Raw genomic sequence first — 57402 nt, 5'->3', positions numbered from 1 at the left:
CGGTAACCGATCCCCTACCGGGCAACTTTCGGCCCCGGCTAAGGATGGGCACCGGGCCCTTTGAGGGTTGACCAGGCTGTTCCTGACGACACCAGCGTCGGGTACACCTCGAGCATGACGGCCGGGAGCACCTCCCACGCGTCCCGCGTTACCCCTCGATCGAAGACTTCTAGATACTCCGCTGGCTTCCATTCGAACAACGTCTTCCAACTGTCTTGCGCCATGCGGTGGGTCTCTTCGGCACGAACAAGTTCGTCTCGCTCGAACTCAGTGAGCGGGCGGAGAGCGCCGGCCGCGACGAGCCACTCGACGACGACCTGCATGTCGCCGCGGTGTGGTCCTTGCCCTTCGGTATCTTCGGCGATGCCGTTCGTTGCCCGCGTCGGGAGAACAATCCACGGCACGACGAAGCGGAGAACCCGAGGCTTGAGATCGTTCAGCGCTCGGGCTGTGTCCAGGGCGTGTTCGATCTCGGCCAGCAGTCGCTTCTCGCAGAGAGCGAAGCCCAGCGCCTGCGCCCGTGTGTCGAGATGCGGGTACGGGATCGTGGCGGGGCCTGTGGGAATCGTCTTGACGACCTCCGCGACAGAACTCCGATTAATGACCGCTTTCACCAAGCGCTGCAGCAAACTCGCTCCACCCCTATCCGTCATGCCCCGACGCTAGCGGGGACATTTGCGAGCGGTCGAAGGTCACGACAAGAACTGCCTCTGGCGTATCGGTGATGGATCCCCTATTGAGACGACGGGCGACTCATCGCGCCGCCTGTGCCCCTATCGATTGAAGGCAGGGCGAGAAGGACCGCCAGTGCAACGTTGCCTAGAGGCACGGCGGCCAGGAGTACCCACCACCCCAATCTGCCGGTGTCGTGCAGGCGCCGAACGCTGATTGCGATCCAGGGCATAAGTGACGCGAGCGCTAGGACGGTGAAAATGCCCAAGGCGATTTGTGCTCCGAGCGGCAGGATCGAGAGGAGGTAGCCCCACACTGGAAACGGGTTAAAGGCTTCGAGGGCTTGCTCGACCTGAGGCGGCGGTGCAGCTAGGCCTGACGGGTCCGAGAACAATGTCAGCACACCCGCCCCGAAGGCGATGTTGGCGATGAGGCTGAGGAGGAACCACCACAATGCCCAGAACCAGAACTCAGCCCGAGCTGCCCGACCTCGGAAGATGGCGTAGCCACGCCAAAACCTGACGAAGGAAGCACCGAAGGTCGCCTGATGCCACGGCGTACCTACAGGTGGCTGGGCAGCAGAGTCCATGGGTCCTTTCTACCGACATCGACTACTGAGGGGCCTGCCCAGCGCCAGGGTCGCGTAGCTGGATCGGTTACTGCGACATACCGATCTCGCGCTTCTGTCCTCTGCGCCTGCCCGGTCTTCTGGCGCTACTCATGCAAGGGCCCGGGCGCGGCGAGCAAGTCGGCGGCCTCGGTGGCCATGAGATCCGCCCTCTCTTCTGGTGGTAGCTCGTCGACACGGCTCATGATCAGCAAGGCCTCGACCCCAGGCACCCATGTGTCATCCCTGAATCTGAAACTGAATCCTCGCAAGGCTTCCGAAAGCTGCAGAAGCCTGTTGCTGCGGCCAGCGATCAAGCGCAGACTCTCGACAACCAGAGCACGCCGGCACGCCTCGTCATCGTCGGCGGCCAACCCCAGATCGGTGCCGATCGCGAGGAGGTATTGAAGGTTCTCCCTGGGAGGCAGGCTCGTGGACTCACCAGCGAGAAGGCGAATGTTCAAGCTGTCATGGCCCGCCATCAGCCAAGCGACGGCAAGCTCAGGGCCGCACCATTCATCGGCGTCTCGTGTGAGCGCGACGAGCAGCAGGATCGCGATCACGTCCCGATCAGTCGCCTCAGCTTCCACAAATCCGCCATGGTCGATAACAGCGTCGTTTTCCGCGACCACAGGTCTCGTTCTCGCCTTGCCCGGCTTGAGGAACCCCATCAGGGCTGCTCCCCTCGTTGAACCGCACGATAGACAGTCGAGCGGGCCACGCCGAAGAGCTCAGCGATCTCGCTCGTGGCGTGCTCGCCCGTGCGGTGTAGCTGCACGAGGTGCTTCTCCTGCGAGGGGGTGAGCTTGGGCTTGCGACCGCGGAGCTTCCCGGCGGCCTTGGCGATCGCCATGCCCTCCCGGGTGCGGGCACGGATGAGGTCGGCCTCGAACTCGGCCACCATGCCGAGGACGTTGAACAGCAGCCGGCCGACCGGGTCGGTGGGGTCGTAGACCGCTCCCCCGAGATTCAGGGCGACACCCTTCTTCGTCAGCTCGTCCGCGATGTCCGTCGCGTCCCGCAGCGAACGGGCGAGGCGGTCGAGCTTCGTCACGACCAGGACGTCCCCGGCACGGCACGCGGCCAGCGCCTCGCGAAGCCCCGGTCGAGCTCGAGTCGCACCCGAGAGCCCGTGGTCAACATGCACGTGTTGATCGTCAACGCCCAGTGCTGCAAGACCATCACGCTGTGCTGCGACATCCTGTCCAGACGTCGACACACGCGCGTATCCGATGAGCATCCGACGACTGTAGCGTTTAGACGCCCATCACCGGGCATTTTTGCGGGACAGGCATACGCGAACCCGCAGGCCAGGCCCCACTTGACCTTGACCGACCGAAACGGACTCGGGAAGGTGTCCCGATGAACGACCGCCTGCCGGGCGCTCGGGGCGCTCCGGGCAGCGTCACGCCCCGGCGGGCCAGCGCACCGGGACGGGGAGGCGACGCTGTGCGCGCTCCGCATCCGCGCCTCCTCGTCCGTCGACCAGGTCGAGCAGCAGGCCCGTCGCGACGCGGCCCAGCTCGTCTCCGTCGACGTCGATGGCCGGGACCCCGACGAGGCCGAGCGAGTCGACGACCATCCGCTCCGAGCTCACGACGACCCGGGAGGAGGCGGGCCGGTCGCCCAGCGCGAACATCAACCCCAGACCGATCGCGGTCGCGTACGGCACGACGGCCGTCGCCCGCGCTTCGAGCACCGCGGGCAGCACCGAGACGCCGGCCGCGAAGGTGGAGGGGAACGGTCCGAGCCGCACGAGCGACGCACGCCCGTGGGCGGCACGCGTGACGGCCTCGGTGCGCTGGGCGTCCTGCCACGAGCCCTCCGGCCCGCCGACGTAGACGATGCGCTCGTGGCCGTCGTCGACGAGGCGCGTGACGAGCGATCCGAACGCCGCGGCGGTGTCGGCCACGACCGACGAGAGCCCGGCGACCTCACGGTCGACGAGCACGGCCGGCTTCGAGGAGGCGGCGGCCGCGACGACCTCGTCGGGCCCGCGGGGCGCCACCACGATGAACCCGTCGACCTGGGCCGAGAGCCGTTCGAACGCGACGAGCTCGTCGGGGTGCGCGAGCGGGTGCACGGCGACGGTCAGCTGCACGTCGTGCTCGCCGGCCAGCGCCTGCGCGCCCGCGATCACGGGCGTGAAGTACGAGTTCTCGAGCGTCGGCACGACCAGGGCGATCAGCCCGCTGCGACCCCGGGCGAGCTGGCGCGCGGCGCGGTTCGCGACGAAGCCGAGCTGCTCGGCGGCGGCGAGCACACGGCCCGCGGTCTCGGGCAGCACCAGCTCGGGACGGCTGAGGGCGCGGGAGGCGGTCGCCTTGGAGACCCCCGCGAGCGCGGCGACGTCGGCCAGTGTCGACATGCGCGGTGTCGACATGCGCGTCCCCTCCGTCGTCGTGCCTGCAGCGAGCCTAGGGGACGGTCCGGCCACGTTTCACATGATCGTTACACGCGGTGGTCGTGCTGCCCCCAGGGGGACCCTATGGTTGATGAGACCGGTTGCACAACCGGTTGCACCGCCTCCTCGACTCCCCCTGTCACCGCCCCCTCGGCGACCCGGGCGTCGGCGAGGCGGCCCCGTACGAACGTCGTACCCCGACCGCCACGAAAGGCTCGTCGTGACCACTCGCAAGACCGCCCTGCTGCTGTTGCTGCCCGGGCTCGCCTTCCTGCTCGTCGGGTTCCTCGTCCCCTCGCTGGCGATGCTCGTCGCCCCTCCCGGCGTGGGCACGGGCGAGGTGCTGGGCCGCGTCGGCCAGATGCTCACCGACCCGTACGACCTGAGGATCATCGGCCGCACCGTCGGCCTCGGGCTGATCGTCACCGTCGTCTGCGTCGTGCTCGGGTTCCCGATCGCCTACCTGCTGGCCCGCTCGACGTCGCGCTGGTCGAGCGTGCTGCTCGCCCTCGCGATCTTCCCGCTGCTGCTCAGCAACGTCGTCCGCACCTTCGGGTGGCTCGTCGTGCTCGGCTCCCAGGGCGCGATCGGCCAGCTGCTCGTCGGGCTCGGCCTCGTCGACCGCGCCCCTCAGCTGCTCTACACCGAGCTCGCGATCGTCCTCGGCCTCACTCAGCTGTTCCTGCCGCTCGCGATCATCTCGTGCTACTCGGCCGTCGCCCAGGTCGACGCCGGCCTCGACGACGCCGCCCGCGGCCTCGGCGCCAGCCGGTCGCGGACCTTCTGGGGCATCGTCGTCCCGCTCTCGAGCCCGGGCATCGTCGTCGCCGCGACGCTCGTCTTCGCCGGCTCGGTCACCGCGTACACGACCCCCTACCTGCTCGGCGGGTCGAGCCAGCGCATGCTCAGCACCCAGCTGTTCTCGTACTCGAGCGTCACGATCGACTGGGCCGGCGCCTCCGCCACGGCCCTGATCATGACCGTGCTCGTCTTCGTCGTCTCGGGCCTCTCGTCGCTCGTCGCCCGCAAGGGAGCCACCCAGTGACCCGCACCAGCACCGCCCCGACCAGCGCCGCCCGTCCCCGCAGGCCGGCCCGCAGCAGCAAGACCCCCGGCACCGGCCGCCCCGTCGCCGGCACCCTCGCGGTCGCGGGCTACGTCGTGATGATCGTGCCGATCCTGTTCGTCGTCGCGACGGCGTTCACGGGCGGCCGGACGCTGACGTTCCCGCCGCAGGGCTTCTCGCTGCAGTGGTTCGAGAAGGCCGTCACGTACGCGCCCTTCACCGGCGCCCTCGTCTCGAGCCTGCAGCTCGCCGTACTCGCCACGGTCATCGCGCTGGCGGTCGGCGTGCCGGTCACCCTCGCGATCCACCGTGGGCGCCTGCCCGGCAAGGGCCTGATCGAGGGCATGTTCCTCTCGCCGCTGATCGTCCCCGAGCTCGTGGTCGGCCTCGCGCTCTACCAGCAGCTGATGATCGGCTTCGGCCTCGCGAACTTCCCCACGCTGCTGATCGGCCACACCGCGCTGATGATGCCGTACGCGGTCCGGGTGACGGGCGCCTCCCTCGCCCTCGCCGACCCGTCGCTCGAGGAGGCGGCCCGCGGACTCGGCGCCAGCCCGGTCCGCGCCTTCTTCACCGTGACGCTGCCGCTGCTGCGGCCCGGCATCTTCTCGGCCGCGCTGCTCAGCTTCGTCACCTCGTTCAACAACGTCCCCCTGTCGCTGCTGCTGCAGAGCCGCGACTTCCGCACCCTGCCGGTCACGATGCTCGACTACGTGCAGCAGAGCTACGACCCCATGGTCGCGGCGATGGCCACGCTGATCCTCGCGGCCACCGTCGTGGTCGCGGTGGTCGCCGAGCGCACCGTCGGCTTCGCCAAGATCTTCGGAGGCATCAACAAGTGAGCACCACGGACCCCGCCGGCACCCGCCCCGGCACCGAGCACGCCCGCGCAGAGGACGCCGCCGCCGAGCGCCCCGGAGCTGAACGCCGCGCCGACGAGCGCCCCGCCGCCGAGCTGCGTGGCGTCAGCCAGGTCTTCGGCGACTTCACCGCCGTCGACGGCATCGACCTGTCGATCCGCCGCGGAGCCCTGACGACCCTGCTCGGCCCCTCCGGCTGCGGCAAGACGACGACGCTGCGCATGCTCGCGGGCTACTCGGCCCCGACGAACGGCACGATCCTGATCGACGGCGACGACATGACCCGCACGCCGCCCGAGAAGCGCGGGCTCGGCATGGTGTTCCAGTCGTACGCACTGTTCCCGCACCTCTCGGTCGCCGAGAACGTCAGTTACGGCCTGAAGCTGCGCCGGGTGCCCGCCGACGAGCGCGCCCGTCGCGTCGCCGAGACCCTAGACCTCGTGGGCCTCGGGCACCTGGCGGCGAGCAAGCCGAAGAAGCTCTCCGGAGGGCAGCAGCAGCGCGTCGCCCTGGCTCGTGCGATCGCGATCCGGCCGAAGCTGCTGCTGCTCGACGAGCCGCTCTCGAACCTCGACGCCCGCCTCCGGGTCCAGATGCGCGCCGAGATCCGCCGCATCCAGGGCGAGACCGGGCTCACCGTCGTCCTCGTCACGCACGACCAGGACGAGGCCCTCGAGATGAGCGACGACATGGTCCTCATGCGCGCCGGACGCATCATGCAGCAGGGCGCCCCGCAGAGCGTGTTCCCCGCCCCCGCGAACCGCTTCGTCGCCGACTTCCTCGGCTACGAGAACTTCGTCTCCGCCGCCGACGGCACCTCGCTGACGGTCCGGCCCGAGCACCTGGTGGTCGAGCCGACCGCAGGAGGCGCGGGTCGGGCGGCAGCACCGGCCGCGGCCGGCCTGCACCTCCCCGGCACCGTCACCGACGTCGCGTACCGCGGCGTCGACCTGCTCGTCACGGTCGCGGCGATCGACGCCTCGGGCGCTCGCGTGCGGCTCGTGTCCGACGTGCGCGCGACGGGCACGTCGTCGCTCGCGCCCGGCGACGACGTCGTCGTGACCGCGCCGCAGTCCCGGCTCGTCGCGCTGGCCGACTGAGCCGGCCCGCACCTCCTCCACCTGGCCCCTCCGCTCCGCCCTCCCCTCGACCGCACCCGCGCCTCCTGCCCCCTGCGCCTCCCGCACCCCCTCTGCCCTTCCTCGAAAGGACCACCATGACCCGCACCTCCCGCACACGTCCCCTGGCCCTCGCCGCCGGCCTCGCCGTCTCCGCCGTCGTGCTCGCCGGCTGCTCGTCGGGCGACGCGTCGTCGTCGGACGCCGAGAGCATCGTCGTCAGCACGTTCCCGTTCGGCGTCGAGGAGTTCCAGGAGGCGGTGGTCGACCCGTTCACCGAGGCCACCGGCATCGAGGTCGAGATCGAGACCGGCTCGAACGCCGACCGGCTGTCGAAGCTGCAGCTCGCCGACGGCGACCCCGGCATCGACGTCATGCTGATCAGCGACTACTACGCGGCCCTCGGCCAGGAGGACGACCTGTTCCAGCAGGTCGAGGCGGCCGACGTGCCGAACCTGGAGACCATCGCCGACTTCGCGACCGAGGACGCCTACGTCGGCCCGGCGTACAGCTACCAGCTCAACGGCACCCTCTACTCGACCGACGAGCTCGACGCGGACGAGGCCGCCGAGTGGTCGCTGTACGGCGACTCCGACCTCGAGGGCCGCGTGGCCCTGCCCGACATCTCGGTGACCGCCGGCCAGCTGATGGTCTCGGGCGTCGCCTCCGAGTTCGGCGACGGCCCCTACGACATCGACGCCGCGCTCGAGCAGCTCGGCGAGTGGTCGCCGAACGTGCTGCAGTTCTACAGCTCGTCCACCGAGGTCACGAACCTGCTGACGCAGGGCGAGATCGTCGCCGCCGACGCCCTGAGCGGCTTCGCCACCGACCTCGTCGCCTCGGGTGAGCCCGTCGCCTGGACGCCGCCCGCGACCGGCAAGTACATGGCCACCAACCGCGCCATGATCCCGACGGGCGCCGAGAACGTCGACGGCGCCTCGCAGTTCATCGACTACCTGCTGTCGGCCGAGGCGCAGTCGTCGTCCGCCGAGATCGTCGGCGACCTGCCCGTGAACCCCGACGCGACCATCCCCTCGACCATCCAGGACGTCGTCGGCGACATCGCCGCCGACCCGATCGCCGCCGGCTACGCCACGCTCGACCCGACCGAGCTCGTCCCGACGCGCGCCGAGTGGGTCGACCGCTTCGCTCGCGAGGTGACGTCGCGCTGATGGGTGCCGACGCACGTGCCCTCACCTCCGATCCGCTGCCGGCCGGCTCGCTGACGGCAGGCTCGCCGACCGCCTCCTCCCCGACCGCCTCCTCGCTGCCGGGGTGGTACCTCGACCGGATGCCGAAGACCGACCTGCACTGCCACCTGATCGGCACCGTGCGGGCGTCCACCTTCGCCGAGCTCGCCCGGCGCGAGGGCCTCGCGCTGCCCGCCGAGCCCGAGCGGATCTTCGCCGACATCAACTCGCTGCCGCCCGACCCGGCGCTCTACCGCGACACGCGCATCCCCGTGCCGCAGGGGCGCAGCGAGGGCGAGCCCGACGTGTCGTACTCGCTGTTCCAGGCGTCGAACTGGGTCGTCGAGGTGCTCCGCGACGCGGACGACCTGACGCGCATCACGTACGAGGCCTTCGAGGAGGCGCACCGCAGCAGCGGGACCCGTCACCTCGAGCTGTTCTTCGACGCCGTGCCGCCGCACCTCGAGTCGCTCGGCTACGCCGGGTCCGTCGAGGCGTACGCGGAGGGCATCCGCATGGCGGAGCGCGACTTCGGCATGACGGGCCGGATGATCCAGGGCATCGACCGCAGCAAGTCGGGCGAGCACGCCCTCGCCCTCGTGCAGCAGGTGGTCGACCACCCGCACGAGTACGTCGCCGGCATCGGGCTCGACAACCTCGAGACGTCGGGCCCGCCCGAGCGCTTCGTCGACGCCTACCGGCTCGCCGGGGAGGCCGGCCTCGGCCGCACCGCGCACTCGTCCGAGCACGCGCCGACCGCGGTGAACACGATCACCTGCCTCGACCAGCTCGGCTGCGACCGCATCGACCACGGGTACTACGTGCTCGAGGACGACGACGTCGTGGCGCGGATGCGCGACGAGCAGGTCGCCTTCACGGTCGTGTCGACGACGTCGCGCCGCTCGTGGCGGCCGTGGCGGCGCGCGTCGATCGCCGCGATGCTCGATGCCGGGCTGAACGTCGTCCCGGCGTCGGACGACCCGGGCATGTTCCCCACGTCGCTCGCCCAGGAGTACCGCATCGTCTCGGAGCAGATCGGCGCGAGCGCCGACCAGGTGCGCCGCATGGCCCTCGCCGGGGTCGACGCGTCGTGGCTGCCCGCGGCCGAGAAGGCGGCGCTTCGCGAGCGGTTCGTCGCCGAGCTCGCGGCGCTCGACTCCCAGCTGGGGTCGGAGCTCGGGTCGGAGCTCGGGGTCGGTGCTCGCTGAACGTCGGCGGCCGGGGCCTCGGTAGCGTCGGGGGATGTTCCTGCTCTTCGGCACCTCCGTCCGCCAGGCCCTGCTGACCGTCGTCGTCTTCGCCTGCCGGTTCTGCGGACGCACCGTCGACCAGCAGGTCGCCCGCCGCTCGACGCGCTTCACGCTGTTCTTCGTGCCGCTGTTCACGGTGTCGAAGCGGTACCACGTCCAGTGCACGAACTGCGGCGGCGTCACCGACCTCACGCGGGAGCAGGCCGAGCACTCGCAGGAGTGGGCGGCGCGGCAGGGCTGACGGGCGCCTCCTCGCCTGCTCGCACCGCGCCTGGTCCGGTCCGCGCCTTCGTCGGGCCGCCCCTGCCTCGCGCTCCGTCGCCGTGTCAAGGGGTGCTGCGCGACGTGATCGCGGGCGAGGGGGCGGTGGTCGACTAGGGCGTCAGCGAGCCGCCGCCACCAGGCGGCCCGGACCCCGGGGCGCCGACGCGCCCACGACCGACAGGAGCCGCCATGAGCACCACCGCCCGCACCGACGACCGCCGATACGCCGCCACGCCCGTCCAGAAGGCGAGCCTCGTCGTCGGCGTCGTCTTCTTGCTCGTCGGGGTCGCCGGCTTCGTCCCGGGGCTCACCACCGACGTCGACTCGCTCCAGTTCGCCGGGCACATGTCGGGCGCGATGCTGCTCGGGGTGTTCCAGGTCTCGGTGCTGCACAACCTCGTGCACCTGCTCTTCGGCGTCGCCGGCGTCGCGCTCGCCCGCAGCGCCTCGTCCTCGCGCAGCTACCTGGTGATCGGCGGTGTGGTCTACCTCGTGCTCTGGATCTACGGCCTGTTCTTCGGCGACCACGCCGGGAGCAGCAACTTCGTGCCGCTGAACCAGGCCGACAACTGGCTGCACCTCGGCCTGGCCGTCGGCATGGTCGCGCTCGGCCTGCTGCTGGGGCGTCGCCGCACGGTGACCGGATCGACCGGTCGTGTCGGCTCGACCGGCTCGGCTCCTCGCACGCGCGGCTGAGACGGCCGCCGCGCGAGCGTCCCCCGTGGTCGCCTCGAGGTGGGGCGGGGCCGGGACGACCGGCGTCGCGCCTCCTCGTCCGTGAGTGGGCGTGGCACCCGGGTTGGGGGCGCGGAGGGGGTGGTCGGGACCGGCTGCCTGCTCCAAGCTGGGGACACGGACGACAGGCGGGGACTCACCCACCCGCCGCGGCCGCCAGCCACCGAGGAGACCGCGTGAGCACCATCACCGCGCACCACGAACCGAGCGCGTTCGAGACCAGCGTCGCGGACCGCAAGCGCATCGTCGCCGCCACCGTCGAGACGCTCGACGCCGTCGGCTGGGACGCGACCGACGTCTCCGCCGTGGCCCGGACCGCGGGCATGTCGCCTGCCTGCGTCGAGCGGCACTTCCCGTCGTGGGAGGGGCTCGTGCTCGCCGCCGTCGACCGGTGGAACCTCGACCGCTTCGAGCAGGTCGCCCGCGAGACGGCGGGCGCAGCGACGCTCGGCTTCGTGCGGGGACTCGTCGCGCACAGCAACGTGCACCGCGGGCTGTCGCGCTCGCTCATGACGCTCTCGATCGGCTCGGCCGACGCGGGCGACCTCTCCGGACGGTTCGTCCGCGACAGCTACCGCGACTTCCACGCGATGGTGTTCCAGGGGCTCGCGTTCGACCTCAGCCAGGGCGACGTGCCCGCGGGCACCGACGTCGCCGCGCTCTCGACGAGCGTCGTCGCGCTGTACATGGGCCTGCAGCTGCAGATGCTGCTCCAGCCCGAGCACGACGTCGTCGTCGCGTTCGACCTCGGGCTCGAGGGGCTCACCCGCGGCTGGTGACCGCCGCCCGGCGCGAGCGCGAGCGCGAGCGCAGCCGCGGCATGACGTGTCGAGGACTCAGGTGTCCGTGTCGTCGAGACGCCCGCTACCCGGCAGCGAGCACGCGTCACGACGCCGACACCTGGATCCTCGACACGGGGAGGCGCGGACGAGCGCCGAGGGCCACGGACGTGTCAGGCTCGGCGCATGCGCATCGACGAATGGTGGTCCGAGCTCGTCCCCTCGACCCGACAGTGGCTGATCGACAACGCGGGCGAGGTCGTCCCCGCCTGGGTGCTCGAGCAGATCACCGCCGTCACGGGCGAGCCGACGGCCGACGACGACTGGGCCGCCGACGTGGACGCCGAGGAGTTCTACCTCTCGGACGACGCGACCGACTGGATCGAGGCAGCCGGCAACGACGAGCTCGACGACACGGACGAGAGCGAGCTCGTCACGGACGACGAGGAGGCGGCGGGCACGTCCGCCAGCTGACTCGCGACCGCGATGGTGACCGCGTCGGCGGCCGCGTCGCTGAGAGCCGCAGGGAGCTCAGAGGGCGGGGACCTGCGCGTCGTCGTCCGCCGAGTCGAGCAGCACGCGCGGGGCGGCGCTGACGCCGAGCGCCTCGCCGAGGTGGTCCGCCGTGCGGCGGGCGAACGAGCGACGGGCCGAGGCGGCGAGGGCACGCCGCTCGGCGGCCGCCTCCCACACGCCGGGGTCGGTGACGTCGTCGACGAACAACGGTCGGCGTCGTTCCTGCTCGTTCATCGTGGCCTCCTCGGGGTCGCGTCGGGTCTGCACGATGTTCGCAGCCCGAGGCCCCGGGGAGGGAATCGAGGACGCCCCCAGTTCTGGTGATTCGTTCGACGGCCAGGCAGCTGTCCGGAGTCGAGGGACGGCGAGGCGCGGCGCGGGACGCGACACGTCAGGGGGTCGTGCGCGCCGCCTCCTGCGCGACGACCTCGTCCAGGTCGTCGAGACGTCGGAGCCCCTGGAGAGGACGCATCATGCGCGGGTTGCCCTGCAGCGCCGGCTCGACCCGGTCGAGGAACGCCCAGTAGCCCGCCGTGAACGGACACGCGGTCGGGCCGACCCGGACGGTCGGCGAGAACGGGCACGAGCCGCAGTGGTCGCTCATCGAGTGGATGTAGCGGCCCCCGGCGGCGTAGGGCTTGGTCGCCACCACTCCCCCGTCGGCGTGCTGGGACATGCCGACGATGTTCGCCGGCATCACCCACTCGGTGCCGTCGACGAAGATGTCCGTGAACCAGTCGGTGAGCTCGGCCGGCCGGTAGCCGCGCTGCAGCGCCCAGTTGCCGAGGATCATCAGCCGCTGGATGTGGTGCGTCCAGCCGTGCTGGTGCACCGTCTCGAGGGTGCTGCGCAGGCACTCGGCCTGGACCTCGGTCGCGTCGACCTCTCGCCACCACCGGGGCAGCGGCTCGGTGGCGCCGAGGGCGTTGTTGTCGGTCGTGTACGACTCGCCCAGGTGCCAGTACAGGTGCCAGACGTAATCGCGCCAGCCGGCGATCTGACGGACGAAGCCCTCGACGCTCGCCAGGGGCGCGCCTCCTGAGGCGTGGGCCTCGAGCACGCGCTCGATCACGTGGCGGGGGTCGAGCACGCCGAGGTTCATCGGCACGCTGAGCAAGGAGTGCGACATGGTCCAGTCGTTCGAGAGCATCGCGTCCTCGAAGGGGCCGAAGTCGCCGAGGCGGGTCTCGACGAAGTCGTCTAGGGCAGCCTCGGCCTCGGCCGGCGTGACCGCGAAGCGGCGCCGGTCGTCGGCACCGACGAACACGACGCTGCCGTCGGCGACCCACGCGTCGAGGTCGGCACGCACCGCGTCGTCGATCTCGTCCTCGTCGGGCCAGACCGGGTCGGGCAGGCCGAGCGTCGTCGCGCCCTTCGGGGGCGGGTTGCGGTTCTGCTCGTCGAGGCTGAACTTGCCGCCTGCGGGCCCGTCGCCCTCGATCAGCCAGTCCTCGCGACGACGGACGGTCTCGTAGTGGTTCTCCATCAGGAGGCGCCCCTTGCGGGAGGCCGCCCAGGTCGCGAACTCCTCCTCGCTCGTCACGAACCCGCGGCTCGGCAGCACGCGGACGTCGCGGCCCTCTCGGCGGACGGCCGCGCGGAGCTGGCGGTCGGGCGGGTCGACGACCTCGAACGGGCCGAGCCCGGCAGCGTCGTCGAGCACCTCGTCGAGGGTCTCGACCTGCACGTGGGTTGCCCGGTCGCCGAGCGCGGCGACCCGGTGCCGCAGCGCCGAGAGCCAGAGGTGCGCCTTCGCGCGGTGCATCGGCCGACGGGTGAAGGCGTCGCGCGCCTCGACCACGACAGCGGGCCCGCCGTCGTCGAACTCGTCGCCGTACTGCCCGGGCAGGATCAGCCGGGCGCGGGCGCGGGCGGGGGCGCGGACGTCGGCGGCAGGCGTCTCGGACATGCTCGGAACTTACGCCCCGCCTCCGACATCGCCCCCGGCTGGCCGACGACTGACGACGCTGCCTCGCCGAATGGTCAGGAAGTGTCGTCCAGACGACCGGCAGGGCCGAATTCGGACCACTCGTGGTGACACCGACGGCAGGAGGCGCGGTGGCAGGAGGAGAGGCAGGAGCTAGCGCTGGTGGGCGGCGCGGCCGCGCCAGAGGAGCCACACGAAGTACGGCGTCCCGATCAGCGCGGTGAGCAGCCCCGCGCCGAGCTGGGCCGGGGCGATGACCGTGCGGCCGAGGACGTCCGCGAGGCCGACGAGCGCCGCGCCGAGCACGACGGCGACGGGCAGCACGCGGGAGTGCCGGGCTCCGACGAGCGAGCGGGCGGCGTGCGGGGCGACCAGCCCGACGAACGCGACCACCCCGACGGCGGCGACCGCGGCGGCGGTCAGCAGCACCGCGAGCGACAGGAAGAGCAGGCGCGACCTCGACAGCGAGACGCCGAGCAGCCGGGGGGTGTCGTCGTCGAGGGCGACGAGGTCGAGTGCCCGGTGGCTCGTCCCCGCGGCGACGAGGCCGACGACCAGCGCGAGGGCGACCGGCACCGAGTCGGCGAACGAGCGGCCGTAGGTCGACCCCGACAGCCAGGTCAGCGCCTTCGCCCCGTTGAACGGGTCGGTCAGGACGATCAGCAGGCTGATGGCCGCGGCGGTCGCGGCGGCCACCCCGACGCCGATCAGCACGAGCCGGTCCTGCGGGAACCCGCCGCGTGCGGCCAGGCCGAAGACGACCGCCGCCGCGATGACGGCCCCGGCGAACGCGGCCCCGACGACGCCCCAGCCCGAGATCGCGGGCACGCTCGTGACCGCGACGACGGCGCCGAGCCCGGCTCCCCCGGAGACGCCGAGGATGCTCGGCTCCGCCAGCGGGTTCCGCGTCACCGACTGCACGAGCCCCCCGGCGAGGGCGAGCGCAGCCCCGGCCAGCAGGGCGGCGACGACCCGCGGCACCCGGGTGTCCAGCACGTAGCTGACGACCGGACCAGCCCGCCCGGTCGCCCAGTTGGCGACGTCGCCGAGCAGCAGCACGGCGTCGCCGAGCAGCACCCCGGCGACGGCCACGCCGACCAGCACGACCACGAGCGCGGCGAGCACGAGCACGAAGCGGCGCCGCGAGACCACCCGGTGCTGCTCGGTCGGGGTCGACCCGCCGTGGTCCGCCGCCCGGAAGGCCAGCACGACGAGCACGAGCGCGCCGACGATCGACGTGACGATGCCGGTCGGCACCTGGACCGACGCCTCCGCGCCCACCACGGCGCGCAGCAGCACGTCCGACGCGAGCACCACGACGGCGCCCGCGAGCCCGGCCAGCGACACGAAGACCCAGGTGCGGCGGACGCTCGGCACGAGCCGACGCAGCGGCCGCACGAACGCGGGGGCGCAGAGCCCGACGAAGCCGATCGGCCCGGCGACGGTGACCGCCCCGGCCGAGAGCAGCACCGACGCGACGACGGTGACGACGCGGGTGGTGCGCACGTCGACCCCGACGCTGCGGGCCGCGTCGTCGCCGAGGCCGAGCGCGTCCAGCCGGCGCGTCATGAGCAGCACGACGACGAGGCCGACGAGCACGACCGGGGCCATCTGGGCGACCGACGAGAAGCCGTTCTGCCCGACGCTGCCCTGCCCCCACTGGTAGAGCCCCGCGGTCTCGCGCGGGAACAGCAGCAGCAGCGCGCTCGTCACGCTGGCGAGCCCCAGCGCCAGCGCGCTGCCCGCGAGCACGAGCCGCACCGACCCCGAGCCGAGGCCCGACAGGGCGAGGACGACGCCCGCGGCGAGCAGCCCGCCGACGAACGCGATGCCCGAGGAGGCGACCAACGGCAGCGAGAGACCGGTCACCGACGCGACGGCGAGGGCCGCGTACGCGCCGGCGTTCACCGCGAGGGTGTCCGGCGACGCCAGGACGTTGCGGCTGACGGTCTGCAACGCCGCACCCGCGGCGCCGAGGGCCACGCCGACGAGGATCGCCGCCGCCATCCGCGGCAGGCGCGACGCCACGACGACGGAGGCGTCGCCCGCGGTCGCGGAGCCCGTCAGGGCCCGCCACACCTCGCGTGGCCCGACCGCCGCGGTGCCCTGCGTGACGTCGACGAGGGCGAGGAGCACGACGGCCCCCGCCAGCACGACGACGACCGCCACGGCGCCGAGACCGGCACGGGGCGGGGGCGCGACCCGCCCCTCCAGCAGGTCCGCAGGGACGGGAGCCCCGTCGGCGACGGGCGGCGCGTCGGCGACGGGCGCCGGCTCCGTGACGGTCACCGGGTCAGGCCGTCAGCGTCTCGACGAGCGCGTCGACGTAGGCCGTCATCGAGGCAGGTCCGCCGAAGACCCAGACGCCGTCGGGCAGGCGGTGCACGTCGCCCGACTGCACGAACGGCAGCGACTGCCAGACGGCGTTCGACGAGAGCGTGTCGGCGAACGGGTCGCCGTCCACGGCGTTCGAGAAGTACAGGAACTGCGTGTCGGGGGGCAGCTGCGTCAGCCCCTCGACGTCGGTCGAGGCGAGGCCGTAGGCCGGGTCGCCCTCGAGCGTCCAGGCGTTCACCATGCCGAGCGACGTCGTGACCTCGCTGATGAGCGAACCCGGGGCGTAGGGCCGGATGCTCACCTGGCCAGCGTCGACGTAGCCGTCCGCGAAGGCGAACTCCGTGCCGGCCAGACCGGCGTCGGCCAGCGCCTGCTCGCCGTCGAGCACCGCCTTCGTGTAGGCGTCGAGCACCTGGTCGGCCCGCTCGCCGGTGCCCGTCGCCGTGGCGATCATCCCGAAGTTCGTCTCCATCTGGCCGATCTGGTCGGAGGCGTCGGCCGAGACCACCTGCAGCACCGGCGCGATGTCGCGCAGCTGCTCGACGGCGTCCGCGGGCAGGTCGGTGGTCGCGACGATCAGGTCGGGAGCCAGGGAGGCGACGGTCTCGACGCTGGGCTCGCCGCGGGTCCCGATGTCGGTCGGGTCCCCCGTGAGCGGCACGGCCGACGACCACGCCTCGTAGCCCTCGACGTCGGCGACGCCCACGGGCTCGACGCCGAGCGAGACGAGGTCGCCGACGACGTTCCACTCGGTGCCGACGACCTTCGTCGCCGGACCGTCGAGGGTGATCTCGGTGCCCGTGCCGTCGGTGAGCGTGATCTGCTCGCCCGAGCCCGAGCCGGTGGTCGAGCCGTCGGCCGCCTCCTCGGTGGTGCCGCAGCCGGCCAGCGCGAGGGCGGCCGAGGCGGCGAGGGCGGTGACGGCGAGGACGCGTCGTCTGCTGGTCATGGGTGGAGCCTCTCGGTTCTGGTGTGGTGACGGGCGACCGCACGGGTGCGGAGCCGGCCGGTGGAGGGATCGGTGTCGACCTCGATGTCGATGCCCCAGACCTCGGAGAGGAGGTCGGGGGTCAGCACGTCGGCGGGCGTGCCCGTGGCTCGGACGCGGCCCTCGTGCAGCAGGACGACCGTGTCGGCGAGCGCCGCGGCCTGGTCGAGATCGTGCAGCACGACGCCGACGGCGATCTGCGACTCGTCGGCGAGGTCGCGCACCAGGTCGAGCAGCTCGACCTGGTAGCGCAGGTCGAGGTAGGTGGTGGGCTCGTCGAGCAGCAGCACCCCGGTCTGCTGCGCGAGGCAGCTGGCGAGCCAGACCCGCTGCAGCTGCCCGCCGGAGAGCTGGTCGACGCCGCGCTCGGCCAGGTCGGCCACGCCGGTGAGCTGCAGGGCGCGGTCGACGGCCGCCGCGCCTCCCGGGTCGGCCCTGCCCCAGCGCCCGCGGTGCGGGTAGCGGCCGAACTGGACGACGTCGCGCACGCTGAGGCCGCTCGGCACCGGGCGTCCCTGCGTGAGGAGGGCGACGTGCCGGGCGAAGTCGCGGACCGAGAGGGCCAGGCCGTCGGTCGGCGCCGCAGACGCCTCGGCCTGCTGGAGAGGCTGCTGCTCGAGCGACAGCGTCCCCGCCCGCGCCCGCTGCAGCCGGGCGGCGGTGCGGAGCAGCGTCGACTTGCCGCTGCCGTTGGGGCCGACGAGCGCGGTGACCCGGCCGGGACGCAGCTCGAGCCGGGCGGCGTGCACCACGTCGGAGGCGCCGTACGAGACCGAGACGCCGTCGGCCACGAGGGCGGTCGCCTCGACCTGCGCACCGGGCACGACCGGCTCGGCCGCCACGGCCGGCAGGTCGGCAGGCAGGTCGGCAGGCGGAGCCGAGGAGGCGGGCGGCAGGAGGGCCGTGTCGGGCGAGGTCACGAGGACTGAGGTTAGCCTACCCTTAGCCAGCGACCGCAACCCGGTGCCTCGACGCCGAGCGAAGGCACGTCACGTCCCCCGTGAGACTCGGGACGGGGGACGTTCGGGCAACGATCTGGTCACGGCAACCCGTCCGACTCGTTCGGGGGCCCGTGCCGACGGGTGGGTGCACCCTACGGTCGGCGTGACGGCGCCCGCCCGAGGCGTCCTGCTCCCTGGGGAAGACCACATGACCACGTCCCACCGCCTCCGCACGTCCGCGGGCGCCGCCGCCCTCACCGCCGCGCTCGTCCTCGTGCCCACCGCCGCCTTCGCCGACGACGCGCCGACCGCCGCGACGTCGACCACGGCCGCCCCGGACGCTGCCTCTGCCGCCGCGCCCGCCGCCGCCCCGTCGGACGCGCCCGCACCCGCGGACCCGGCCGACGCCGCCTCCTCGACGCCCGCGCCGACCACGACCCCGGGCAACACTGCGGTCGGCCGGCGGCCCGCGCCGACCACCGACCCGGCACCGGCCCCGACCGCCGCCGCCGAGCCGGCCGCCGCCACCGCCACCGACGCCTCGGTCCCCACCGCGCAGGGTGCCGGCACCGTCGTGGTCGTCGCTCCCGAAGTCGAGCCGAGCGTCGGGGTCTACCCGGGCGCCGCGCACCCCGGATCGACCTTCTCCGTCTTCGTGGAGGGCTTCACGGCCGGCGACGCCGTCTCCGCCAGGGTCGACGGCGACGCCGTCTCGCCCGACGACGTCTTCTCCCTCTACCCTGACCAGCTGCCGTTCGTCTTCGACGCCAGCGGCTCCGTGTACTTCGATGTCGAGGTGCCTACCGACCTCCCCCTCGGCACCCTGACGGTGACCGTGAGCGACGCGCACGGCACCACCAGCAGCACGGAGGTGGCCGTCACGGATCCGATCCCGGCCCCGGTCGTCGTCGCCCCCGTCGGCGCCGCCGCCGGCATCGTGACCGTCACCGGCTCCGGCGGGCTGCCCGGCCAGGCCGTGGTCGTCGTCGTCGGCGCGCCGGACGACGTCGACGAGGGCTTCGGCTTCGCGTTCGGCTCCGGCGGATCGTCGTCCGACGCGCCCGTCGACGCACCCGCCGAGGAGGCGGCAGCCGACCTGACCTCGCTGGTCACGACGGCGGAGCAGGCCGAGGCCGCACCCGACGAGGACTTCTTCGACCACGAGCCGGTGCAGTACTCGGCCACGGACGGGCCTGCCTCGGCGCTCGTGCCCATCGCTGCCGACGGCACCTTCTCGGCCCGGTTCGTGCTTCCCGCCGGCGACTTCGGCACCACCGCGGTCGTGATCGACACAGAGACGTCCGACACCTCGCTGGCCGCCGCCGTCGCGCCGTTCACCGTCTCGGCCGCCGCCGCGGCGCCGGTCGTGACGCCCGCCGGGCCGGCCGGCGTCCCGGTCAACACCGTGGTGGCGACTCGGGGCGGGTCCCTCGCCTACACGGGCACGGAGTCCGCGCTGCCCGCCGGGATCGCCGCCCTGGCGCTGCTGCTCGGCGGGGTCCTCACAACGGCTGCGCGCCTCCGACGCCGGGCCTGACCCTCGTGGCCTGACACGCCTGCGTCAGGCCACGTCGCCGCGGAGCGACTCCACCATGCTGCGCAGCAGGCGGCGCGCCTCGGGCCGGTCGGCCTCGCTCATCCCCGAGAGCATCCGCAGCTCGACGCCGCGCACCGCCGCGGTCGCCGCCGCGAGGCGTCGCCGCCCCGCCGGCGTCAGGCGGGCGGGCAGCGCCTTGCCGACCGGCGCCTCCGCGGGCCGGGTCACCGACCCGTCGCGCTCGAGGGCCTGGAGCAGGACGTTCATCGACTGCCGGGTCACGAAGGCCCCACGGGCGAGCTCGGAGTTCGACAGCCCCGGCCGCTGCGCGAGCAGCTCGAGGCACGAGTAGTGCGTGACCGTCATGCCGAGCGGCCGGAGCACCTCCTCCATCGCCGTCCGCAGAGCGCTCGACGCCTCCTTGAGCAGGTAGCCCAGCGACGTCTCGAGGTCGATCCCTTGACTCATGTCAGCAGTCTGACATAGGTTGATCCGTGTCAGAAGACTGACACACAAGGCCGCGTCGCCTCGCCACGCCGTCACCTCACCCCGATCAGCACAGGAACACCCATGCCCGTCACCGGCCCCGACTTCGTCTCCCTCCAGGTCCGCGACCTCGACGCCTCCCGGGCGTTCTACGAGACCCACCTCGGCCTCGTCCGCTCGCCCGCCGGCCCGCCGCACGCCGTCGTCTTCACGACGACGCCGATCGCCTTCGCCCTGCGGAGCCTCCTGCCCCGCACCGACCTCGATGCGGTCGCCCAGCCCGGCCTCGGCGTCGCGCTCTGGCTGCACGCCACCGACGTGCAGGCGATCCACGACGCCCTCGTCGAGGCCGGCGTGACCGTCGTCGCCGAGCCGATCGACGGCCCCTTCGGGCGCACCTTCACGTTCGCCGACCCCGACGGCTACCACGTGACCCTGCACGACCGGGCCTGACGCACCCCCTCGCCCGCGCCTCCTCAGGTCGGTCACTACGCGGAAACGACGAACCGACGCGGAACATCACGTCGCTTCGTCGCCCTCGCGTCGCCTAGGGCAGCAGACCCAGCCGACGAGGCGCCTCCCGCGACGTGCAGAGCGTGCACCTCGCGCACGTTCGGGGCGATCTCCCGGTCCGCCCCGCCAGGATCGAGCGCATGGACACGGACACCCTGCTCAACATCGGCCTCGTCGTTCTCTTCGTGCTGATCGGCGGGGTGTTCGCGGGCACCGAGATGGCGATCGTCACCCTGCGCGACAGCCAGGTCAGGGCGATCGAGGCCAGCGGCGAGCGCGGCAGGAAGATCGGGCAGCTCGTCCGCAACCCGAACACGTTCCTCTCCGCCGTGCAGATCGGAGTCACGCTCGCCGGCTTCTTCTCGTCGGCCTACGGCGCCTCGACGATCGCGCCCGACCTCGTGCCGGGGCTGATGGCGCTCGGCCTCGCCGAGAGCACGGCGTCGACCGTCGCGCTGATCGGCATGACGCTCGTGGTCGCCTACCTCTCCCTCGTGTTCGGCGAGCTGGTGCCGAAGCGCCTGGCGATGCAGAAGTCCGTCGCGTTCACGAAGGCGCTCGCGCCGCCGCTCAACGCCCTCGCCCGGCTGATGCGACCGGTCATCTGGCTGCTGTCGGTGTCCACCAACGCCGTGGGGCGCCTCCTCGGGCTCGATCCCGACCAGAAGGAGGACGAGGTCTCGGCCGACGAGGTCCGCGACATCATCTCGAACACGAGCGAGATCGACCGCGACAGCCGCAGCATCCTCGCCGACGTGCTCGACGCCGACGACCGCCGCGTCGCCGAGGTGATGAGGCCGCGGCCGGACGTGTCGTTCCTCGGCGGCGACTCGTCCGTCAGCGACGGCTACCGCGCCGTGCTGGCCCTGCCGCACTCGCGCTACCCCGTGGTCGGCGTCAGCCGTGACGACGTGCTCGGCTTCGTGCACGTCCGCGACCTGATGGCGTCGGTGCCCGCGGCGGGCGGCGACCAGGCGACGACCGTCGCCGACATCACCCGGCCGATCCTCGCCCTGCCCGGCACTACCAAGGTTCTGGCGGCGCTCAGCACCATGCGCGACGACGGCCACCAGATCGCGGTGGTCATCGACGAGTACGGCGGGACCGACGGCATCGTCACGCTGGAGGACCTGCTCGAGGAGCTCGTCGGCGAGATCTACGACGAGTACGACACCGGCGACCGCGGCGGGGGCGCACTGGAGGCGGGTGAGAGCCGCGAGGTCGAGGGCGGCATGATCGTCGAGGAGCTCGAGGAGGAGACCGGCGTCGCGCTGCCCGACGGCCCGTACGAGACGGTCGGGGGCTGGGTCTTCGACGCGCTCGGACGACTGGCGGTCGTCGGCGACACCCTCGCCGTCGACGGCGCCACCCTGGAGGTGGTCCGCATGGAGGGCTACCGGATCGCGACGGTGCGCGTGACGCCCTTGGAGCACCACGCCGAGCCACCCGCAGAGGACCGCCCCCTCGCCGAGAGCTGAAGATAGCTCGGCATCGAGCGATTGGCAACCCCCTCGTCCTGGCGCGCCCGACGCCCCTAATGTCGACGCAACGCACCGACGCGGGGTGGTCGACCCGAACCTCCGCCCCGTCGACGTCGATGCGCACATCCCGGTCGCCTGAACCCGGCCGGGGCGCCTCGAGCACCCTCCCCTGGTCTCCCCGTTCCGGAGGAGGGTGCTCGTCCAGGCCTCTCGCCGCGCGCACGCCGCGTCCATGCCGCGTCCATGCTGCGCGCACGTCGTTCGCACACCCTGCGTGGGCACTCCGGGTGCTTCGTCCTCGAGGGATGTCCGTTCTGCGAACTCTCTCAGCCATCTAGTTAGAACGACTAGCGAGTCTGTGTAACCATTCGTGTGTACCGATTCACGGCGGTACGACCGACACGAACGACATGCACCTCGAGGTCAGCGCAGGGCTGGCAGGAACGAGCAGGACATGACCACCACGCACCACTCCCCCTTCTCCGAGATCCGCGACGCCGACCGTCAGCTGACGCTCTTCGTCGTCGCCACCTCGGCCCTCGCGGCCTGCGGCACGCTGATCGCGGGCATGCTCTTCGCGATGGGCGCCGGCGCATGAGCGCTTCGACCCCCGCGGCCGTGACCGACGCCGGCCACCACCTCCTGGCCGAGACCCAGCCGCTCGACCTGGCCGAGCTCTTCGACTCGGAGGTGCTCCGATGAGCGTCGACCTCCGTCGCCTCACGCACGAGGGCCTCGTCGCCGCCGTCAGCGGTCGCGTGGGCGGTGCCGTGCGCCCCACGGCGACCGAGCTCGACAGCTTCTACGTCCGGGAGCGCTCCGTCCCCGCGGCCCGCATCGAGACCTACCCGCGTCGCCGCCGGGTCCGCGACGTCGTGACCTCGATGGCCGAGTCGGTCGAGACCGGCGCCCGTTCCCTCGACGCCGTGCGGCCGCTCGAGGTGAGCTACGCGAGCTTCTTCGTCGACCCCGAGGCCGTGTCGGCCCGCGACGACCGCGAGATGGCGGTCGCCTCGTGACCTTCGCCGACCGCATCCTCGGCTCCGCCCCCGACGACCACGTCGCCTACTTCGACACCTCGATCGACGACGACGACCTCGACTGACCGTCCGCGCCCGACCCGGACCACCGGCACCCGCCGCCGCACCCCGACGACCTGACCACTCAGAGGACACCACCCCCATGCCGCAGAAGATCCAGGCAGCCCGCCTGCACGCCGCCCTCGAGGCCTGGCGCATCACCGAGCAGCGACTCGACCGCCGAGGATCCGCGGGTGCGCTGCCACGGACCGAGCGTGACGCGCTGGCCCTCGTGCTCGCGGCCGAGCAGACCGACGAGCCGATGACGCCCAGCACGCTGGCCGCGACCCTGGGCTTCTCCACGCCCGCGGTCTCGAACCTGCTGCACCGTCTCCAGGACGCCGAGCTGATCACCTGCACCCCCGACCCTGCTGACGGCCGTCGCAAGATCGTGACGACCACCGAGAACGGGCGCGACGCCTGCGACACGGTGACGAGCGCTCCGCACGTTCGGAAGTTCCTGATGGGCGTGCCGACGGAACAGGCGGAGGCGGTCAGCGCGTTCCTGGACGAGCTCAGCTCGGTCATCGCCCAGCAGCAGACCACGGCTCCCGTCCCGGCTCGTTGAGCCTGCTGACCGGTCAGGGGCCCTCGGCGGCCGTCTGACCGTCGCGTCGTTCCCCGTGCCCGCCGGGTAGCCTCGGGGTCATGGACGACCGGGACGACGACGCGACCGTGGACGACCGGGACGCACCACGCCTCCTCGCTGGCCGCTATCTCCTCGGCGACGTCCTCGGGCGCGGCGGCATGTCGACGGTGCACCGTGCCGACGACCGGCTGCTCGGGCGGACCATCGCCGTCAAGCTGCTCAGCGCCCAGGGCTCCGACCCGGCCGACGCCCAGCGGGCCCAGAACGAGGTGGCCGTGCTCGCTTCGCTGAGCCACCACGCGCTCGTCACCCTGTACGACGCCGACGTCGCGCCGACGGGCGGCCCGGGCTGGCTCGCCATGGAGCTCGTCGACGGCCCGTCCCTCTCGTCGCGTCTGGCCGAGGGCCCGCTCGACACGACCGACGCGGCGCAGCTGCTCGTCGACCTCGCGGGCGCGCTGCACGTCGTGCAGACGGCCGGCATCGTGCACCGCGACGTCAAGCCGAGCAACGTGCTGCTCGCCCCCTCCCCCGTGCCCGGTCGCCGCTGGTCGCCCAAGCTCGCCGACTTCGGCATCGCCTCCCTCGTCGACTCGACGCGCGTGACCGCGACCGGCGCCGTGCTGGGCACGGCCGCGTACCTCAGCCCCGAGCAGGCCCTGGGCACGCGGGTCGGGCCGGCCTCCGACATCTATTCCCTCGGCCTCGTGGTGCTCGAGGCGCTGACCGGGGAGCGGGCGTTCCCCGGCTCGATGATGGAGTCGCTGACCGGGCGCCTGCACCGTGACCCCGTTGTCCCCGACGCACTCGGCCCGGAGTGGGCCTCGCTGCTGCGTGCCATGACCGCGCGCGAGGCCGAGGCCCGGCCGACGGCCCTCGAGGTGCACGCCAGGGCGGAGGCGCTGGTCGCCGGAGGCGGACGCGCCGACGACGCCCGCACCGGCGCCGCCACGGCGCTGATGCCGAGTTCGGACGGGGACGCCCCGACGAGACGCCTGCCGGCCGGTGCGGCTGCCGGGCTCGGAGCCGCGGGCCTCGGGGCCGGTGCGGCGGGCGCCCTCGCAGGGTCGGCCGCCGCGGACGCCGCCACCGAGCGGTTCGGCGCCGTGGACGGCGGCACGGGACGCGTCTCGGGGTCCGGTGCCGGTGGCGCCGCTGGTGTCGGCTCGGGAACGGGCTCCGACGGCCCCGCAGCCGTGCCTCAACGACGCAGCCGTCGCGGCGCGGTGATCGCCGGCCTCGTCGCGCTCGCCCTCGGCGCCGCCGCCCTGATCGGCTTCGCCGTCACCCGCGGCGACGACGAGCCCGTCGCGCCGGCGACCAGCGACACCCCCGCTCCGGCGGAGACGACTCCGGCGGAGACCGAGCCTGCCGACACGCCCTCGCCCTCCACCGAGGACGAGGAGCCGGCACCCGAGCCCTCGACGTCCGAGCCGACCGACGAGACGACCTCGCAGGCCCCGGTGCCCGAGCCGAGCACCCCGGTCGAGGAGCCGGCGCCCAGTCAGCCTGCGGCGCCGGGCGGGAACGGGAACAGCGGACCTGGGGTGGGGAACGGGAACGGGAACGGGAACGGGAACGGGAACGGGAACGGCAACGGCAACGGGACGGGCGCGGGCGCGGGCGTCAGCACCGGCAGCGGCAAGGGCGTCGGCGGCACGGGGGTCGACCTCGGCAGCGTCGGAGGGCCCGCGCCCCGCTGACGAGCGGCCGCAGGGCGAGCGGGCCGCGGAGCGAGCGGGCCGTGGGCCGAACGGGCCGTTGACCGCTGGCCGCTGGCCGCTGGCCGCTGAGCGAAGCGCCCCGGACTGGGTGGGTGCGCCGGCGGCCCGTCAGGTCCATGCTGGGCGCGCCCGGGCCTGACCCGGCCCCACAGGAGGGAGCCCCGTGACGTACCCCGATCCGCACCGTGCCTCCTCCGCCCGGTCCGTCGGCGACCGGGAGCGGCGAGTGACCCTCCTCGTGATCGTCGGCTCCTCCGTCGCCGCGGGCGTCACGGCAGCCGCGGGCGTCCTCACGGCGCTCGGCCTCCTCTAGACGGCGGACTCGTCGGGGTACATCCCCACGGGACCTCGTGCGGTGTACGGCGCACGATGGTCGTTCCGTCGACGTCGCCCCGGGAGACCCGTGCCCCAGTTCTCGTTCCTCCGCCCGCGGCGGCCCGTCGGGGTGCGCCTGTCCGCCTTGCGGGGCGACGGGCTCGTGCTCGTGCCCGCCTCCGGCACCGGCTGGTCCGACGAGCAGGCGGCACTCGACGTCCTCGTCACGAACGTGGCGGTGAACGACGCCGAGCTGCTGCCCGACGGGCTCTTCGCGGCTCTCCCCGGTCGCCGGGGCCACGGGGCGGACTTCGCCGCGGCGGCTGCCCTGGCCGGCGCCGTCGCCGTGCTGACCGACGACGCGGGGGTCGAGCGCGCCTCCGCCGCCGGCCTCCCCTCGCTCGTCGTGGCCGACCCCCGACGGCACCTCGGCCGGCTGTCCGCGAGGGTGAGCGGGACCGAGTCGCGGCGGCCGCGCCTCCTCGGGGTCACGGGCACGAACGGCAAGACCACGACGGTGCACGTGCTCCACGCGGTGCTCCGGCAGCTGGGCGTCCCCGCCGGCCTGAGCTCCACCGCCGAGCGACGCAGCCTGGACGCGGCCGTCGCGAGCCGCCTGACCTCGCCCGAGGCGACGGAGCTGCACGCCCTCCTCGCGCGCATGGCCGAGGACGGCGTCCACACCGCCGCGCTCGAGGTGAGCGCCCAGGCGCTCAGCCGGCACCGGGTCGACGGGCTCCGCTTCGACGTCGTCGGCTTCACCAACCTCAGCCACGACCACCGCGACGACTACCCCACGTCCGCGAGCTACCTCGAGGCGAAGCTCGCCCTCTTCGACCAGCACCGTGCCGAGCGCGGGGTCGTGCTGCTCGACTCCCCGGCGGGCCGCGAGATCGCGGCGCGTTCCGGCGTCCCCGTGACCACCGTCGCGACCGGCGACGGGGTCGACCAGGGAGAGGGGGCGGGCGAGGCCCCCGCGGACTGGAGGCTGCAGGTCACCGCCTCCAGCGCCTCCTCGACGAGCTTCCGCCTCGAGCGGCGGGACGGCCGCGTGCTCCGGTCGTCGGTGCCGCTGATCGGACGGCACATGGCCGCCGACGCCGCGCTCGCCCTCGTCATGCTGGTCGAGGCCGGCCACGTCGTCGACGAGCTCCAGGAGGCTGTGGAACGGGGCATCGAGGTGACGGTGCCCGGCCGCACCCTGGACGTCTCCGGTGTCGACGGGCCCCGGGTCTACACGGACTTCTCGCACACCCCCGACTCCGTCGCGAAGACCCTGCAGGCCCTGCGGACCGTGACGGACGGGCGCCTGGTCGTCGTGATCGGCGCCGACGGCGACCGGGACCCGTCCAAGCGCGAGCCGATGGGCCGGGCGGCGGCCGATGCTGCGGACCTCGTCGTCGTGACCGACCACCACCCCCGCACCGAGGACCCCACGTCGATCCGGCACGCGCTACTGGCCGGCGCGAGGACGGCCGCCGACGAGCGACGCCGGTGCCGGCAGCGGGTCGCGGCGGTCGTCGAGCTCGCCGACCCGGCGGACGCCATCCGGCACGCGGTGAGCGGCGTGGGCCCCGGCGACACCGTCCTCTGGGTCGGCCCGGGCGACACGGACTACCGGGTCGTGGGCACCGAGGACGTGCCGTACTCGCCCCGCCAGGACGCCCGTGCCGCCCTGCGCGAGGCCGGCTGGCGGGCCTGACCCGTCCAGGCCCGACGCTGGTCCGGGCCGTGGGGGCCCACGAACTGGGGTGTCCTCACTTCTGTGGACATCGATAGCGTTGCATCGACCGGTGGGGGATCAGTCGTCACCGTCGTGCGGCGCCGCTGGGAATCGGCTCGTCACGACCGCGCCGGTCGCGACCGTGACCGACCGACCCGACCGAAAGACCGATCACATGGCCTCCTCGTCCCACCGCGCCCACGCGCGCCTCCGCACCACCCCCCTCGCCGTCGTCACCGGCCTCGTCGCCGCCGTGCTGATGGCCCTGACGATGTCGGGGACGCTCTCCGCGTTCACGGCGAGCATCGCGAACGCGAACAACACCGCCACCACGGGCACGCTCCTCATGCGGGAGGTCGGCACTCCCGGCGCCACCTGCTACAGCAACGGTGCCGAGTCGGCGTCCGTCTCGAGCAACGGCAACACCGCGACCTGCACGTCGAACAACAAGTTCGGCGCCGGCGGGACCCTCAAGCCGGGCACCGCTCGCAACGTTCCCGTCACGATCTCCAACGTCGGCACGATGGACGCAGGCACCTTCACCCTCGCGAACACCGGCGCCTGCGTCCCGGGCAAGACCGGAGACACGAGCGGCACGGCCACCGACATCTGCAGCAAGATCACGCTCGTGCTGACCCAGGGCGGCACGTCCGTCTACTCGGGCACCCTGGCCGACCTCGGGGCGCGCACCACCCCCATCAGCCTCACCGCCGTCCCGGCCGGCCAGAAGGCCGACATGGTCTTCTCCGTGACCCTCGACGGCGCCGCCGGCAACGACTACCAGGGCCTGACGGCCACGGTGCCTCTCAAGTGGACCTTCACGGCCTGACCCGGTCGACGACCGCGTCCGGGCCGACCACGGCCGCGACGCCGTCGTCGGCCCGGCGACCGGCCCGCAGACGTGACCTGCTGCTCGCCGCCGGCGTCGCCCTGGCCCTCGGCCTGCTCGTCGCGCTGGCCCTGCTGCACCTGGCCGGCGCCCGCACCTTCGTCGTGCGCACTGCCTCGATGGGCACGGCCGCGCCCGTCGGCACGCTCGTGGTGACGACGCCCGTCACGGTCGACGAGCTCCGGGCGGGCGACGTCGTCACGTTCACCCCTCCCGGTCGCACCGGCACGACGTTCACCCACCGGGTCGTCGACATCGGCACGACGGGCATCGCGACCCGCGGCGACGCGAGCCAGGCCGACGACCCGTGGCGTCTGACCGACGCCGACCTCGTGGGCCGCGCCTCGGTGCTGCTGCCCGGCGTCGGCTGGCTCGCCCGGGCGCTGCCGTGGCTCGTGGTCGGAGGCGTCGCCCTCTGGGCGATCACCCTGCTCGTGCCCTCGCGGACGCACCGCTCCGCCCTGCGGGTCGTCGGGTCGACCGTCGTGGTGGCGGCGGTCTCGGCCGTCCTCCGCCCCTTCACGGCCGCGACGGTGCTCTGGACCACCGCCTCCGACGACGGACTCGGCGGCACCGCGACCGTCGCCTCAACGGGCATGCTGCCGTCGCGACTCGCGACCGAGCACGGCTCGGCGGTCGTGCTCGCGTCGGGCGAGCTGGGCACCCTCGACCTGCCTCCGCTCTCGCCCGACGCCCCCGCCGGCAGCGGGGTCCTCGTCTCGATCGCTCCGCACCTGCCGCCCCTCGGCTGGCTCGTGTTCGGACTCGTCTGCTGCCTCCCGCTGCTCTGGTGCCTCCTCGTCGGGCTCGCCCCGCAGACCGTCGGCCGACGATCGGCCGCCTCGTGAGGGGCCGGGTCGTGCGAGGTCCGGTCACGGGCCGGCGCCTCCTCGTCGTCGTCCTGCTGCTCGCCGCACTCGTGGCCGGGCTCTGGACCGCCGACCCCACGTCCGGGGCCTTCACCGCCTCGGTGCGCGACACCGGGAACACCGCGACGACGGCCGCGTCGTTCGCGCGCACCACGAACGCCCTGCCGTACCGCTCGAGCTTCGCGGGCGGCGCCTCGGACTGGACGACCTACGGCGGCTGCTGGCAGACGATGACGCCGAACGACTTCGGCATGTACTACGAGACCTGCGGGAACGACCAGGCCGGGGCCGCGCCCAAGGCCGTCACCGGCAGCCCCGACTGGACGAACTACACGGTGCAGGCCGACGTCAAGCTCGACAGCGGCAAGCAAGTCGGCCTGTTGGCACGGGTGAGCTCGCCGTCGCCCGGCCTCGACGAGCACAACGGGTACTGGGCCTACGTCAGCTCGACCGGCAAGCTCGAGCTCGGACGCATGACGAAGGGGTCGTACGAGTTCCTCCGCACGGTCGACGTGCCGGGCGGCATCGCGTACAACACCTGGTACCACCTCGTCGTGCAGGTGCGCGGGTGCAACGTCACGGTCTCGCAGAGCACCGTCGGGGCGACCGGCCCCGGCGCCGTCACCGCGTTCCGCCACTTCGACTCGGGCTGCGGCACGGTGCACCAGAAGGGCATGGTGGGGCTCCGCACGTTCGAGGCGACGGGGGCCTGGCGCTTCGTGACGGTGACGGAGGGATCGCTCGCCGTCTCCCCTCCCCCCGCCACGTGGAACACCCCGTGGAAGACCGGTGCCGCACCCTCCTTCACGACCTACGGAGGCAGCTGGACCGCTGACGCGACCACGGAGACCTACTCGAACAGGCAGTCCGGCAAGGGCGACAAGGCGGTCGAGACCTCTCAGACCTGGGGGGACCTCTCGCTGACCGGCGAGGTGCGGTTCGACGCCCCGTCGGCCACCTTCCTGGACGCGGGCTTCAACGTCCGCGTACGGAACCCGGGCACGGGCACCGACCAGCTCGACGGCTACTACGGCGGCATCTCGAGCACCTCGCTCATCGTGGGCAAGCACCTCGGAGGCACCTGGCGGGAGTTCGCCCGCACACCCCTCGCCGCCACGGTGCCGCAGGGCCAGTGGCAGCACCTCACCGTCGAGATGGTCGGCTGCACGATCACGGCGACGGCCCAGGCGTCGTCCGGCGGTCCTCAGACCACCGTGTCGCACACCGACACGGGCTGCGACACGACCGCGGGCAACGTGGGTGTCCGCACACTCGCGATCCCCGCGTCGTTCCGCAGCATGGCGGTCACGCCGCGCTAGGCGAGTACGCTCCCGGCCCGCAGCGGGTGCCGGGGGACGCCGCGTCACCCGGCACCTGACCATCGCCTCTGCACGTGGACCCGGCCGGCCCGCGCCTCCTACCGTTCACGTCGGCGGGCACGGCCTCGCACGAGGCCGCCCACCAGGGCCGGCCCTTCCGGGGTCGGACCCACCGGGGCTCGCCCGCCCCACGACATCACGACAAGAGGAGAACACCATGGCACAGGCCATCGAGACGATCGACGTCGAGGTCCCCGTCCGCACCGCGTACGACCAGTGGACCCAGTTCGAGGAGTTCCCGAAGTTCCTCGACGAGGTCGAGTCGATCACGCAGACCACCCCCACCCTCACGGTGTGGAAGGTCAAGGTCGGACCGGTCGAGAAGACCTTCGAGGCGGAGATCACCGAGCAGCACCCCGACGAGCGCGTCGCCTGGACCAGCACCGGCGGCGAGGTCGACCACGCCGGCGTCGTGACCTTCCACAAGCTGAGCGACACCGAGACGCGCGTCACCGTGCAGATCGACTGGTCCACCGAGGGCGTCCTCGAGAAGCTCGGCGCGGCCATCGGCTCCGACGGCCGGGCCATCAAGAAGGACCTCGCCAACTTCAAGCAGTACATCGAGTCGAAGGGCCAGGCCGACGGGTCCTGGCGCGGCGACGTGCAGGCGTAGTCCGCACGCCCGGGCCTCGGCCCCGCACGGCGACGGCCCCGTTCCTCCTCACCGGAGGGGCGGGGCCGTCGCCGTGCATGGCGGCGTCCTGCGGCTGTCGCCGCTACTTCTTCGACTTCGTCGTCTTCTCCGGGTCGTTGCCCCAGTTCATCAGCGAGAAGCGCCACTTCGAGTCGTGCGCGTCGCCCTCCGGACCCTGTGCGGAGTGCCGGTGCACGTAGCCCGTGACCTTCTTCATGTGCGCGTAGTCGTCGTCGCCCAGGTCGGCCGCCTTCGTGCGGAGGATCGTCACGATCCTGCGTCCGCTGTGGTGCCCCACCGACTCGGCCCTGTCGGACGACTTCTGCCCCACCTCCTTCGCTTCGTCGGTCTCGAGCCACTGCTCGAGCTCGTGCGGGGTCATGTTCACCGCGTCGTGGAAGTCGTCGCGGATGCTCTTCTTCTCGTCGTCGTCCATCGGCCCAGCATGCCCCCGGCCCTCGCGGCACGGCCTCCTCACCCGGTGCTCTCGGCGACCTCGGAGGCACGGGGGTTGCGCGGTAAGGGTGACCTAAGTACGGTTCAGGGACGGGTCGTCGTCCGACCGCCCGATCCGAGCATCGGAGTCACCCGTGGCCCACGACGTCGTCCCCTTCTCGGAGCTGCTGCGGGCCCGGACGACCAGTCGCCACGGCACCAGCGGCGGCGCCGACTTCATGACCGACCTGCTTCGCGGCACCTGCGACGTCGACGACTACGCCCAGCTCGTGGCGCAGTACTGGTTCGTGTACCGGGCGCTCGAGGGCGCCTCCGGGTCCATGGCCGGGCACCCCGTGGCCTCGCCGTTCGTGACGACCGGCATGAGCCGGCTGCCTGCCCTCGAGTCCGACCTCGAGTTCCTGCTCGGCGACGCCTGGCGCGACCGCGTCGTCGCCCTGCCCGCGACGCGTGAGTACGTCGAGAGGCTCGAGACGGTCGCCGCGACCTCGGCGGGGGCCCTCGTCGCGCACCACTACACGCGCTACCTCGGCGACCTGTCGTGCGGGCGCTTCATCAGCACGCTGCTGCAGAAGCACTACGGCTTCGACGTCAACGGCGTCGGCTTCTACGTCTTCGCCGAGGTCGCCGACCCGGCGCTCTTCCGGGCCACCTACCGCGAGCAGCTCGACGCCGCCCCGTGGACCGACGCCGACAAGGAGGCGGTGGTCGCCGAGGTCGCGCTCGCCCACTCGCTCGACACCCGCCTCCTCGACGGCCTCGAGGCCGACCGCCGGGCACGCCGCGCCGCTGCCGCCGCCGCCTGAGCCGGCGCCTGAGTCGGCCTGATCAGCTCTGGCGACTGAACCGACGCGAAAGCGACAGAACTACGCGGGGCCCCGCGTTGCTTTGTCGATTTCGCGTCGGTTCGCGCCGCCGAGCTGGGGTCAGGGCAGGATCGAGTCCACGTACCCGCCGTCGACCCGCACCGCGGCCCCCGTCGTCGCCGACGCGAAGGTCGACGACAGGTACACCACCATCGACGCGATCTCGTCGGGCTCGATCAGGCGCTGGATGAGCGACTGCGGCCGGTGCTGCACCATGAACTCGTGCTGCGCCTCGTCCCAGGGCAGGTCGCGCGAGACGAGCTCGTAGACGAAGTCCTCGACGCCGGCGGTGTGGGTCGGGCCCGCGATGACCGAGTTGACCGTGACGCCGGTGCCCGCGGCGGCCTTCGCGAAGCCGCGCGACACCGCGAGGAGGGACGTCTTCGACATGCCGTAGTGGATCATCTCCGCCGGGATGACGACGGCCGAGTCGCTCGCGATGTTCTGCACCCGCCCCCAGCCGCGCTCGGTCATGCCCGGCAGGTACGAGCGGATCAGCCGCACCGCCGACAGCACGTTGACCTCGAAGTAGCGGCGCCACTCGTCGTCGTCGATCGAGAGCGGGTCGGCGGAGGCGAAGATGCCGAGGTTGTTCGTCAGCACGTCGACCTGCGGCACGGCGCTGAGCACCTGCTGCGCCCCCTCGTCGGTCGAGACGTCGCCGGGGGCCGCGACGAAGGAGGCGCCGGGGGCGTCCTCGAGGAGGCCGGCGATCGCTTCGTCCACGCGGGAGGCGGTGCGCCCGTTCACGGCGACCGTCGCGCCTGCCCGGGCCAGGCCGAGCGCGATCGCGCGGCCGATGCCCTGGGTCGAGCCCGTCACGAGGGCGGTCTTGCCGGTGAGGTCGATGTGCACGGGGAGTCCCTCCGTCGGTGCGCGGAGAGCGACTCCCCGCGCTCGTTCAGCATGCCCCAGGCGGGCACGCACCGACGAAGCGACGCGGCGCCGACAAGACGACCCTGTGTTCCGCGTCGTCTTGTCGCTTTCGGGTCGGGTCGGGTCCGGTCCGGGCCGGCTGCCGACGCGGCCGGGTGGCAGGTCGGGGAGGCGGCAAGTCGCCACGGGACTCGGTGTCGGCGGCCCGGCGTAGGGTCGCGGCATCGAGCGAGAGGGACCACGTGACGACACGCGACATCAGCACCTTCGGGGCGACGACGACGGCGGCCGAGACGCTCGAGGGCGTCGACCTGGGCGGGCGGACGGCCCTCGTGACGGGCGCCTCCTCGGGGATCGGGGTCGAGACGGCCCGCGCCCTGGCCGGGGCCGGCGCCCGGGTGACGCTGGCCGTGCGCGACGTCGCCGCGGGGCGTGCGGTGGCCGACGACATCGCCCGCTCGACCGGCGGGTCCGCACCCGACGTGGTCGAGCTGCACCTCGACCGGCCCGCCTCCGTCGAGCGCGTCGCCGCAGAGTGGACCGGGCCGCTCGACGTCCTGATCGCCAACGCCGGCGTCATGGACTCGCCTGAGACCTACACGGCCGCGGGGTGGGAGCTCCAGTTCGCGACGAACCACCTCGGCCACTTCGCACTGGCCCTCGGCCTGCACGACGTCCTCGCCGCGGCCGGCGGCGCTCGGATCGTCTCCGTCTCGTCGAGCGGCAACGGCGGGTCGCCCGTCGTGTTCGACGACCTGTTCTTCCGGCGTCGGCGCTACGAGCCCGGGCTCGCCTACGCCCAGTCCAAGACGGCCAACGCCCTCTTCGCGGTCGGCGCGAGCACCCGCTGGGCCGGCGACGGCATCGTCGCGAACTCGTGCATGCCCGGCGGCATCTGGACGGGCCTGCAGAAGCACTGGGCCCCGGACGTGCTCGCCGCCACCAAGGTCGCGGCGGCCGACGCGGTCAAGACTCCCGAGCAGGGCGCGGCCACCTCCGTGCTGCTCGCCACCGCGCCCGAGCTGACGGAGGTGCGGGGTCGCTACTTCGAGGACTGCCACGAGGCCGAGGTGGTCGACGAGATCGTCGACGGGCTGCACGGCGTCCGCGCCTGGGCGCTCGACCCGGCCGAGGCCGACCGCCTGTGGGACGTCTCTCTCGCCCTCGTCGACGCGGAGGCGCGCTCGCGCGCCTGACCGTCCACGGGTCGGATGTCGGCGGCCTGTGGCACGATTCAGCTCTTCCTGCCCAGACCCCTGCAGAGACGAGACGATCCCCGATGTCGGACGAATCCGCGCGCCTCGACGTGCCGGCGTACAGCCGTGCCGTCGAGCAGGGCACCGACCTGCACGAGGTGCTGCGCAGCCGCGCCGACCACCACGGCGGGCGCCGGTTCGACGCACGCCCCTCCAGCGCACCGTTCTCGTACCGCTACGTCACGGCGGGCGACGAGCGCGTCAGCCTGCAGACGTCGCACTTCAGCGGGCACATGGAGGGCGAGATCCCCTTCCCCGACACCCACTTCGTCATGTGGTTCCGCAGCGGGTCGGCGACGGTCCGCCGCGGGTCGGAGGCGTACCGCACTGAGGGGTCGACCCCGTTCCTCATCCCCGCCGAGGACTCGTTCGAGTTCGAGTTCCGTCCGCGGCAGAGCCACCTGGTGCGGCTCGGCACCGAGTTCCTCGAGCAGACCGCGACCGAGCTGCACGGCGGGCCGGCCCAGCGCATCGCCTTCGACACGACGAACACGCCCGGCGCCGAGGCGATCGCCGACTGGCGGACGGCGATGGCGGGGGCCACCGAGGCCGTCGTCGGCGAGGTCGTCCCTCCCCTGCTCCGGCTCGAGGCGCAGCTGAGCACAGCGCGGGCCGTGCTCCGCACCTGGCGCTGGCAGGTCGTCGACGTCCCCCGCTCGCTCCGCACGCCCGGCACCGTCCGCGTGCGGCACGCCCTCGAGTACCTGCACGCGCACGCGGCCGAGGCGATCAGCCCCTCCGACGTCGCGGCTGCCGTCGGCCTGCACACCCGCAGCCTGCAGCTCGCGATGAGCGAGCACCTCGGCACGTCGCCCTCGGCGTACCTGCGCCAGGTCCGACTCGACCGCGTCCGGGCCGACCTGCTCGCCGCCTCGCCGCACGAGACGACCGTCGCATCCGTCGCGCGCCGCTGGGGCTTCGGCAACCTCGGCCGCTTCTCGGCCAGCTACGCCGACCACGTCGGCGAGTACCCCCGCGACACGCTCGCGCGCTGACGGCGCGTGGCCGGCGGGCGGCACCCGCGGCGCGAGCTCGGCGGCCGGCCGCCAGCCGCCAGCGCCTGGTGCCGCGTCCTCCTGCGTCGACACCCGCCGATCCCGCGCACACCGCGTGCGCGCCGCAGGGTACGCGCGGTTTCGAGGGGTGCGCGCGGCTCGACGGGTGCGCGGGTTCGGAAGGCGGCCGGCTCGAGGTGGCGGCGCGCAGCAGCAACGGCGCGGCTAACGTGGCGGCATGCCCACGACTGCGAGCTCGGCGTGACCGACGGCCCCGGACGCGCCGTCCCGATCAGCCGCGTGTTCCCGCGGTGGTACGTCGCTGGGGCAGTGGCCTCGATCGTCGTGATCGCCGTGTCGCAGGTGGGCCAGCCCGCGGTCGTCTGCTTCTGGGGCCCCGTCATCGGCCTCACGATCCGCGACCGGCTGGACGACGCCCGGAGCCGTGCCGACGAGGGACACGACACCTCACGAGCCGCACTGCTCGGCCCGGCGTGGCTCGAGCCGGTCCTCTCGCTGCTGCTCACTTCCTTCGCGATCGGCCTGTCGTTCCTGTTGGGCGCCGTCTTCGACGGGCTTGCGCTGCCCGTCGTCTGGACCGGCATCGCTCTCTGCCTCGCCAGCGCCCTCGCGTACCTCGCCATCCTGCTGCGCGGCCGTCGCCGGTCACGGCGCGCGGTCGACACCCGCTGAACCCGCGTGGACCCTCGCGCGCGCCAACGGGTGTGCGCGGGTTCAGCGGGCGCGCAGCGACCGCGGGCAGGAACGACCCGCGCAGCCCCCTCTCTGGGGCGTGACGGCGCGGTTCACAGCGGGCAAGCTCGAAGGACCCCCCGAAAGGCCCTCATGCTCTCGATCGTCTACACCAGTGCCTCGCGCGTCCGTCCGACCGACGGCGACCTCGCCACCTTGCTCATGAACAGCCGCGCGAACAACCGCCGGCTAGGGCTGTCGGGGTTCCTGATGCACAAGCAGGGGCGCTTCGTCCAGGTGCTCGAAGGTCCCGACGAGGTCGTGCAGGCCCGTTACGAGCTCATCGCCGCCGACCCGCGGCACACCGATGTGGTCGAGCTGCTGCGCGAGTCGATCGATCAGCCCCGTTTCGCCGAGTGGTCGATGGGCTACCGACCCACGACCGACGAGCTCGCCGAGGCGATCCCCGGCTACGCGGACGTGACCGGCGCAGCCCTCGACGACTCGCGCCGCCGACCCGACCTCGACCCTGCGGTGCGCGCCCTGCTCGACTGGTTCCGCGCTCCCGTGCCCGCCGGCGCCTGACGCGCCTGCCCCGCGCCCGGCGCCACCCGCAGAGACACCGCACCGCATTTCGTGCACTGCACCAGGTCTAGAACCGGTGCGGTGCACGAAACGCGGTGCGGTGCGGTCCGAGCGGGTGCGCGGCGGGGCTGCTCAGCCCGCGCTAGACGTCCGACTGCGCGTCGTGCTGGGCGGCGCGCTCGCGCACGTCGCCCTCGCGGCTGCCGGTCCCGCCACCGTCGCGGTGGTCGGCGTCGGCCTGCTCGGACAGGCCGTCCGTCTTCTCCTCGGCCGTCGCCTCCTCGGCTCCGTCCATCATCGGGCTGGTCATGGTCTCGTCGGACTTGTCGTCGGTGCTCATGTCGCGGACCGTACGCCCGGCCCCCGCGAGAGCACCCCGAGCTCGCTGTGAACCACCGCCCCGAGGAGGCGCGGGCCGGGCACCGCAGGACGCCCCGCCGTCGCGCCCAGCTCGCCCAGCTCGCTCGCTCAGCGCGCGAGCGTGTCGCGCGGGTACTCGCCGAACCGTGCGGAGTACGACGCCGAGAAGCGGCCGAGGTTGCCGAAGCCCCACTTGCGGGCGACGTCGGACACGAGCACCGAGCCCGGCTCGGACGAGAGCAGGTCTTGCCGGGCCCGATCGAGGCGCACGTGCCGCACGTAGTTGGTGGGGCTCGAGCCGAGGTGCTCGCTCATCAGCAGCTGCAGGGTCCGGGTGTGCATGCCCGCCGCGGCCGCGATGTCGGCGGAGGTGATGGCCTGGTCGGCGTAGGCGTGCACGTACTCCGCGGCCTGGCGGAGGCGGCGGGTGCGCTCGGTCCGCAGGGCGTCGGGCACGTCGATCGCCCGCCAGGGGAACAGGTCGAGCATGCCGCGGACGAGCGCCTGCTGGGCGGCGTGGCGGGCCAGCGCGGGCGTCTCCTCGCCGACGATCAGCGGCGTCACCTCGCCGAGCGTCGTCCGCCACGCGGCGAGCGCCTCGTGGGTCGGCACGGCGGCGTAGTCGAAGACGATCCGCTGCGGCGGCCCCGCGTGGCGCTCGCTGGCGACCGCCTCGAGGAACGCCGCGTCGACGTGCACGATGCCGTGCCGGTGCGGCGTCATCGAGAACGCGAACGACGTCTCGGTCGGCGTGAGGAACGGTCTCGAGCCCTCGCTCGTCAGCTGCCCGACCGGGTAGTCGACGGTCACGGAGCCGGAGCGGAACCACGACATCGCGTAGTCGCGCGACCACGGGATGACGCCCTGCAGGTGCGCCGTGAAGGTGCCGGTCTGCAGGCTCAGGCGCGAGTCGCCGGCGGAGGCGAAGCGGAACGCGAACGGCTCCCCCGTGGCGCGTGCCCGGAACTGGCGGCCGTCGTAGACGCTCTCGAGGCTGCTGCGCGCCTCCTCGAGGTCGTCGCTCGCGAACTGGACACGCTCGAAGCGCGGCCCGGAGTCGGGCCCGGCGGAGGCCACGGCGTCCCTGTCGACGGCAGTGCCGGGGTCGGCGGACGCGACGGCGGCAGCCGTCGCCACGACGGCGAGGCCGTCCTCGACGGCGTGGGCGTCGCTGTGGGTCTCGGTGCTGGTCATGAGTGGTTCTCCTGGTCCGTTCCCGGCCTGCGCCGCCCGCTGGTGAGGCGGACCCGCCTCCTTCGGGACGTCTCGGCGAGCCGGTTCGTCACGAAGCCGCGGGCACGGAGGTGCAGGCACGGATGTCGCGACGACATCATCTCGCACCGTCGACCCCGCGTCACCACCCCCGAGCACGGGGCTGATCGGCCGCGCCCGGCGGCGCCGCACCAGGGTCCTTCCTCGTTCCGAGCATCCCGTCTCGTCGTGGCGCGACGGGATGCTCGGAACGAGACGGGACGACCAGGGGCCCAGCGAGGGAGGCGCCCGCCGCGCACCTGCGGCTCCCCCAGTGGCCGCGGCGCGGCCCGCCGACCGGGCAGGCTCGCGTCAGCGAGCGACGTGCGCGCCGCGGCGGCGGCGCGTCGCAGCCGTCACGACGAGCGCGACACCAGACAACAGCGCGAGCCCGGCGAGCAGGGCGGGCACGGTGCTCTCGGCGCCGGTGTTCGCGAGGCGTCCCGCGGCGAGCTGGCCGCGGCTGCGGTCCGCCACGGGCGTGACCGGGACGGCGGGCGTCACGGGCGGTGTGGTGACCGGAGGCGTGGTCACCGGAGGCATGGTCACCGGAGGCACGACGACCGGCGGCCTGAGATATACGCCCATGTCGGAACGAGCACGATGATCGCGCTGGTTCTCCCGGCTGGCACCCGACCGGCCGTACCCCGACCGGTGGCGTCGCCCCGTACCCGGGCTGGCCCCCGGTCGAGGGCCAGCCCGGCAGGCAGAGGGGACCGCGGCCTAGGAGGCGCGCACCACCAAGGCAGGCAGGGTCGCGCCCTCGGGCCCGGTCACCTCCGCCGCGCCTCCTCGCCTCTCGACGCGGAAGACGGTCGGCTCGCCCGTCGCCTGGTCCGTGACGGTCACCTCTCGCACCCCGTCGGGACCGGGGAACACGTGCAGCGTCAGCCCGTCGACATAGTCGTAGTCGGGCCGGTCGTCGCGGGCGCCGACCGGGACGACCGCACCCTCGCGCACGTACAGCGGCAGGGTGTCGAAGCCGTGCCGCTCGGTGCGCCACGAGCCGCCGTCGACGACCTCGCCGGTGAACCAGTTCGTCCAGCGGCCGTGAGGCAGGTACACCTCGACGGTGCCGTCGGCCGAGAACACCGGCGCGACGAGCAGGTCGGGGCCCAGCATGTACTGCGTGTCGACGTGCACGACGGCGCGGTCGCGGTCGAACTCGAGCACCATCGGCCGCATCACCGGCACTCCCCGCTCGTGCGCCTCGACGCCTGCCTGGAACAGGTACGGCATCAGCGACAGCTTGAGCTTGGTGAACGACCGCGTGACGTCGACGGCCTCGTCGTCGAACAGCCACGGCACCCGGTACGAGCTCGACCCGTGAAGCCGCGAGTGCGACGACAGCAGGCCGAAGGCGACCCACCGCTTGAAGACGCCCGCGTCGGGCAGCCCCTCGAAGCCGCCCATGTCGTGCGCCCAGAAGCCGAAGCCGCCCATCGACAGCGACAGCCCGCCGCGCAGCGTCTCGGCCATCGACACGTGGCTCGACGAGTTGTCGCCGCCCCAGTGCACGGGCATCGTCTGGCCGCCCACGGTCGCCGAGCGGGCGAAGACGACGGCGTCGCGCTCGCCGCGCTCGTCGACGAGCACCTCGTGCACCGCGCGGTTGTAGAGCTGCGCGTAGAGGTTGTGCATCGCCTCGGGGTGGCTGCCGTCGTGCCAGACGACGTCGGTCGGGATCCGCTCGCCGAAGTCGGTCTTGAACGAGTCGACGCCCTGCGCCGTGAGCTGCCGCAGGTAGCCCTGGTACCAGGCCACCGCCTCCGGGTTCGTGAAGTCGACCAGCGCCATGCCGGCCTGCCACATGTCCCACTGCCAGAGGTCGCCGTTCGCCTTCTTCACGAGGTAGCCGGCCGCGGCCCCCTCGGCGAAGAGCGGCGAGCGCTGTGCGATGTAGGGGTTGATCCAGACGCAGACGTGCAGGCCCTTGTCGTGCAGCCGGGCGAGCATCGCGTCGGGGTCGGGGAACGCGCGCGGGTCCCAGACGAAGTCGGTCCAGCTGAACTCCCGCATCCAGAAGCAGTCGAAGTGGAACGCCGACAGCGGCAGGTCGCGCTCGGCGAACCCGTCGATGAACGACGTGACCGTCGCCTCGTCGTAGTCGGTCGTGAAGCTCGTCGTCAGCCAGAGGCCGTAGCTCCAGGCCGGCACGAGGGCAGGCCGGCCGGCGAGCGCGGTGTAGCGCTCGAGCACGTCCTTGCCCGTCGGCCCGGCGATCACGAGGTACTCGAGCGACTCGCCCTCGACCGAGAACTGCACCCGCTCGACCGACTCGGTGCCGACCTCGAACGAGACGGCGCCGGGGTCGTCGACGAGCACGCCGTAGCCCTTGTTCGTCAGGTAGAAGGGCACGTTCTTGTAGGCCTGCTCGCTCGAGGTGCCGCCGTCGGCGTTCCAGATGTCGACGGTCTGGCCGTTCTTGACGAGGGGCCCGAAGCGCTCCCCCAGCCCGTAGACGTGCTCGCCGACGCCGAGGTCGAGCTGCTCGTGCACGAACGACCGGCCGGAGGCGTCGGTCACGTACCCGACGGAGCGGTGCCCCGACCCCGTCAGCCGTTCGCCGCCCGAGCTGAACTCGAGCGACCAGGGGGCGCCCTCGCCCACGGTCGCGGTGAGCGCCCCCGAGGTGAGCGTGCCGACGCCGTCGACGACGCTGACCTCGCCGACCCGCGAGCCGTCGTCGCCGGGCAGGTCGAACCCGCCGCGGCCGCGCGCGCCCTGGTGGTGGTCGATGCGGACGCGGATGACGCCCTCGGCCGGCGACGACAGCGACACGGTGAGCATCGGCCGGTTGAGGGTGTCCCCGCGACCCGCGATGCGCTTGGTCGGGGCGTAGGCGACGAGGCCGCCGTCCTGCTCCCAGACGTCGTGCGCCTCCTGGGCGTACAGGGCGGTGACGCCGGGCAGGATCTCCCAGTAGCCGTCGGTGAACTTCATGCGGTGCTGCCTTCCGGGTGCGCGGGGTGCGAGGAGGAGGTGGCCGGCGAGACGACGGCCGAGCGTTCATGGGCCTCGGAGGTGCGGATGGGCTCGGTCATCAGCCCTTCAGCCCTCCCGAGATCAGGTCGAGCCGCCAGAAGCGCTGCAGGAACAGCACGAGCAGCGTGAGCGGGATGATCGACACGGCCGCCCCGGTGATGGCGAGCGAGTACAGCGCCGGGGCGCCGGACCCCTTCGACAGCAGCGTGTAGAGGCCGACGGTGAGCGGGTAGTCGGCCTGGTCGCTGAGCATCACGAACGGCAGCAGGAAGTTGTTCCAGATGCCGACGAACTGCAGCAGGAACACGGTCACCATGCCGGGCACCATGATCGGCAGCACGATGTGCCGGAAGATGCGCCACTCGCCCGCGCCGTCGATCCGCGACGCCTCGAGGATCTCCTGCGGCACCGCCGACTGCGCGAACACCCGAGACAGGTAGATGCCGAACGGGCTGATGATGATCGGCAGCAGCACCGAGATCGGCCCGCCCGCCAGCCCGATCTCGCTGAGCAGGATGTACTGCGGGATCGCGAGGGTGATGCCCGGGATCAGCACGCCCGCGAGGATCATGAAGAAGATCAGGTTCCGCCCGCGGAACGCGAACTTCGCCAGGGCGTAGCCCGCCATCGTCGAGACGAGCGTCGACAGCACGCCGCCGACCCCCGCGTAGAGCAGCGAGTTCGCGGCCCACAGGCCGTACTGGCCGCCCTCGTAGGCGAACAGGTCGCCGAGGTTGCCGAGCAGGCCGGTGCCCGGGGCGAACGAGAACGAGGTGAACAGCTCGCCCGGCGACTTCGACGAGGCGATGAACACCCAGCCGACCGGCACGAGGCAGTAGAAGGCGCCGATCAGCAGCACGATCGTGGGCAGCAGCTTGCCGCTGCGAGAGGCGCGGGCGGCGCCGGGGCGGGCGGTGCCGCCGGAGCGGGCCGTCCTGCGGTCGCCCTCCGCGCCTCCTGGTCGGGAGCCCGAGCCGGGGCGCGTGTCGAGGGCGGTCACGAGACGCCCTCCTTCCGGCGGCGGTTCGCGACGGCGAGCACGATCGCCGAGAGGGCGACCGTCCCGAGCGCGAGGATGGTCGAGGAGGCGGCGGCCGACGGGAGGTCGTCGGTCAGGAACGCGTCGCGGTAGATGGTCATCAGCGGGGCCCAGCTCTGGGTGATCTCGGTGGTCAGGGGACGGAGGGTGTTCGGCTCGCCGTACAGCTGCAGCGTGCCGATCAGCGCGAAGACGCCGGTGAGGACGAGCGCGGGCACGACGAGCGGGACCTTGATGCGCAGGGCGACCTGGAGCTCGCTCGCGCCGTCGAGGCGGGCCGACTCGTAGATCTCGGCCGGGATGCCGCGGAGCGACGTGTAGATGATGATCATGTTGAAGCCGACGCCGCCCCAGATGGCGATGTTGGCGAGCGACCCGAACAGGCCGCCGGCCTCGAGGAACGGGATCGGCCCCCAGCCGAGCGCGTTCGTCACGTACGAGAACGGGCTCGTGCTCGGCAGGTACATGAAGCCCCAGAGCAGCGCCGCGGTGATGCCGGGCACGGCGTAGGGGATGAAGATCGCCGTGCGCGCGAACCGCTTCGCACGGACGGCGGGAACGTCGAGCAGCAGCGCGAAGAGCAGCGCGAGCCCGAGCGTCAGCGGCACCGCGATGACGCCGTAGATCCCGAGCCGGCCGAAGCTGGCGAGCAGCTCGGCGTCCTGCAGCACGGCGACGTAGTTGTCGAGGCCCACGAAGCGGTCGACCCGGACGCCGAGCACCGACGCCCCCTCCTCGATCCGGTAGGCCCGGAGGCTCGACCAGATCGTGTAGCCGAGCGGGATCAGCATGAACACCACGAACAGCACGACGGCCGGCGCGACGAACAGGTAGGGAGCCAGCGGGCTCCGGCGTCGGCCGCGCGCCGGGCGCGGGGCCGGGCTCGCGGTGACGGGGTGCGTCATCTCGGGGCGCAGCGCGGTGTCAGCCATTCGTGGTCACCTGGTATCCCACTTCCTCCATGTCGGCCACGACGACGGCCTGGGTCGCGACGAAGGCGTCGCGCCACGGGGTGCCGGCCGCGATCGCCGCGTTGAGCTCGTCGGTGAGCGTGGTCGTCGCGAGCGCGACGTTGGGGCCCCACGTGGTGGGGAGGACGTCCTCCGAGACCTCGGCGGCGACGTCGTAGAAGTCGGTCTGCTGCGGCATCAGCGAGGGCGGGGCGTTGCCGATCGCGAGCTCCTGGCCCTCGATCGACGCGGGGTAGACGCCGCGCACGTCGAGCAGCGACTGGTTGCCCTCGGTGCTCGCGTTCATCCACTTGGCGAACGCCGCCGCCTCCTCGGGGTGCTCGCTGTTCTTCGTCACGATCAGCGCCGAGCCGCCCTGGAACGGCACCGCGGCGTCGCCGGGCGTCCACTCGGGCAGCGGCGTGATCTCCCACGAGCCGGAGGTGTCGGGGGCGACGCCGCCGAGCACGCTCGGCGCCCAGATGCCTGCCGCCCAGCCGCCGATCGTGCCGTCGTTGACGCGCTTGTTGTACTCGGGCGAGAGCACGGGGTCGGTGTCGATCGAGCCGTCGGCGGCGAGCTGCTCGAAGAAGTCGGCGACCTCGAGCATGCGCTCGTCGGCGATGCCGACGGTCCAGCCGTCCTCGTCGACCGACCACCAGTCGGCGCCGGCCTGCGCCGAGACCCCGGCCCAGAAGCCGAGCTCGCCGGCGGGGACGGCCGCGAGCACCGTGTCGGGGCGCTGCTCGTGCACGGCACGGGCGACGTCGCCGAACTCCTGCCACGTCGTCGGGACGGCCTGGCCGGTCTCGGCGAGCAGGTCGGCGCGGTAGGTGAGCACCATCGGCCCGGCGTCCTGCGGCAGCGCGTACACCTGGCCGCCGAAGGTCGTCTGGGCCCAGGTGCCCTCGGTGAAGGCGTCGTCCACGTCGGCCACCAGGTCGGTGATGTCGCGCGGCACGTCGGCGATCACCAGCGACGGGATCGTCGTGTACTCGGCGAGCGCCACGTCGGGGGCGTTGCCGGCCCGGCTCGAGGTCAGGAGCTTCGCGGCCGAGTCCGTGCCGCCTCCGGCGTCGGTGTGCCGCACCTGGACGTCCGGGTTCGCGGCGTTCCAGAGGGCGACCTGCTCGCTCTGGCCGACCCCCCAGCCCCAGTACTCGAGGCGGACGACGTCGTCGCCGCCCACGGCGGAGCAGCCGCTCAGCGCGGCTCCCCCGATCAGGACGGTCGCGAGGGCTGCGGCCCTCACGGTCTTCGGGTGTCTCATCTGCATCTCCTTCGACGCGGGTGCCGCCCTGGTGAGGGGTCGGCGGAGGGTTCTCGGGTGGGGTGTCGGGGTCAGCGGGCCGGGGTCTCCTCGATCACGGCCACCGCGCCGGCGGGCACGGTGAACGAGCCGTCGGCGGGCTGGCCCGACACGAGGTCGACCCCGGTCGCGACGACCTGCTGGTCGACGTCGCCGTGGTTGATCGCGAAGAGCCACGACCCTGCCTCGGAGGTGCGGCGCACCCTCTCGAGGCCGTCGTCGCCGACCGCGATGGGTGCGATCCCCTGCTCGGCGACGAGGTCGTCGACGAGGGCCGCGAGCGAGGCGTCGTCGAGGTGCGTGGTGAGGTAGAGCGCCGCACCGCCGCCCGGGGCGTCGCGGCGGAACGTCGCGGGGTGCCCGGCGAGCTGGCCCGTGACGTAGGCACTCGTGACCGTGGCGGCCGCGTCGGTCGGGGCTGCGCCGGTCGGTCCTGCTCCGCTCGTGGCGTCGCCGCCGCCGCCGCCCCACGCACGGGGCGCGGCGAGCTCGCTCCAGACGCGGCCGCGGCGACCGTCGGACAGCTCGACCTCGGCGCCCTGCAGCAGCGGGTAGAACTCCTCCGAGCGCACCCCGAGCAGCTCGCGCAGCACGCCGGGGTAGCCGCCCTCGACGACGCGGTTGTGCCGGTCGACGATGCCGGAGAACGGGGTGACGACGACGGTGCCGCCTCGGGCGACGACCTGCTCGAGGCCGGCCACCGCCTCCTCGGGGCACAGGTAGAGCGTCGCCACGACGACGAGGTCGTAGCCCGAGAGGTCGCTCGTCGGCGCGACCACGTCGACGGCCACACCCTTGCGGGTCAGCGCCCGGTGGAACGCGAGCGGCTGGTCGAGGGCCCTGACGTCGACGCTGGGGTTGTTGCCCGAGCGGAGCGCGTTCGGGCTGATCTCGTCGAAGAGGATCGCCACGCGGGCCTGCTCGACGGTCGACCCGCGCACGGCGCCGATGCGGCGCAGGGTCGCGCCGAGCGCCTCCACCTCGCGGTAGACGCGGCTGTCGGCACCGGCGTGCGGCACGACCGACGAGTGGTGCTGCTCGCTGCCCGCGGTCGACTGGCGCCACTGGAAGAACAGGGCGCCGTCGGCTCCTCGTGCGACGTGGGCCAGGCTGTTGCGCGCCAGCTCGCCGGGCGACTTGGCGCGGTTGCGCGGCTGCCAGTTGACGGCCGAGGTCGAGTGCTCGATCAGCAGCCAGGGCTCGCCCTGCGACATCCCGCGCGTGCGGTCGGCGCTGAAGGCCAGCTCGCCCCAGCGCTCGGGGTCGACGCCGATCGTGTAGTGGTCGTTGGCGACGAGGTCGACCTCGCGTGCCCAGCCGGCGTAGTCGTGCACGCCCGGGTGGTTCTGGATCATGAAGTTCGTCGTGATCGGCACGTCGGGCGTCACGCGGCGCAGCACCTCACGCTCGGCGAGGTAGTGGCCGAGCAGGGCGTCGCTGCTGAAGCGCTCGAAGTCGAGCAGCAGGCCGGGGTTGTGGCTCGTGCCGGTGAAGCGGGGCGCCTCGACCTGGTCGAACGACGTGTAGCGGTGGCCCCAGAAGGCCGAGCCCCAGTGCGCGTTCAGCGCCTCGACCGTGCCGTGCCGCGCCTCCAGCCAGGTCGCGAACGCGGCCGAGGTCTCGTCGCTGAAGCAGTGCGAGTTCTCGTTGCCGAGCTCGTTGCTCACGTGCCAGAGGCGGAGGGCCGGGTGGTGGGCGTAGCGGGCCGCCATGGTCTCGACGAGCCGCAGAGCGTAGCGGCGGAACACCGCCGAGCTCGGCGACCAGCCGAGCCGGCCGCCCTGCGAGACGCGCACGCCGCGGTCGGTGACGAGGCCGATCTCGGGGTGCGCCCGGAACAGCCAGATCGGCGGCGCCGCGGTCGGCGTCGCGAGGTTCACGCCGATGCCGGCGTCGGCGAGCAGGTCCATCGCGCGGTCGAGCCAGCCGAAGTCGAACTCGCCGTCGGCGACCTCGAGCAGGCCCCAGGAGAAGACGGCGAGGTTGATGCTGTTGACCCCGGCGCGGCGCATGAGGGCGACGTCGTCGGCCCAGAGCTCCTCGGGCCACTGCTCGGGCGACCAGTCGCCGCCGAGGGCGAGGCCGTCGGTGATCCAGGGGAAGGTGCGGGGCTCGGGCAGGTCGCGGGAGCGGGACGTCAGCGTCGACATCGGGGGCCTCTCGGTGGTGGGTGGGTGCGGCGGGTCGTGGTGGTGGGGGGAACGGTGGTGGCGGGTCGCGGTGGTGGCGGGTCGTGGCGGCGGGGTAGGAGTGTCGAAGCGCTTCGACGACGGGCCGTCGGCCGTCAGGGGCATCGAGGAGTCAGGAGACGGCGACCTCCGCGGTCGAGCGGCCCGCGATCCAGGTCGGCGCTATCAGCTGCACCTGATCCGTCGACCGGCCGTCGAGCTGGGCCATGGTCAGCTCGACCGCGCGACGGCCCGACTCCTCGGCGGGCAACGGCACGACGTCGAGCGCCGGCACGAACTCGGCCGTGTCGAAGCTCGAGCAGGCCGAGACGACGGACACGTCGTCGGGCACGCGCAGGCCGCGGGCGGCGAGCGACCGGAGCACGGCGCGGTGGGCGCCCTCGTTGCAGTTCAGGACGAGCGCGGTCAGGTCGGGGAGCGCCTCCTGCAGCACCTCGACCGCGTCACGGGGGTCTCCGGGCGCCGGCGCGTGCGCGACGGCGCCGCGCAGCGCGCGGGGGTCGGCCTCGATCGCCGCGACGAAGGCGTCGCGGAACCGCGGCGCGAAGTTCGAGCCGTGCTCGTAGAGGGCCGCGGCGTGGCCGACCATGCCGATCGACCGGTGGCCCTGGTCGGCGAGCCGGCGGACCGAGGTGCGCGCCGCCTCCTCGAAGTCGAAGTCGACACAGACGAGACCGGTCGTGTCGCGGGGCACGCCGACGACCGTCGCGGGCAGGTCGAGCTCGCGCAGCAGCGGGAGGCGGGCGTCGTCGGTGTCGACGTCCATGAGGACGACGCCGTCCACCAGCTGGCTCGACGCCACCCGGCGGAGGCCCTCGAGCGGGTCGGCCTCGGTCAGCAGCAGGATGTCGTAGTCGTGGCGCCGGGCCGCCGTGGCGATGGCCACGACGAACGACATGAACGCGGGCGGGTGCGTCTCGGCGTGCATCGGGGCGCTGAGGGCGAGGATGTTCGTCCGCGTACCGGCCAGCATGCGAGCGCCGGCGTTGGCGCGGTAGCCGAGGTCGCGGACGGCGGCGTCGATCCGGAGGCGGGTGTCGGCCCGGATGGACCGCTTGCCGCTGAGTGCGTACGAGACGGTGCTGATCGAGACGCCGGCGGCCTTCGCCACGTCGTGGATCGTGGTCATCTCGGCCTCCTCGTCGAGTCGTCGTGCGTCTGGTCACTCGTCTCGGCGAAGCGCTTCGACGGCTGTGTCGGACCTGAGACTAAAGGACCGTGAACGTTCACGCAAGGCGCGCGCATCCGACCGCGCCGCTCGGGGCACGCCCGCGGCGTCGCCGCCGTGAACCGCGTTCCGAACCATGAACCGCGTTTTGTCGCGGTTCATGGTTCGGTTCGCGGTTCATCATGCGAGGCTGACAGAGGGGGCAGGGGCCCTTGCCTCTGCGCCGCCTGTGTGAATACGATGAGCCGATCCGCCCCTGGCCCCGTTCGCGGGGTCGGCGAGGGCGGTCCTGCCTCGAGACAGCACGCGGCCACGACGACGTGGCGGCGTGGACTGTCCCGCGTCAGTTCGTGATTACAAGGGAGTAATCGTGGCCGTCGGTCCTGTCCGCACTCGTTCACCTCGCACCGCCAGCTCGTCCTCGCGACGCGCGCCCGGCTCCCGGCACCGCGCCCGTGGCCGTGGCCTGCTCGGCGCCGCCGCGCTGACCGCTGTCTCGGCCCTGCTGCTGAGCGGCCTGCCGGCGGTCGCCGCCTCGGCCGCGCCGGTCGACCTGGCGCGGTACGGCACGGTCGTCGCCTCGGCGACGCAGTCGGACAAGGACGGCACGTTCCCGGCCGACGCCCTGATCGACGGCGACTCGACCACGCGCTGGGCGAGCGGCAACGGACCCGACGAGGACGTCCCGTTCACCGCCTCCGTCACGGTCGACCTCGGCGGCGTCTCCCGCGTCGACTCGATCGGCATCGACTGGGAGGACTCGTACGCGTCGAGCTACCGGATCGAGACCACGCAGGGCGACCCGGCCCTCGAGGCGAGCTGGACGGTCGCGAAGACGGTCACGAGCGACGGCGGCCGGGACGAGGAGGCGGTCGGCACGCCCGACGCGCCCGTCGAGGCCCGCTACGTGCGGCTCAGCATGCTGCAGCGCGCATCCGCCACCTGGGACCTGCCGCGCCAGCACTGGTACGGCTACTCGGCCTTCGGCCTGCAGGTCTTCGGGGAGTCGCAGACCCGCGCGGTCACGCTCGACCGGTCGACCGCGACGGTCGCCGCCGGGCAGCCGCTCGCCGTGGGGCTCAGCCTGACGGGCGCGAGCACCGAGCCGGTCACCGCGCGCGTCCGGTCGACCGACGGCACCGCCGTCGCCGGCACGGACTTCGAGGCTGTCGACCAGGAGGTGACCTTCGCACCCGGCGAGACCACCGCCTCCGTCGTGGTCACGACCCTGTCGACGGGCGGCCTCAGCCCGCGTCGCGCCTTCACGCTGACGCTGTCCGAGCCGAGCGACCCCGTGACCCTCGGGGCGCGGTCGACGTTGGCCGTCACCGTGACGCCGACCGGCGCGCTGCCGAACGTCGGCGCCACGACCGTGATCGACGACTTCGAGGGCGACGTGCCCGCCGGGTACTTCCCGTGGGGCGCGAACGCACCGGTGACGCCGACGCTCAGCACCGTCGCGGCCGATCGTGCGGGATCGTCGGGCGCAGGCGCGAAGGTCCTCAGCGCGGCCGTCGCGGGGCCCACCACGCAGGCGGACTGGTTCGGCTTCGCGCACGACACCGCGGCCACCGACTGGAGCGACCACGACGGCTTCTCGTTCTGGTTCAAGGGGAACGCCACCGGCCTGCCGCTGCGGTACGAGCTGAAGAACGGCAACGACGCCCTCTTCGAGCAGACCGTCGTCGACGACAGCACGGACTGGAAGCAGGTCAGCGTGCTGTTCGCCGACCTCCGCTCGAAGACGGCCCCGACCAGCGACGCGCGCTTCGACCCCTCCGCCTCGACCGGCTTCGCCGTGACGCTCACGGCCCTCGGCGCCGGCACCTGGCTGTTCGACGACGTCGCCGTGTACGACCGCGCGACGATGATCGAGGACTTCGAGGGCGACGTGGACCTCACCACCGGGGCCGACCCCGTCGGCTTCTTCACGTGGGGCTCCCCCGCGCCGCTCGAGCCGACCATCAGCCGCGAGGTGACGACCCAGGAGCGCGCCGGGGTCGCGGACAACCGCGTGCTGAGCGGCACGTACTCGATCCCCGAGGGCGGCTACGGCGGGCTCAGCCACGACCTGGCCGACGCGCAGGACTGGTCGAGCTACCAGGGCCTGCGGTTCTGGTGGTACGCCTCCCAGGCGAACAACCCCGCCTCGCCCACCGCCGGCGCCGACCTCAAGGTCGAGATCAAGGACGGCGACCCCGCGGGCGGCGGCGACACCGCCGAGACCAGCGAGCTCTGGGCCGCCACCTTCAAGGACAACTGGGGCAGCAGCACCAGCCGCTGGAAGCTCGTGGAGCTGCCCTTCTCGTCGTTCACGCCATCGGGCTACCAGCCGGGCGACGACGCGACGAAGAACGGCACCCTCGACCTGACGAGCGCCTTCGGCTACTCGATCACCTTCGCCCCCGGCACTCCGGCGCCGGTCGGCTGGGCGATCGACGACACGCAGGTCTACGGGACGCCCGCGACCGCCGCCTCCGTGACCGTCGACTCGACGCAGGACGTCTGGCTCGTCGACGCGGGCGACACCGCGGAGGTGCCGCTCACCCTCTCGACGGCGGGCGACGAGCCCCTCGCCTCCGACGTCGTCGTCGACTGGGCGACCGCCGACGGCACCGCCGTCGAGGGCGTCGACTACGACGCGGCCTCGGGCACGGCGACGTTCCCGGCCGGCTCGCCCTCGGGGACCGTGCAGACGATCAGCGTGACGACCCGCGCCTCCTCGGGGCCGGCCGAGTCGAAGGAGCTGCAGCTGACGCTCGCGTCGACCACGGCCAAGGTCGGCGAGGGCCCGCGCATCGTGATCGGCGCGCACGACCTGCCCTACCTCGACGCGTCGCTGCCGACCGCCGAGCGCGTCGCCGACCTGCTCGGGCGGATGACGCTCGAGGAGAAGGTCGGCCAGATGGCGCAGGCCGAGCGCCTCGGGCTGTCGTCGCCGAGCGACATCAGCGGACGCGCCCTCGGCTCGCTGCTCAGCGGCGGAGGATCGGTGCCGCAGGGCAACACCGCCGTGGCCTGGGCCGACATGGTCGACGGCTACCAGCGTGAGGCGCTCTCGACCCGCCTGCAGATCCCGATGATCTACGGCGTCGACGCCGTGCACGGCCACAGCAACGTGGTCGGGGCGACGATCTTCCCGCACAACACCGGCCTCGGCGCGACCCGCGACCCGGCGCTCGTCGAGCAGATCGCCCGCGTCACGGCGCAGGAGGTGCGCGCGACCGGCGTGCCGTGGACCTTCGCCCCCTGCCTCTGCGTCTCGCGCGACGAGCGCTGGGGCCGCAGCTACGAGTCGTTCGGCGAGGACCCCGACCTGGTCCGCACCTTCGCCGCCCCCTCGGTGATCGGCCTGCAGGGCGACGACCCGACCGACATCGGCGGCGCCGACGAGGTGCTGGCCACCGCCAAGCACTGGGCCGGCGACGGAGGCACCACGTACGACGAGTCCGTCGTCGGCACCGGCGCGTACCCGATCGACCAGGGCGTGACCGAGGCCGAGTCGCTCGAGGACTTCACCCGGCTGCACGTCGACCCCTACCTGCCTGCCCTCGAGGCCGGCGTCGGCACGATCATGCCGTCGTACTCGGCGGTCGACCTCGGCGACGGGCCCGTGCGGATGCACGAGAACGCCGCGCTCAACAACGACCTGCTCAAGGGCGACCTGGGGTTCCAGGGGTTCCTCATCAGCGACTGGGAGGGCATCGACAAGCTGCCGGGCGGCAGCTATGCCGACAAGGCCGTCCGCTCGGTGAACGCCGGGCTCGACATGGCGATGGCGCCCTACAACTACGGCGCGTTCATCGACAGCATCGTCGCGGCCGTCGGCTCGGGCGCCGTGTCGCAGTCGCGGGTGGACGACGCCGTGCGGCGCATCCTCACGCAGAAGTTCGACCTGAACCTGTTCGAGCAGCCCTTCGCCGACCGCACCAACGTCGACGGCGTCGGCAGCGCCGCGAACCGCGCGGTGGCCCGCCAGGCCGCGGCCGAGTCGCAGGTGCTGCTGAAGAACGCAGGAGGCGCGCTGCCGCTGGCTGCGGACGCCGACCTCTACGTGGCCGGCTCCAGCGCCGACGACCTCGGTCGCCAGATGGGCGGCTGGACGATCAGCTGGCAGGGCGGGTCGGGCGACACGACGACCGGCACGAGCATCGCCGAGGGCATCCGCGAGGTCGCTCCCGGCGCGGCCGTCACGGTGAGCCCCGGCGCCGCCGAGCCGATCCGCGCCGACCAGACCGGCGTCGTCGTCGTCGGCGAACGGCCCTACGCGGAGGGGCAGGGCGACGTCGGCAACAACGGCTCGAGCCTGTCGCTCACGCCCGCCGACCAGGCCGTCGTCGAGAAGGTCTGCGCCGCGACCTCGTCGTGCGTCGTGCTCGTCGTGTCGGGCCGCCCGCAGCTGCTCGGCGACGTCGTCGGGCTCGCCGACGCGGTGGTCGCCTCGTCGCTGCCGGGCTCCGAGGGCGCGGGCGTGGCTGACGTGCTCTTCGGCCGCCTGCCCTTCGCCGGGCGCCTGCCGGTGACCTGGGCCGCGAGCGCCGACCAGGTGCCGATCAACGTGGGCGACGCCGACTACTCGCCGCTGTACCCGTACGGCTGGGGCCTGCGCACCGACGGCGCGCGCGAGCGGCTGGAGGCGCTCGTCGCGTCGCTGCCCGCAGGCGAGGCCCGCGACGGCGTGCAGGACGTGCTCGACGGCGACGTCTGGGCAGCGGACGGGACGGTGGCGGTCGGGGACGCCGACGCCGTCGCGCGCCTCCTCCGCTCGCTGCTCGAGGCGGTCGGCCCGTTCTCGGGGACCGATCTCGACGCGATGGGCGCGGCCGACGACCTCGTGTCGGTCGCCCGCGACCTCGCGCAGGCCGCGATGGTCGACGGGACGGCCGCCGCCGGGCCGGCTGGTGTCGGCGCGGCGGCGCTGACCGCCGACGCGGAGAACGCGCTGCAGCGCGGGCTGCCCGACGTGGCGCTCGCCCGTCTCGCGACCGTGCTGGGCATCGACCTCGGCGTCGTCGAGCCGGCCAAGACGGTCGTGCCGGGCACGCTCTCGCCGGCCACGGCACGTCCGGGCGACACGGTGTCGATCACCGCGACCGGGTTCGTCGCGGGCGAGGAGCTCGCCGGGACGGTCTTCTCCGAGCCGCAGTCGATCGGCGACACGACCGCGACCGTCGCCGGGGTGGGCGTGCTGCGGTTCGTCGTGCCGGCCGACCTCGAGCCGGGGGCGCACGTCGTCGAGCTCGAGGGCGCGGGGCAGCTCGCGCGGGCGACGCTGACGGTGCTCGCCGCCGCGGGGCCGGGCGACCCCGGTGACCCGGGCACGCCGGGCGGCGGCACGCCGGGTGCGGGCACGCCGGGTGACGGCACGCCAGGTGCGGGCACGCCGGGCGGCACTCCGGGCTCAGGCACGCCGGGCGCAGGCGCAGGCGTGGGCGGCGGGTCGGGCGGCGCGGTGGCCGTCGCCGGCCGCGACGGCCTCGCGTTCACCGGCTCGGACGCCTGGGTCGGCATCGCCGGCACGGCGCTCCTGCTGATCACGGTCGGGGCGTGGCTGACGCTGCGCCGCCGCCGCCTCGGCGCCCTCGGCGACGAGTAGCCAGCCTCCGGCGGCGGCGGCGGCTGCTCGGCCCGCTGCGTCTCCTCGAACCGCGTTCCGAACCATGAACCGCGTTCTTTCGCGGTTCATGGTTCGGTTCGCGGTTCATCGCCCACGGGACGATGAGGGGGCGCGAGGGGCGCGAGGGGCGCGGGGGGTGCGGGCGCGGGATCCGAGCGGCAGGGCGGGCTGCGCGGAGCCGCCCGTCGCCCGCCTGGAACACCGCGGAGTGGACGGAACACCCCGAAACGACGGGGTGCTTCGTCCACTCCGGGGTGTTCCGGCCTCCGGGCGGCGCAGCCGGGCGCGGGGCGGCGCCGGGCGCGGGGCGGCGCAGCCGGGCGCGGGGCGCGGCGCGCTACGCGGACTCGCGCAGCAGCAGCGTGCGCGCGACGCGGCGCCGCGGCGGCTCCGCGCCGGCGAGCATGTCGGCCACGACCTCGACGGCGACGCGCGCCAGCTCGGCCTTGTCGATCGAGAGCGTGGTCAGCTCCGGGGTGACGAGCGAGCCGAGGTCGAGCCCGTCCATGCCGACGACGGCGACGTCGTCCGGCACGACGACGCCGAGCCGCGCGAGGCCCTTGAGCGCCCCGATCGCGAGCACGTCGTTGAAGGCGAGCAGGGCGTCGGCGTCCGGGTACGCCCGGAGCAGCTCCGCGACCGCCCGCACCCCGTCGGCGTGGGTCTGCTCGACCCGCACCTCGGAGGCGGGGCTCCACGCCAGGCCGTGCTCGGCCAGGTAGTCGCGGTAGGCCAGGGCCCGCCCGGAGCCCTCCACGCCGGAGTCGATCATCGCGACCCGGCTGCGGCCCGCCGCCCTGAGGTGGTCGAGGGCGCTGCGCACGGCCGTCCGGGTCTCGATCTCGATGACGCCCTGGGCGCCTCCGTCGGGGTCGGTGTCGACCTCGACCGTCGGGACGCCCGCGACCTGCTCGCGCAGGTCGCCGAGCGGCATCAGCGAGACGAGCACGTCGACGCGCGGCACCAGGGACGCGAGGCTCTCCCGAGCCACGGAGGCGTCGTGCCCGAGGTCGCACAGCAGCACGCCCCAGCCGCGTGCGGTCGCCGCCCGGCTGAACTCCGACGCGACCTCCGGGTAGTAGGGGTTGCGGAGGTCGTCGAGCACGAGCCCGACCGTCACCTGTCGGCCCTTGACCAGGCCCTGGGCCGCACGGTTCGGCCGGTAGTTCAGGTCGCGGGCCGCCTGCACCACGCGCTCGCGCGTCGCCGCGCTGACGTCGGGCAGGCCGTTGAGCGAACGGGTCACGGTCTGGCGCGAGACACCGGCGACCCGGGCCACGTCGAGGATCGTGGCAGGACGAGGGAGGCGGGGGTCGGCAGTCGTCACCCCCTGAGGTTACTGGTAGCGTCGTCTGTGGCCGTGAACGTTCACGGTCGCTCGCTCGACTGCACGGCCCCGCGACCGCCCACCCGCTCGCCGGGTGCCTGCCGACCCAGTGAAGGACACCGATGTCTCCCCTGACCACTCCCGCCGACGCGACCGTCCCCTCCTCGGCCCCTGCCGCCTCCTCGACTGCTGCCTCCTCGACCTCCGACCGTCTGGCCGAGCCGGGCGCCGTCGCCCGCTGGGCCGTGCTCGGCGCCGGCACGATCGCCCGGAAGTTCGTCTCGCAGCTGCCCTCGTCGGGCGGGGCGCTCGCCGCGGTCGGCAGCACCGACGCGGGACGCGCCGCCGAGCTCGCGGCGTTCGCCGTCGAACAGGGCGCGGCGCCCGCCGGGGAGGAACCCCGTGCCGACGGCACCGTGGGCGCGCCGACCGAGCTCGTCCGCACCGGGACGTACGCCGAGGTCCTCGCCGACCCGACGATCGACGCCGTCTACGTGGCGACCGTGCACACCACCCACGCCCGCCTCGTGCTCGACGCGGTCGCGACCGGCAAGGCCGTGCTCTGCGAGAAGCCGCTGACGCCGAACGCGGGCACGACGATGGCCGTCGCCGACGAGGCCCGCCAGGCCCGCGCGACCCTGGTCGAGGCGGTCATGTACCGGTTCCACCCGCAGACGCGGGCCCTGCTCGAGCTCGTCCGCGACGGGGCGATCGGCGAGCTCGTGCACGTCGACGCCGCGTTCTCGTTCGCCGCCTCCGAGCGCGAGGGCCGCCTGTTCGACGTCGACACGGCCGGCGGCGGGATCCTCGACGTGGGCGGCTACCCCGTCTCGTTGGCCCGCGCCGTGGTCGGGGCCGCTCGCGGCCGCGCGTTCGCCGAGCCCCTCGCCGTCACCGCCAAGGGCACGCTCGGCCCCACCGGCGTCGACGAGTGGACCCTGGCCCAGCTCGACTTCGGCGACGGCGTGACCGCCGCCGTGCGGTGCGGCGTCCGTGTCGACGACGCCAACATCGCGACGATCACCGGCTCGCGCGGCAGCATCGTGCTCACCGACCCGTGGTTCGGCGACGACGCGGAGCTGACCGTCCGCACCGTCGACGGCGAGACCCGGACCCTGTCGTTCCCCGGGGCGCAGCCCTACGGCCTCGAGGCCGCCGCGACGATCGCCGCCCTGCGCGACGGCACCGGCGAGGCCGCCGAGATCAGCCTCGACGACAGCGTCGGCACCGCCCGCGTGCTCGACCAGTGGCGTGCCGCGATCGGCCTGCGCTACCCGTTCGAGCGCGAGGACGTCGACATCCCCACCGTCACCGGCCGCCCGCTCGCCGTCTCCCCCGACGCCCCGATGGTCTACGGCGAGATCGCCGGGGTCGGCAAGAAGGTGTCGCGGCTGGTCATGGGAGTGGACAACCAGCAGGACCTGGCGCACGCCTCCTCGATCTTCGACCACTTCGTCAGCCAGGGCGGCAACACGTTCGACACCGGCTGGCTCTACGGCGACGGCGAGATGGAGGCGCGGCTGGGCCGCTGGATCGCGAACCGCGGCATCCGAGACGACGTCGTCGTCATCACGAAGGGCGCGCACACCCCGCACTGCGACCCCGAGTCGCTGACCCGCCAGCTGCTCGAGAGCCTCGACCGCCAGGGCACCGACCACGCGGACATCTACATGATGCACAGGGACAACACCGACGTCCCCGTGGGCGAGTTCGTCGACGTGCTCGACGAGCACCGCCGGGCCGGGCGCATCCGCGTCTACGGCGGCTCGAACTGGACCCCGGCCCGTGTCGACGAGGCGAACGAGTACGCCAGGGCCCACGGCCGCGCCGAGTTCTCGGTGCTGTCGAACCACTTCGGCCTCGCCGAGGCCTACGACGTGCCGTGGGCCGGCTGCGAGCACGTCACCGACCCCGAGTCGAAGAAGTGGCTCGAGCAGCGCCAGATCCCGCTGCTGCCCTGGTCGTCGCAGGCGCGCGGCTTCTTCACGGGCCGGGCCCGCCCCGACGACCTCACCGACGCCGAGCTCGTGCGCTGCTACTACAGCGCCGACAACTTCGAGCGCCTGCGCCGTGCGGAACAGCTCGGGGCCGAGCACGGCGTCGCCGCGACGGCGATCGCCCTGGCCTACGTGCTGCACCAGCCGTTCCCGACGTTCCCGTTGTTCGGGCCGCGCACCATCTCGGAGGCGCGGTCGTCGATGCGCGGCCTCAGCGTCTCGCTCTCGGACGAACAGGTCGCCTGGCTCGACCTGCGCTGACCGGGCGCATTGCCGAGGAGGCGGTGGCCGGGTCCTCGGGACCTGCCCACCGCCTCCTCCGTGCTGGGGGCGGGTCGGCTCGAGGTCACGGTCAGGTAACGCACCAATCCCATCCAGCGAGGGTGGCGAACCCTTGTCAACTCCCCACCGGGAACCACAGACAAGGAGAAACCTATGAACATCTCACGCAAGACCATCACCAAGTCCGCCTTCGGCATCGTCGCCTCCGGCGCCCTCATCTTCAGCCTCGCCGCGTGCTCCTCGACCGACGCCGGCTCCGGCTCGTCGTCGTCCGCCGCCCCGTCGTCCTCGTCGTCGGCTGCGTCGACCGAGCCCGTCGCGTCGCTCCC

Annotated in this window: 52 protein-coding genes; 29 read left to right on the top strand and 23 right to left on the bottom strand. The window is 73.1% G+C overall.

Going from position 1 to position 57402, the window contains the following annotated elements; all coding sequences use genetic code 11:
• Window positions 1-38: 38 nt before the first annotated feature.
• The 5 genes from EDF20_RS15500 to EDF20_RS15480 form a co-directional block, all read right to left on the bottom strand.
• Entirely contained in the window at window positions 39-653 is a 615-nt protein-coding gene (locus EDF20_RS15500) for a hypothetical protein (RefSeq protein WP_133739320.1), read from the bottom strand.
• An 80-nt stretch (window positions 654-733) separates the two neighbouring features.
• On the bottom strand, window positions 734-1261 hold the full coding sequence (locus EDF20_RS15495) for a DUF805 domain-containing protein (RefSeq protein ID WP_133739319.1): 528 nt from the start codon (window positions 1259-1261) through the stop codon (window positions 734-736).
• Window positions 1262-1386: 125 nt separating this feature from the next.
• Complete coding sequence (locus tag EDF20_RS15490; RefSeq protein WP_133739318.1) at window positions 1387-1950, bottom strand: hypothetical protein; 564 nt, start codon at window positions 1948-1950, stop codon at window positions 1387-1389.
• Window positions 1950-2519, bottom strand: coding sequence for a recombinase family protein (locus tag EDF20_RS15485; protein WP_133739317.1), 570 nt, complete (start codon window positions 2517-2519; stop codon window positions 1950-1952). Before EDF20_RS15485 ends, EDF20_RS15490 begins: the two co-directional genes overlap by 1 nt.
• Window positions 2520-2684: 165 nt before the next feature.
• Window positions 2685-3662 carry a LacI family DNA-binding transcriptional regulator gene (locus EDF20_RS15480; RefSeq protein WP_243833525.1) on the bottom strand — a complete coding sequence of 326 codons (978 nt, stop codon included), beginning with the start codon at window positions 3660-3662 and terminating at the stop codon, window positions 2685-2687.
• 241 nt (window positions 3663-3903) lie between these two features.
• Here EDF20_RS15480 and EDF20_RS15475 point away from each other — a divergent pair, with 241 nt between their 5' ends.
• The 9 genes from EDF20_RS15475 to EDF20_RS15435 all read left to right on the top strand — a co-directional run bounded on the left by EDF20_RS15475 (window position 3904) and on the right by EDF20_RS15435 (window position 11419).
• A complete protein-coding gene (locus EDF20_RS15475; RefSeq protein WP_233569004.1) occupies window positions 3904-4728 on the top strand; it encodes an ABC transporter permease in 825 nt (274 codons plus the stop codon).
• Window positions 4725-5591: an ABC transporter permease gene (locus EDF20_RS15470; protein ID WP_243833524.1), complete on the top strand. Its 867-nt coding sequence runs from the start codon at window positions 4725-4727 to the stop codon at window positions 5589-5591. Before EDF20_RS15475 ends, EDF20_RS15470 begins: the two co-directional genes overlap by 4 nt.
• Window positions 5588-6709 (top strand): ABC transporter ATP-binding protein, encoded by a 1122-nt coding sequence (locus EDF20_RS15465; RefSeq protein ID WP_208292679.1) that lies wholly within the window; start codon window positions 5588-5590, stop codon window positions 6707-6709. The genes EDF20_RS15470 and EDF20_RS15465 overlap by 4 nt, the downstream gene beginning before the upstream one ends.
• A gap of 116 nt (window positions 6710-6825) precedes the next feature.
• Window positions 6826-7899 (top strand): extracellular solute-binding protein, encoded by a 1074-nt coding sequence (locus EDF20_RS15460; RefSeq protein ID WP_133739316.1) that lies wholly within the window; start codon window positions 6826-6828, stop codon window positions 7897-7899.
• Window positions 7899-9125, top strand: a complete 1227-nt coding sequence (locus EDF20_RS15455; RefSeq protein WP_243833523.1) for a hypothetical protein — start codon at window positions 7899-7901, stop codon at window positions 9123-9125. Before EDF20_RS15460 ends, EDF20_RS15455 begins: the two co-directional genes overlap by 1 nt.
• 34 nt (window positions 9126-9159) lie before the next feature.
• Window positions 9160-9408 carry a zinc ribbon domain-containing protein gene (locus EDF20_RS15450; RefSeq protein WP_123546918.1) on the top strand — a complete coding sequence of 83 codons (249 nt, stop codon included), beginning with the start codon at window positions 9160-9162 and terminating at the stop codon, window positions 9406-9408.
• Window positions 9409-9620: 212 nt separating this feature from the next.
• Window positions 9621-10127 carry a DUF4383 domain-containing protein gene (locus tag EDF20_RS15445; RefSeq protein WP_123546919.1) on the top strand — a complete coding sequence of 169 codons (507 nt, stop codon included), beginning with the start codon at window positions 9621-9623 and terminating at the stop codon, window positions 10125-10127.
• 215 nt (window positions 10128-10342) lie between these two features.
• Window positions 10343-10945 (top strand): TetR/AcrR family transcriptional regulator, encoded by a 603-nt coding sequence (locus EDF20_RS15835; protein ID WP_158614631.1) that lies wholly within the window; start codon window positions 10343-10345, stop codon window positions 10943-10945.
• Between the two features lie 186 nt (window positions 10946-11131).
• Window positions 11132-11419, top strand: coding sequence for a hypothetical protein (locus tag EDF20_RS15435; protein WP_133739315.1), 288 nt, complete (start codon window positions 11132-11134; stop codon window positions 11417-11419).
• Window positions 11420-11476: 57 nt separating this feature from the next.
• On the opposite strand, the gene EDF20_RS15430 is transcribed toward EDF20_RS15435, so the two are convergent.
• The 5 genes from EDF20_RS15430 to EDF20_RS15410 all read right to left on the bottom strand — a co-directional run bounded on the left by EDF20_RS15430 (window position 11477) and on the right by EDF20_RS15410 (window position 17537).
• Window positions 11477-11695, bottom strand: a complete 219-nt coding sequence (locus EDF20_RS15430; protein ID WP_133739314.1) for a hypothetical protein — start codon at window positions 11693-11695, stop codon at window positions 11477-11479.
• Between the two features lie 157 nt (window positions 11696-11852).
• The gene (locus EDF20_RS15425) at window positions 11853-13370 is read right to left on the bottom strand and encodes a cryptochrome/photolyase family protein (protein ID WP_123546922.1); all 1518 of its coding nucleotides are present in this window, start codon (window positions 13368-13370) and stop codon (window positions 11853-11855) included.
• 171 nt (window positions 13371-13541) lie between these two features.
• On the bottom strand, window positions 13542-15557 hold the full coding sequence (locus EDF20_RS15420; RefSeq protein ID WP_279586182.1) for an iron ABC transporter permease: 2016 nt from the start codon (window positions 15555-15557) through the stop codon (window positions 13542-13544).
• Window positions 15558-15681: 124 nt separating this feature from the next.
• The gene (locus EDF20_RS15415) at window positions 15682-16674 is read right to left on the bottom strand and encodes an iron-siderophore ABC transporter substrate-binding protein (protein ID WP_133739312.1); all 993 of its coding nucleotides are present in this window, start codon (window positions 16672-16674) and stop codon (window positions 15682-15684) included.
• Window positions 16671-17537, bottom strand: coding sequence for an ABC transporter ATP-binding protein (locus EDF20_RS15410; protein ID WP_279586181.1), 867 nt, complete (start codon window positions 17535-17537; stop codon window positions 16671-16673). The genes EDF20_RS15415 and EDF20_RS15410 overlap by 4 nt, the downstream gene beginning before the upstream one ends.
• Before the next feature lie 325 nt (window positions 17538-17862).
• Here EDF20_RS15410 and EDF20_RS15405 point away from each other — a divergent pair, with 325 nt between their 5' ends.
• Window positions 17863-19191 (top strand): hypothetical protein, encoded by a 1329-nt coding sequence (locus tag EDF20_RS15405; protein ID WP_133739311.1) that lies wholly within the window; start codon window positions 17863-17865, stop codon window positions 19189-19191.
• 24 nt (window positions 19192-19215) lie between these two features.
• Here EDF20_RS15405 and EDF20_RS15400 read toward each other — a convergent pair whose 3' ends face one another.
• Window positions 19216-19659, bottom strand: coding sequence for a MarR family transcriptional regulator (locus EDF20_RS15400; RefSeq protein ID WP_133739310.1), 444 nt, complete (start codon window positions 19657-19659; stop codon window positions 19216-19218).
• 102 nt (window positions 19660-19761) lie between these two features.
• Here EDF20_RS15400 and EDF20_RS15395 point away from each other — a divergent pair, with 102 nt between their 5' ends.
• The 12 genes from EDF20_RS15395 to EDF20_RS15350 all read left to right on the top strand — a co-directional run bounded on the left by EDF20_RS15395 (window position 19762) and on the right by EDF20_RS15350 (window position 30851).
• Window positions 19762-20130 carry a VOC family protein gene (locus EDF20_RS15395; protein WP_133739309.1) on the top strand — a complete coding sequence of 123 codons (369 nt, stop codon included), beginning with the start codon at window positions 19762-19764 and terminating at the stop codon, window positions 20128-20130.
• Between the two features lie 200 nt (window positions 20131-20330).
• Window positions 20331-21668: a hemolysin family protein gene (locus EDF20_RS15390; RefSeq protein ID WP_133739308.1), complete on the top strand. Its 1338-nt coding sequence runs from the start codon at window positions 20331-20333 to the stop codon at window positions 21666-21668.
• 457 nt (window positions 21669-22125) lie between these two features.
• Window positions 22126-22269, top strand: a complete 144-nt coding sequence (locus tag EDF20_RS15830) for a hypothetical protein (RefSeq protein WP_158614632.1) — start codon at window positions 22126-22128, stop codon at window positions 22267-22269.
• Window positions 22270-22369: 100 nt separating this feature from the next.
• A complete protein-coding gene (locus EDF20_RS15385) occupies window positions 22370-22690 on the top strand; it encodes a hypothetical protein (RefSeq protein ID WP_123546928.1) in 321 nt (106 codons plus the stop codon).
• A gap of 163 nt (window positions 22691-22853) precedes the next feature.
• Window positions 22854-23318, top strand: coding sequence for a MarR family transcriptional regulator (locus EDF20_RS15380; RefSeq protein WP_133739307.1), 465 nt, complete (start codon window positions 22854-22856; stop codon window positions 23316-23318).
• Window positions 23319-23398: 80 nt separating this feature from the next.
• Window positions 23399-25042, top strand: a complete 1644-nt coding sequence (locus tag EDF20_RS15375) for a serine/threonine-protein kinase (protein ID WP_133739306.1) — start codon at window positions 23399-23401, stop codon at window positions 25040-25042.
• 184 nt (window positions 25043-25226) lie between these two features.
• Window positions 25227-25376 carry a hypothetical protein gene (locus EDF20_RS15825; RefSeq protein ID WP_158614633.1) on the top strand — a complete coding sequence of 50 codons (150 nt, stop codon included), beginning with the start codon at window positions 25227-25229 and terminating at the stop codon, window positions 25374-25376.
• A gap of 90 nt (window positions 25377-25466) precedes the next feature.
• Window positions 25467-27080, top strand: coding sequence for a UDP-N-acetylmuramyl-tripeptide synthetase (gene murE / locus EDF20_RS15370; RefSeq protein WP_166644851.1), 1614 nt, complete (start codon window positions 25467-25469; stop codon window positions 27078-27080).
• Between the two features lie 196 nt (window positions 27081-27276).
• A complete protein-coding gene (locus tag EDF20_RS15365; RefSeq protein ID WP_133739304.1) occupies window positions 27277-27930 on the top strand; it encodes a hypothetical protein in 654 nt (217 codons plus the stop codon).
• The gene (locus tag EDF20_RS15360; protein ID WP_133739303.1) at window positions 27912-28838 is read left to right on the top strand and encodes a S26 family signal peptidase; all 927 of its coding nucleotides are present in this window, start codon (window positions 27912-27914) and stop codon (window positions 28836-28838) included. The genes EDF20_RS15365 and EDF20_RS15360 overlap by 19 nt, the downstream gene beginning before the upstream one ends.
• Window positions 28839-28849: 11 nt before the next feature.
• A complete protein-coding gene (locus EDF20_RS15355) occupies window positions 28850-30178 on the top strand; it encodes a hypothetical protein (protein ID WP_133739302.1) in 1329 nt (442 codons plus the stop codon).
• 217 nt (window positions 30179-30395) lie between these two features.
• The gene (locus tag EDF20_RS15350; protein WP_123546935.1) at window positions 30396-30851 is read left to right on the top strand and encodes an SRPBCC family protein; all 456 of its coding nucleotides are present in this window, start codon (window positions 30396-30398) and stop codon (window positions 30849-30851) included.
• Window positions 30852-30954: 103 nt separating this feature from the next.
• Here the strand turns inward: EDF20_RS15350 and EDF20_RS15345 are convergent, their stop codons facing one another.
• On the bottom strand, window positions 30955-31308 hold the full coding sequence (locus tag EDF20_RS15345; RefSeq protein ID WP_133739301.1) for a DUF3140 domain-containing protein: 354 nt from the start codon (window positions 31306-31308) through the stop codon (window positions 30955-30957).
• Window positions 31309-31462: 154 nt separating this feature from the next.
• Here EDF20_RS15345 and EDF20_RS15340 point away from each other — a divergent pair, with 154 nt between their 5' ends.
• Complete coding sequence (locus EDF20_RS15340; protein ID WP_133739300.1) at window positions 31463-32134, top strand: biliverdin-producing heme oxygenase; 672 nt, start codon at window positions 31463-31465, stop codon at window positions 32132-32134.
• 120 nt (window positions 32135-32254) lie between these two features.
• Here the strand turns inward: EDF20_RS15340 and EDF20_RS15335 are convergent, their stop codons facing one another.
• Window positions 32255-33049 carry an SDR family oxidoreductase gene (locus EDF20_RS15335; protein WP_133739299.1) on the bottom strand — a complete coding sequence of 265 codons (795 nt, stop codon included), beginning with the start codon at window positions 33047-33049 and terminating at the stop codon, window positions 32255-32257.
• A 263-nt stretch (window positions 33050-33312) separates the two neighbouring features.
• Between EDF20_RS15335 and EDF20_RS15330 the strand changes: the two genes are divergently transcribed.
• From EDF20_RS15330 to EDF20_RS15315, 4 genes are all read left to right on the top strand, one after another.
• The gene (locus EDF20_RS15330) at window positions 33313-34266 is read left to right on the top strand and encodes an SDR family NAD(P)-dependent oxidoreductase (RefSeq protein ID WP_133739298.1); all 954 of its coding nucleotides are present in this window, start codon (window positions 33313-33315) and stop codon (window positions 34264-34266) included.
• An 83-nt stretch (window positions 34267-34349) separates the two neighbouring features.
• Entirely contained in the window at window positions 34350-35321 is a 972-nt protein-coding gene (locus EDF20_RS15325; RefSeq protein ID WP_123546940.1) for a helix-turn-helix domain-containing protein, read from the top strand.
• A gap of 261 nt (window positions 35322-35582) precedes the next feature.
• The gene (locus EDF20_RS15320) at window positions 35583-36014 is read left to right on the top strand and encodes a hypothetical protein (RefSeq protein WP_133739297.1); all 432 of its coding nucleotides are present in this window, start codon (window positions 35583-35585) and stop codon (window positions 36012-36014) included.
• Window positions 36015-36167: 153 nt separating this feature from the next.
• Window positions 36168-36599 (top strand): BLUF domain-containing protein, encoded by a 432-nt coding sequence (locus EDF20_RS15315; RefSeq protein ID WP_123546942.1) that lies wholly within the window; start codon window positions 36168-36170, stop codon window positions 36597-36599.
• A 142-nt stretch (window positions 36600-36741) separates the two neighbouring features.
• Here the strand turns inward: EDF20_RS15315 and EDF20_RS15310 are convergent, their stop codons facing one another.
• From EDF20_RS15310 to EDF20_RS15270, 9 genes are all read right to left on the bottom strand, one after another.
• Window positions 36742-36939 (bottom strand): hypothetical protein, encoded by a 198-nt coding sequence (locus EDF20_RS15310; RefSeq protein WP_123546943.1) that lies wholly within the window; start codon window positions 36937-36939, stop codon window positions 36742-36744.
• Window positions 36940-37067: 128 nt separating this feature from the next.
• The gene (locus tag EDF20_RS15305; protein WP_133739296.1) at window positions 37068-38153 is read right to left on the bottom strand and encodes a helix-turn-helix transcriptional regulator; all 1086 of its coding nucleotides are present in this window, start codon (window positions 38151-38153) and stop codon (window positions 37068-37070) included.
• Window positions 38154-38522: 369 nt separating this feature from the next.
• A complete protein-coding gene (locus EDF20_RS15300; protein WP_208292678.1) occupies window positions 38523-38744 on the bottom strand; it encodes an LPXTG cell wall anchor domain-containing protein in 222 nt (73 codons plus the stop codon).
• A gap of 189 nt (window positions 38745-38933) precedes the next feature.
• On the bottom strand, window positions 38934-41153 hold the full coding sequence (gene yicI, locus EDF20_RS15295) for an alpha-xylosidase (protein WP_133739294.1): 2220 nt from the start codon (window positions 41151-41153) through the stop codon (window positions 38934-38936).
• Between the two features lie 100 nt (window positions 41154-41253).
• The gene (locus EDF20_RS15290; RefSeq protein ID WP_133739293.1) at window positions 41254-42195 is read right to left on the bottom strand and encodes an ABC transporter permease subunit; all 942 of its coding nucleotides are present in this window, start codon (window positions 42193-42195) and stop codon (window positions 41254-41256) included.
• Entirely contained in the window at window positions 42192-43166 is a 975-nt protein-coding gene (locus EDF20_RS15285; RefSeq protein ID WP_233569007.1) for a sugar ABC transporter permease, read from the bottom strand. Before EDF20_RS15285 ends, EDF20_RS15290 begins: the two co-directional genes overlap by 4 nt.
• Entirely contained in the window at window positions 43159-44454 is a 1296-nt protein-coding gene (locus EDF20_RS15280; protein ID WP_243833522.1) for an extracellular solute-binding protein, read from the bottom strand. Before EDF20_RS15280 ends, EDF20_RS15285 begins: the two co-directional genes overlap by 8 nt.
• A 71-nt stretch (window positions 44455-44525) precedes the next feature.
• Window positions 44526-46643: a beta-galactosidase gene (locus tag EDF20_RS15275; RefSeq protein ID WP_133739291.1), complete on the bottom strand. Its 2118-nt coding sequence runs from the start codon at window positions 46641-46643 to the stop codon at window positions 44526-44528.
• A 151-nt stretch (window positions 46644-46794) separates the two neighbouring features.
• The gene (locus EDF20_RS15270; protein WP_123546950.1) at window positions 46795-47811 is read right to left on the bottom strand and encodes a LacI family DNA-binding transcriptional regulator; all 1017 of its coding nucleotides are present in this window, start codon (window positions 47809-47811) and stop codon (window positions 46795-46797) included.
• 409 nt (window positions 47812-48220) lie between these two features.
• Here EDF20_RS15270 and EDF20_RS15265 point away from each other — a divergent pair, with 409 nt between their 5' ends.
• On the top strand, window positions 48221-53446 hold the full coding sequence (locus tag EDF20_RS15265) for a glycoside hydrolase family 3 N-terminal domain-containing protein (protein ID WP_133739290.1): 5226 nt from the start codon (window positions 48221-48223) through the stop codon (window positions 53444-53446).
• A gap of 358 nt (window positions 53447-53804) precedes the next feature.
• Here the strand turns inward: EDF20_RS15265 and EDF20_RS15260 are convergent, their stop codons facing one another.
• Window positions 53805-54794: a LacI family DNA-binding transcriptional regulator gene (locus tag EDF20_RS15260; protein WP_133739289.1), complete on the bottom strand. Its 990-nt coding sequence runs from the start codon at window positions 54792-54794 to the stop codon at window positions 53805-53807.
• A 122-nt stretch (window positions 54795-54916) separates the two neighbouring features.
• On the opposite strand from EDF20_RS15260, the gene EDF20_RS15255 reads away from it, so the two are divergent.
• Window positions 54917-57052 carry an aldo/keto reductase gene (locus EDF20_RS15255; protein WP_133739288.1) on the top strand — a complete coding sequence of 712 codons (2136 nt, stop codon included), beginning with the start codon at window positions 54917-54919 and terminating at the stop codon, window positions 57050-57052.
• Window positions 57053-57402: the final 350 nt, after the last annotated feature.

Origin of the sequence: Frigoribacterium sp. PhB116 (assembly GCF_004364285.1) — a bacterium.
GTDB lineage: Bacteria > Actinomycetota > Actinomycetes > Actinomycetales > Microbacteriaceae > Frigoribacterium.
The sequence above is the reverse complement of the archived record's forward strand: the minus strand, read 5'-3'. Positions and strand labels throughout refer to the sequence as shown.

What these genes read in the sequence shown, in the direction of transcription:
- EDF20_RS15500 (WP_133739320.1), bottom strand. Translation starts at nt 653, where the DNA reads ATGACGGATAGGGGTGGAGCGAGTTTGCTGCAGCGCTTGGTGAAAGCG.
- EDF20_RS15495 (WP_133739319.1), bottom strand. Translation starts at nt 1,261, where the DNA reads ATGGACTCTGCTGCCCAGCCACCTGTAGGTACGCCGTGGCATCAGGCG.
- EDF20_RS15490 (WP_133739318.1), bottom strand. Translation starts at nt 1,950, where the DNA reads ATGGGGTTCCTCAAGCCGGGCAAGGCGAGAACGAGACCTGTGGTCGCG.
- EDF20_RS15485 (WP_133739317.1), bottom strand. Translation starts at nt 2,519, where the DNA reads ATGCTCATCGGATACGCGCGTGTGTCGACGTCTGGACAGGATGTCGCA.
- EDF20_RS15480 (WP_243833525.1), bottom strand. Translation starts at nt 3,662, where the DNA reads ATGTCGACACCGCGCATGTCGACACTGGCCGACGTCGCCGCGCTCGCG.
- EDF20_RS15460 (WP_133739316.1), top strand. Translation starts at nt 6,826, where the DNA reads ATGACCCGCACCTCCCGCACACGTCCCCTGGCCCTCGCCGCCGGCCTC.
- EDF20_RS15455 (WP_243833523.1), top strand. Translation starts at nt 7,899, where the DNA reads ATGGGTGCCGACGCACGTGCCCTCACCTCCGATCCGCTGCCGGCCGGC.
- EDF20_RS15450 (WP_123546918.1), top strand. Translation starts at nt 9,160, where the DNA reads ATGTTCCTGCTCTTCGGCACCTCCGTCCGCCAGGCCCTGCTGACCGTC.
- EDF20_RS15445 (WP_123546919.1), top strand. Translation starts at nt 9,621, where the DNA reads ATGAGCACCACCGCCCGCACCGACGACCGCCGATACGCCGCCACGCCC.
- EDF20_RS15435 (WP_133739315.1), top strand. Translation starts at nt 11,132, where the DNA reads ATGCGCATCGACGAATGGTGGTCCGAGCTCGTCCCCTCGACCCGACAG.
- EDF20_RS15430 (WP_133739314.1), bottom strand. Translation starts at nt 11,695, where the DNA reads ATGAACGAGCAGGAACGACGCCGACCGTTGTTCGTCGACGACGTCACC.
- EDF20_RS15425 (WP_123546922.1), bottom strand. Translation starts at nt 13,370, where the DNA reads ATGTCCGAGACGCCTGCCGCCGACGTCCGCGCCCCCGCCCGCGCCCGC.
- EDF20_RS15415 (WP_133739312.1), bottom strand. Translation starts at nt 16,674, where the DNA reads ATGACCAGCAGACGACGCGTCCTCGCCGTCACCGCCCTCGCCGCCTCG.
- EDF20_RS15405 (WP_133739311.1), top strand. Translation starts at nt 17,863, where the DNA reads ATGACCACGTCCCACCGCCTCCGCACGTCCGCGGGCGCCGCCGCCCTC.
- EDF20_RS15400 (WP_133739310.1), bottom strand. Translation starts at nt 19,659, where the DNA reads ATGAGTCAAGGGATCGACCTCGAGACGTCGCTGGGCTACCTGCTCAAG.
- EDF20_RS15395 (WP_133739309.1), top strand. Translation starts at nt 19,762, where the DNA reads ATGCCCGTCACCGGCCCCGACTTCGTCTCCCTCCAGGTCCGCGACCTC.
- EDF20_RS15390 (WP_133739308.1), top strand. Translation starts at nt 20,331, where the DNA reads ATGGACACGGACACCCTGCTCAACATCGGCCTCGTCGTTCTCTTCGTG.
- EDF20_RS15830 (WP_158614632.1), top strand. Translation starts at nt 22,126, where the DNA reads ATGACCACCACGCACCACTCCCCCTTCTCCGAGATCCGCGACGCCGAC.
- EDF20_RS15385 (WP_123546928.1), top strand. Translation starts at nt 22,370, where the DNA reads ATGAGCGTCGACCTCCGTCGCCTCACGCACGAGGGCCTCGTCGCCGCC.
- EDF20_RS15380 (WP_133739307.1), top strand. Translation starts at nt 22,854, where the DNA reads ATGCCGCAGAAGATCCAGGCAGCCCGCCTGCACGCCGCCCTCGAGGCC.
- EDF20_RS15375 (WP_133739306.1), top strand. Translation starts at nt 23,399, where the DNA reads ATGGACGACCGGGACGACGACGCGACCGTGGACGACCGGGACGCACCA.
- EDF20_RS15365 (WP_133739304.1), top strand. Translation starts at nt 27,277, where the DNA reads ATGGCCTCCTCGTCCCACCGCGCCCACGCGCGCCTCCGCACCACCCCC.
- EDF20_RS15350 (WP_123546935.1), top strand. Translation starts at nt 30,396, where the DNA reads ATGGCACAGGCCATCGAGACGATCGACGTCGAGGTCCCCGTCCGCACC.
- EDF20_RS15345 (WP_133739301.1), bottom strand. Translation starts at nt 31,308, where the DNA reads ATGGACGACGACGAGAAGAAGAGCATCCGCGACGACTTCCACGACGCG.
- EDF20_RS15325 (WP_123546940.1), top strand. Translation starts at nt 34,350, where the DNA reads ATGTCGGACGAATCCGCGCGCCTCGACGTGCCGGCGTACAGCCGTGCC.
- EDF20_RS15315 (WP_123546942.1), top strand. Translation starts at nt 36,168, where the DNA reads ATGCTCTCGATCGTCTACACCAGTGCCTCGCGCGTCCGTCCGACCGAC.
- EDF20_RS15310 (WP_123546943.1), bottom strand. Translation starts at nt 36,939, where the DNA reads ATGAGCACCGACGACAAGTCCGACGAGACCATGACCAGCCCGATGATG.
- EDF20_RS15305 (WP_133739296.1), bottom strand. Translation starts at nt 38,153, where the DNA reads ATGACCAGCACCGAGACCCACAGCGACGCCCACGCCGTCGAGGACGGC.
- yicI (WP_133739294.1), bottom strand. Translation starts at nt 41,153, where the DNA reads ATGAAGTTCACCGACGGCTACTGGGAGATCCTGCCCGGCGTCACCGCC.
- EDF20_RS15285 (WP_233569007.1), bottom strand. Translation starts at nt 43,166, where the DNA reads ATGGCTGACACCGCGCTGCGCCCCGAGATGACGCACCCCGTCACCGCG.
- EDF20_RS15280 (WP_243833522.1), bottom strand. Translation starts at nt 44,454, where the DNA reads ATGAGACACCCGAAGACCGTGAGGGCCGCAGCCCTCGCGACCGTCCTG.
- EDF20_RS15275 (WP_133739291.1), bottom strand. Translation starts at nt 46,643, where the DNA reads ATGTCGACGCTGACGTCCCGCTCCCGCGACCTGCCCGAGCCCCGCACC.
- EDF20_RS15270 (WP_123546950.1), bottom strand. Translation starts at nt 47,811, where the DNA reads ATGACCACGATCCACGACGTGGCGAAGGCCGCCGGCGTCTCGATCAGC.
- EDF20_RS15255 (WP_133739288.1), top strand. Translation starts at nt 54,917, where the DNA reads ATGTCTCCCCTGACCACTCCCGCCGACGCGACCGTCCCCTCCTCGGCC.